The organism is Lentibacillus kimchii (genome assembly GCF_042666895.1).
Classification (GTDB): Bacteria; Bacillota; Bacilli; order Bacillales; family Amphibacillaceae; genus Lentibacillus; species Lentibacillus kimchii.
Window position 1 is genome coordinate 57,061 of sequence record NZ_JBHTGR010000004.1, and the last position, 57,671, is coordinate 114,731.

The window sequence follows — 57,671 nt, forward strand, 5'->3', positions numbered from 1 at the left end:
CCGCTGCACATTAAAAAACCCTGTCATGATTCATTATATGACAGGGCTTCTAAAGGTTAAAGCAATTAGCCGGGTTTATTATGTTGTATAAATGCTGACGATATGCTCAATCAAATTTTCTTAAATAAATTCTCTTTTAAAGTCAAAATCCTGTTGGCCAGTTAGCTAATGATTTCTCACTGATTGTACCATTTCGGGCACAGCAAAACTCCAATGTTTGACTAAGAAACTTTCTCGTATCTCTTGGATCTATCACATCATCAATTAAATGCTTGCTGGCCGCTTTATATGGAGAACTATCACCTCCCCAAGTTCCCAATAGTTCTGAACGCTTTTCGTGGACATTATCCGCATGTTGTAATTCGTCACCATAAACGACATTAATTCCGACTTCCGGCCCTGTAAAATTAATCTCAGCTGTTGGCCATGCTACAACAAAGTCAGCACCCATTGTAGGTCCGCACATATTACCGTAAGCAGCACCAATACTTTTACGGATAATAACTGAAATCTTTGGTACAGTCGATTGTGCCAATGCCTGGTTCCATACCATAATTTTTGTTGGTATCTTCCATTTTTCCGCATCACTTGATACACGGAAGCCAGGTATGTCGTGTAAAAATACAAGTGGTATATTGTATGAATCACACAGGCAGATAAAATCAGTAGCTTTTTCACACTCCTTAACGCCAGCTGAACCTGCAAATTGCATAGGCTGGTTCGCAATCATACCAACTACTCTGCCATCTATTCTGGTCAAAACAGTAATCAGCGCTTTGCCATAGTCAGGTTTTAATTCAAAATAGTCACCGTCATCTACAATAATCTTAATGACTCTTTTCATATCATAGGCACGTTTGGTCCTGGTTGGTACAATACTTACGATTTCCTCTAAACTGCGATGAGGGTCATCAGCTGTTTCCCGGTGAATTGGCTCTTCCTGTGAATTTTGTGGCATGTAATCCAAAAAGCGTTTCATACTTTCAATCGCATCTTCTTCCGTTTCAGAGAAATGATCAGCTTGCCCCGTATATTCGGCATGTATATCCCAGCCCCCCAATTCCTCGTTTGAGACTTTTTCACCGGTTGCTACTTCCAGCATCCGGGGGCCAGCCACAGCCATTGTCGTTCCTTTAACCTGGCTTACGAAATCAGAAGAAACGGCTGTCCATGTGGGACCACCAAAACTGTCTCCCAAAATTGAAGTGATCATCGGCACTTGCCTATGATGTTGTAATAATTCTTGGTGAAACAGCATTTGGCTTATACCATCAGATCCCATACCATCTGGCATACGCAAGCCGCCGCCTTCCATTAAGTTGAACATAGGCAGACCTCGCTTTATAGCCAGGTCATGCAATGCTCGCGTTTTACGAAAATAAACCATCCCCTCTGTACCAGCAAAAACTGTTCTGTCAGCAACCTGAAGAGCAATTAAACGGCCATTGACTTTTGCGAGTCCAGTGATAACTCCATCACCAGCACTATTTGTTTCTTCACCGTCCTGATCCGAATGTGCCAGTTTACCCAATTCTAAGAAGGAACCTGAATCTATCAATTTTTCAATCCGCTCTCTAGCAGTATGAAACCCCAGTTGATGCTGTTTTTCTAATTTCTGAAGACCTCCTCCGAACCTTGCATTATCTTTTCTTGTTAATAGATCTTCAATTTCTTTTTCCATCCCAGTTCTCCTTTATTATAATGTTAATAAAATCACAGATCTTTAAAAGCATTTACCCTTACATAATTTTCAATACTATTCTTTAAGGAGTCTCCGTAATACTTTTCCTGAGCTGGTTTCTGGCAGACTATCGATAAACTCAAATGACCTCGGATATTTATAAGCAGCCATTTTCTCCTTTGCCCACTCCATCAAATCATTTTCACTGATTTCACCTTCGAATGAGGGATTTAAAACAACAAACGCTTTGACAATTTCTCCTTTGGAATCATCCGGAACCCCAACACAGGCGACCTGAGAAACTGCCTTATGATCACTTATCATCGCTTCCACATCATCCGGAAATACACTGAACCCTGAAGATTTAATCATTTCTTTCACGCGCCCTTTGAAATACATATAGCCATCCTCATCTAATTGCCCGATGTCACCTGTGAATACCCAGCCATCCTGGAGTATTTCGTCCGTGGCATCAGGTTGATTAAGATAACCTTTAAATACTCCAGGATTTTTAACCGCAATTTCACCCTCCTTACCTGGTGGCAAGTCTTCTCCAGTTTCCATATCAACAATCCGCAACGCTGTATCATATGTGGCAATACCGCATGTTCCATATTTGATGTGCTCAATTGGCATGAAAGTATCACATGTATGTGTTTCACTTAAACCATACGAGGCTTCCAGCAGGATACAACCATCTGTTAATTTTCTCCATTTCTTGGCTAACTGTTCATCAACCTGTATCCCAAAACTGGTAGCAAAATTTAGTTCAAGTGAACTCAAATCTCTCTTTTCAATTTCCGGATAATTCAATATCGCAGCATTCATCGTTGCGACTGTATATAATTTATTAATTTTATACTCTTCAATTGCCTGGATAGCTGCACCAGGATCGAAGCGTGTAAGCAGAACGCAAGAAAGTGCCCTGTAAACTGGAACATTTACTCCCATAACCATCCCAGCAATATGAGTTAATGGCGCTGAAGCCAATGATTTGTCCGTTTGTTCTAATCTGTAACTTTGGACAGTTGCAGCTGTCTTAAATAAGGCATTCCCATAAGTCAACATTGCACCCTTGGGTCTTCCTGTAGTTCCTGAGGTGAACACCATGAGTCCAACGTGTCCAACGTCATTCCAAATATCAATTGGTTCTAATTCCATTAAAGGATCAACGGAGTCAATCATCCTTTTCATATCATGAGCACTCTCACAATCTTTCTTCTTCATTGATAATTCTTCAGGAATAGGCAGTTCTGGCGCTTTAGGAAGAAAATCAGCATAATTTGTCGTAACTAAAAATTGAAGAGATGGCGCATTATCCTTGATATTTTCAATCCGCTGATATAATTCATCACCGGAAACTATCACTTTAATCGCAGCTTCATTGATGAAATAATCCAGCTCACTTTCTTTATACATCGGGTTCAACGGCACAACTACAGCTCCAATCATTTGAATGGCATAATGCGCTATCAAATATTGCGGACAGTTTTGCATAAATAGGCCAACACAATCACCTTTACCAACTCCCTGGACCTTAAGAAAACCGGAAAAACGGCGTGTGTATTCCTCTAAATCTTTCCAAGTGATATTATTTCCATAAAATATATAACCGGGTTGGTTCGGCAGCTCCTTGGCATTTTGAATGAGGTACTCATGCAATGGCTTTTCGCCTAATCGATAATCCAATTCTTCTTGGAGTCCTTTAGGCCAACTTTTTTTCAAAACGTCTTGCATTATTTAACCCCCCCCTTAATAATTTACTCAGTGGCTGTTAGCAGTACATCTCTCCCACACTTTGATACATTTTTATGATTACTCTTACTTGAATAAATGTCTCGCAAAATATCAAGTCCTCCCATGGCTAGCCACAATGCTCTTACAGTCCTTAATAGTTAACTCTTATAAAGAATACCAGTACTTCCCATAACGAAGTTCCCTTTCACACTCTCCCTTGTATCGTAAATATTCCAGATGTGCCAGAGTCTCGCCAACCGCAAACCGCATCTCGTGGACGGTAAGCTCTTTCCGGAACAGGCTTTGACAGACACTGTACACTGTATTGCCATTGCCGATTGATTCCAAAGTCTGTTGCAGCCGCTCATCATGATGTGATTTAATTTCCTCAATCCGATCATTTGCGCCATGAAAGGGATCACCATGGGAAGGTATAACGAAATCAGCTTCAACTTTCTCAATCTTATCCAATGACTCCAGATAGCGCGCCAATGGGTTTGGCTCGCCATGAAACCAATACGAAATATTTGGGGTGATCTTTGGTAAAATGTGATCAGTTGATAACAGCATATCTTTTTCTTTGTTATAAAATGTTATCAAACCATCCGAATGTCCCGGTGTTGAAATCACCTCATAGTCATGTTTGCCAAAGGACAAGATAGCGCCATCCTCCAAAAAATGGTTCACTTCCGGGTATGGTGTGATTCGCGAGATAAAGTCCTCTGTGTTCGCCTGCATTTGTTTTGCCTGATCGTCCGGAATATCCGCCAGCAGATAATTTCCTGAAAGTTCATCTAAAAACGCTTGGTTCCAAGCGTTTTTAGCAGCGTCGTAATCAATTTCCGACATGGAAACGCGTGCATTATGTTTTGCCTGCAATCCGCCAGCATACCCAAAATGATCCGGATGGTAATGTGTTACGATAATATCTGTAACATTTTTCCTGCTCAATTCCGTCTCCCATCTATTAACTGTCTGCTGATTATGCAGACCGGCATCGATGACTGTCCAGCCTTGTTCTCCTTCAGCAAGAAAACAATTTACATGATCAAGACGGAACGGAAGGTCGAGTGTAATACGCTTTAAACCGTATTCTTCCAGCACGTTTCATCACCCCTGTTCAAACATTAACGTCACATGATTACGTTCTAAAATTCGGTTCCCGCTTTTCTTTAAAAGCCTGAACCCCTTCTTCATGGTCATCTGTTGATATGACCGAAGCCTGCGTAATTCGTTCTTGTTCAAGAATGGTTTCTAAATCCAGATTAAGCGACTGATCAACTAAGCTCTTCATGAAACCGTATGCCGTTACAGGGCCAGAAGCCATTTTTACGGCAAAATCATGAACGTTTTCCTGTAATTCATCTAGCGGATACAAATGATTAACTATTCCTAATTCATAAGCCTTCTCAGCTGCTATCGGTTCAGCGCTGAACAAAAGCTCTTTCGTACGATAGGGACCAATGATTTTTGGCAGAAAGTAATGGCCGCCCCCATCTGAAATTAACCCAACTTTGGAAAAACTTAAAATAAAATTAGTTTCCTCTGAAGCAAGAATCATATCGCAAGCGAGTGCAAGGTTAAAACCAGCTCCCGCCGCAAAACCATGAACTGCAGCAATAATTGGTTTATCCAAATTTTTTATAGAAAGAATTAATTCGTTTAATTCTCCAATATGATCATAAACGTCCAAAGGTGGCTGTTTTCCCATTGTTTTGACATCTCCACCTGCACTGAATGCGCGTCCTGAACCAGAAATAACAATGGTACGGACTGTTTCGTCATGACGGGCCTCAGTAAGTGCTTCTTTTAGACCTGTCATCATGTCCGGGCTGAATGCATTCAAACTGTCCGGCCGGTTCAGGGTCAGATAGAGTACCCCTTCCTTTGTAGTCGTTAATAAATGGTCATTGCCTTGTATCGCCATTTTTATCCTCCTCAATTTATGATGACTGCGCTCATACTCCATAGCATTGTACTCACTGTTTTGCAGCTAGATAGACTGCCCTATTTTCACATTTCCTTTTAACAGATTTCGCGAAATAATTAACCGTTGTATTTCATCCGTCCCGTCATAAATGCGCCATAACCTGGCTTCACGGTACCACCGTTCAATCGGCAATTCCTTTGTGTAACCCATGCCTCCATGAATCTGAAGTACACGGTCAACAACCCGGTTGCCCATATTCGATCCATAGAGTTTAGCCATCGATGCCTGGTGCCGGTTATCCTCTCCCTGATCGAGCGTAAAAGCAGCATTCAAAACGAGCCATTTTGCCGCTTCAATCTCAACCGCTGAATCTGCAATTTGCCATTGAATCGCCTGTCTGTCGGAAATGGGCCGGCCGAACGTCTCCCGTTCTTTTGAATAATCGACAGCCATCTGCAACAGACGCTCAGCAGCGCCTACTGCCGATGCGCCAACAACCCATCTGGCGAAGCCGATCCATTCCAAGCCAAGCTCATAACCCCCGCCCACGTCACCTAAGATATTTTCTTCCGGCACTCGGACATTATCAAAAATCAAGTTGGCGGGACCCCATTCACCCATAGTATCGATATATTCTGACTTCCAGCCCATTTCTCGGTCAACAATAAAGCATGTGACACCCTCTCTGCCTGTTTCTTGATGTTTGTCTTTATCGGTAATGGCTATTACCATCACAAAATCTGCTTCGTTTCCGCCTGTAATAAATGTCTTTTCCCCGTTTATGATCCATTCATTTCCGTCCTTAACTGCTGTCGTTTTGATATTTTTTGTATCTGATCCTGCACCAGGTTCAGTCATGGCAAAACAAGATTTTTTCTCTCCATTAAGGGTTGGGATTAGATATTTCTCTTTCTGTTCGTGATTACCATAATACAGAATATTATCAGCGGAACCTCCAAATTGAAACGGCACAAACGTTTTAGAGACTTCCATCAGCACAACCGCCATCATCGTTTGTCCGATGTCGGCTCCTCCGTATTCGCTTGGCGTGTTAATGCCCCAGAATCCGGCTTCTTTGGCTTTCGCTTGAAGTTCCTCCATTTTTTCGGGTGGCAAACTTGGCTTTCCTGCCCGTTCATTTCGCAGCACTTCATTTTCAAGTGGAATCAATTCTTTCTCCACAAATTTCCGGATTGTTGTCTGCACCATTTTCTGTTCTTCTGTCAAACGTAAATACATGAAATCACTCCTTCTGTAACATGCTATTGTCACGCTTTTCTATAGTCATACCAGCCTTTTCCCGTTTTACGTCCGAGATTGCCCGCTTTCACCTTCTCTTCCACCGATTTGGCAGGCTTAACCTTTGGATCGCCGGTTTCCTGGTAAAGCTGCATGTTTGCATAGTAACCGACGTCAATTCCTGACAAATCCATTAATTCAAACGGCCCGAGCGGATGACCAAGTGCCTTTTTAGTAATAACATCAATAGCTTCAAAGTCGGCATAGCCATTTTCATATAAATACAAGGCTTCATCCGAAATGGCAAATAACAAGCGATTTGCTATGAATCCATAAATTTCTTTTTCCAGTAAAACGGCTTTACGGTCGATTTGTTCACAGAAATCCATCACCGTTCGGGCTGTTTCTTCAGACGTTTGGTCGCTCTTGACCACTTCGACACAATCCATGACAAGCGGCGGGAAAAAGAAGTGCATGTTGATCACTTTCTCAGGTCTGGATGTCACGTCAGCGATTTTAGAATTCACAATTGACGAGCTATTTGTTGCTAAAATCGCCTCCTTAGGTGCATGTTTATCCAGTTCGGAAAACACTTCCCGTTTAACATCGACTTTTTCCACCACCGCTTCGATAACCAAATCCGCATCCGTTACAGCTTCTTGTAAACTCGGAGCCGTATGAAGATTTGTAAAGGCAATCTGTTTTGTTTCCGCAGTAATCTTATTCTTATCGACCCAATCGTTCATGCGTGCTTCCAGCGTCTCCTCAGCTTTGGATAATGCACTGTCATCAACATCCTGCAGATACGTATGAAACCCGCCAAGGGCACAGAGCATCGCAATTTGATGCCCCATGGACCCGGCACCGAGAACTGCTACTTTATGAATGTTTGCTGTCATATAATCCTCCCCTTATCGACTAACTGTTCAGTATTTTCAGTCAAGTGAGAACAGATTGGTCCTCCCGCCTTTTACTTCTATTCAGTACTCTCTTCTCTGATTTTTCGCCGCAATATTTTTCCAACATTGGTTTTCGGTAATTCATCCCTGAATTCAATAATACGCGGTACTTTATACGCAGCCGTATTTTGCCGGCAATAATCCATTAAAGCTTCTTCAGAGACTGTCTCCCCTTCTTTCAGAACGGCTACTGCTTTAACAGTCTCGCCGCGGTAGGGATCAGGTACACCGACGACGACCACTTCCTGTACAGCTGGATGTTCATACATCATTTCTTCTACATCGCGTGGATAAATATTGTACCCGCTCGCAATGATAAGATCTTTCTTCCGGTCAATAACATAGGCATAGCCTTCCTCATCCATGTAAGCAATGTCGCCGGTGTAAAGCCAGCCGTCACGTAACGTATTGGCAGTTTCCTCCGGCATGTTCCAATAGCCTTTCATAACTTGCGGGCCTTTTACAATAATCTCCCCGGATTCACCCGGCGGCTGTTCAGTCATGCCGTCCGCTAAATCGACAATTTTGTAATCAGTCGAGGGAAACCCAATACCGATACTTCCCGGCTTCCTGGTACCAAACGCAGGATTACAATGAGTCGTTGGGGAACTTTCTGACAGCCCGTATCCCTCCAGTATGGCAGCGCCTGTTTTATCTTCAAATCTCCGCATAATTTCCTTTGGCATTGGTGCACTTCCGCTATTGCAAATTCGGATGCTGTCAATCCCGTATTGATCTGCTCTTGGATGATTCGCAATGGCTACATACATAGTCGGTACACCCGGAAAGCTTGTAGGCTGCCGTTCTTTGATCGTTTCCAATACATCATCCAGTTCAAATCTGGGCAGCATGATGCTCAATGATCCCGTATAAATGGAAAGGTTCATACAAGATGTCATACCAAATACATGAAACAGAGGTATAACCGTCAGAAAACGCTCTTTTCCGTATTCAATGGTATCTTTAAAAAATTCGTGGGATTGGATAACATTCGCCAGCAAATTACGATGTGTCAGCATAGCACCCTTTGAGCGTCCAGTCGTTCCACCTGTATATTGCAAGATTGCTACATCCGTAGACGGCTCAATATCAACAGGTACGGGCGGGTTTGTTGTTCTCTTAAGAAAATCTGTAAAATCGATAGCCTGACTGTCTTCCGTGCCAGAGCCTTCAAGGGTCACTTTAATCACGCGTTTAACAGACGTCTGATCAATAATCTGATTTAAAACAGGTAAGAAAGACTCATAAATAATGATCGTTTCTGCCCCTGAATCTTGCAAAATGAACGCCAATTCTTTGCCGACTAACATTGGATTAATTTGCGTAACAATTCCGCCTGCCTGCAGAACACCATAATAGCTGATGACATACTGCGGGCAGTTAGGAAGCATTAACGCTGCACGATCTCCCTTTAAAAACCCATCCTGCTGGAGAGCAGAAGTGAATGCCCCGGTTTGCTGTCCCAATTCGTTATAACTGATTTCCCGCCCATAAAATGAAAGGGCCTTATGTTCCCCGTATCCAGCAATCGTCTGATGCAGCATATCCGGAAGTGAATCATCGGGTATGTCGACCTCTTTTTGGAAATGCTCTGGGTAATGTTTCAGCCACACTTTATCCATGAAACATACGCCTCCTAAAAATGTTTTATGAGATAGCGCTTACATTTATAACGCTTGAAAACCAATTGACAGTTTGGATATCTATCCATTCATCCACCTATGGCACCTCCTTGTTTAAAATGAATTGTCTCGGCCATCAATTGTCTTTCTGCAGTTCTCTCCAAAGGATTTTGCCGCTGCTTGTTGTTGGAAAGCTGTCTCTGAATTCAACGATACGTGGATATTTATAGGCAGCCATTTGCCTTTTTGACCACTCAATAATATCATTTGCTGTTAGACTCTCTGCAGCATCAGACTCTGGAATCACAAAAGCTTTGACGGTTTCCCCTCGTTTTTCATCGGGCGCACTGACAACACACGCCTGCTGTATAGAAGGATGTTTATACAAAATAGATTCTACTTCTGTCGGCCATACTTTAAATCCAGCCGCATTGATCATCCGCTTCAGACGGTCAACAAGGAAAAAGTAGCCCTCATCATCTCTCTTTACAATATCTCCGGTTCGGAAAAATGTCTTGCCATCCAGGTCAATATGTGCCTTCTTATTATCCTCATCACGATTATGATACCCTTTGAACACCTGTGGCCCATTCACAATAAGCTCACCTTCTTCGTTCAAAGTCACTTCTTCTCCTGTAGAGGGATCAATCACCCGCGCATCGACATCGAATGACGGAATGCCAAGGCACTGCATTTTTGGCCGGTCAGGTGGATTGAAATGCGTGTGAGAGATAGTTTCCGATAATCCGTAACCCTCAACATATCTGAGTCCTGTACGTTTATACAGCTGTTCCCCCACTGCTTCAGGAAGCGGAGATCCGCCCCCGCCGATAACGTCAAGAGACGAAATGTCATAGTCTTCCAGATCAGGGATTGCCAGAAAGTCAATAAGCATTGTACTAATGTTAATCCAGTGAGAACAGCCATACGTTTCAATGGCTCTGGCAGCATAATTCCGGTCCCATCGCGTCAGCATTACCATGGAGCTTCCAGCTGCAATCGGTGCCAGTGCCGTATGCAGCAAACCTGTAACGTGAAACAACGGCAAGGTTGTCAGGGTAACTGTATCCGCAGTCATATTCATCCAATAAGAAGCGCCAAATGTGTTGGCTTGAATCGTGTTGTTCGTATGCACACATCCCTTTGGCAGCCCTGTTGTTCCTGACGTATAAGGAATCATGACAACGTCTTCTTTTGTTCCGCGATAAGAAGACGGCTTGCTTGTTTTGGCTAATGCTTCTTCCCAAATAACATCTTCAGGGAATGATTCAGGCGGATTTTTCACCTCCGGCGGCAGATCACCGATCGCTTTTTCCTTATCAATGTAGCTGACATAGGAAGCAACAATAATGGTTTCTAAGGAGGTTGTTTCTTTTAAGGGAGCTGCTTTGTCGTATAATTCTTGACCTGTAAGGGCATGACGAACCCCACAATCGTTCACATAAAAGGCAAGATCGTCTATGGTACTCATCGGATTAGCAGGGATTACAACCGCCTGTAATCGCAAAATGGCAAAAAAGCTTATCAAAAACTGAGGCGAATTTTGCATGAACAGCAACAGTTTATCATTCTTCTTGACTCCTAACTCAGCCTCCAGATAACCGGCAAGCTGTTCCACTTCATCTGCGAGCTGTTGGTACTTTAATGTTTTTCCATAATAATGGATGGCCGTTTTGTTTGGATACTTCTTACTGGATATAACTAGATTTTCGTATAAAGTCGTCTCTGGTAACGTTAAATGTTTCGGCAATCGGGCAGGCCAAAATTGATAATGAGCTGTATGCATTTGACTATCCTCCCTTTATGGTTTTAAAATCATTTTTCCTCTGGTTCGACGTTCTTGAAACAGGCGATGAACTTCTTTCGCTTCTGTTAAGGGATACGTACCGCCAATGGTCAGTTCCAGTTCGCCTTTTTCAGCATACGCCAACAGCTCCTGCAAACTGCTTTTAAACAGTTCCGGTTTCTGCATGATCTGCGGCAGAAAAAAACCAACAACGGATTGATTGCGCCGCATTAACGATGATGGATAGAATTTTGGCTGCTGTCCGCTTGCCACGCCATATACAACCATGCGTCCAAACGGTGCTAGGCATTTCAGCGTTTTATGGAAAACATCACCACCCGCCATTTCGAGCGCAACATCAACGCCTTTGCCATCCGTCACCTCGCGGACATGCTTTTCCCAGTTATCCTGGGAGTAATTAACCAGATGATCTGCCCCCATTTTCTCGGCAAAGAGCAGTTTTTCCGGTGTACTGGCTGTCGCAATCACTTTTCCCGCCCCAAAACGTTTGGCAAGCTGGACAGCCAATGAGCCAACACCGCCCGCTGCCGCATGAACAAGAACCGTCTCACCTTCTGCCAGTCTCCCCATTGTTTGTAAAATATGATAGGCACTTAGCCCCTGCAACGGAAGTGCAACCGCCTTTTCGAGTGATACGCCATCAGGAACAGGAATGAGTGAATCCGCTTTGGTTTTAACATATTCGGCATAACCACCAGATCCGATCAGCGAAGCAACGCGCGTTCCCTTTTCGACATTTCCTGCTTTATTACCAGTTTCTGTGACTTTCCCCACAACCTCCGTGCCTGGCGTGAAAGGCAGTTCAGTTGGGAGTACATATTCCCCTTCACGTCTGGCTATATCGGCATAATTGACGCCAATTGCTTCCACCTCAATGATCACATCATTATCACCTGGCTCTGGTTTCAGCTGATTCGTAACTTCCAAAACATCCGGACCACCATATTCTGTAAATTGGACGATTTTCATTTATTCAGGCCTCCTTCATTTGTTGCAGTACGATCAATAATTTCGCTGCTTAAAGAATTCACTGCATTATTTAATAGCGGCACGACATCCAGCTTTCCCAGCTGACTTACATATGCAACATCATCATATAATCCATATTTCGACAGCATGCCCCCAACAGCCGATTGCTCCAATATACTAACTGCCTGATCTGACATGTGTTCAAAGAGTAACGTTGCTGACAATGCACTGTCCGTCAAATCAACATTTTCCTGGCCAAATTCATTAATGAGACATGTAACAAAATAACCGGCTCCATAGTAATCTTCCAGACAAAACGTGTTTCTGGAACCTGAACAGACCACTACAATCGTCTCATCTTCATACGCGTTGACAATCCGTTTTCCCACAGCCGCTCCATTTAAAAGAGATGCTGTGTAAACCTTTTTCGCAGATGCTGCTTGGCGTATTGCGACAGTTCCGTTTGTTGTTGACAAAATGACGGTCTTACCAGATACACGTTCATTTAACGCGGACGGGACCGGATTCAGAAAACCTTCAATCGTCAGCCCATCACTTTCCCCGGCCAGCAATACATCGTCAGCCGACGCGTGGTTCAGCGTTTTTGCTTTATCCAGGGCCTCTCGCTTATCCAGTACCGGAATGACCTCCTTTGCACCGGAGGCGAGACAGGACGCGATAGTCGATGTTGCCAGAAGCACATCGAATACAACGGCTATTTTATTGCCGCTTATTTGATACTCATCGATTTCTTCCTTCTTCCAAAGCAGATGGATTTTCATGATACATCACACGCCTTTGGACGTATTCAGCGCGTATTGAACCAAATTAGCAACAAAGCGATTAAAATGAGCAAACCTGGGATCATCGGTTTGGCCTTTATGATACCGGTAATAAATTTGCTGACAAATAACAGCGAGTTTAAAATAGGAAAACGTCAGATAGAAATTAATAGTCGTTACATCTCTGCCGCTTTTTTTGGCATATGCATGCAAAAATTCCCGGCGTGTGTAAAAGCCCTCTTTAATGGTCGCAGGTGGTTGACCAAGACCCTTTTTCAACTCATCAGGATCGTCTGCCTGAATCCAGTAACTCAACGCAGCACCAACATCGGCGAGCGGATCCCCCACAGTCGCCATCTCCCAGTCAAATAACCCCGTCATATCACTAAAGTCTTCAGAAAACATGGCATTGTTTAACTTGTAATCATAATGGATCACTGACGGCTTCGCTGAAACAGGTATATGATTTTCCAGCCACTTCATGAGCTCTTCAACACCTGGTACATCATCCGTCTTTGAACGTTCGTAGCGCTTATTCCATCCGGCTACCTGACGCTCCATAAATCCATCCGGTTTGGTCATATTGACAAATTTCGTTTTCGTATAATCAATTCGGTGCAGTTCTACCAGCTTATCGACCATCAATTCCGAGACTTTTTTGCCCAAGGCTGGTTCATACGTGATATGATCGGGAAATTCAGAATCTATCACATTACCTTTTCGTCTTTCCATTATAAAAAAAGGACTGCCGACAATCTTTTCATTTTCAGAAAAAATATATGGTTTAGGCGCTGTTGGATAAAGGGGATGCAAGTTGGACAGCACCGCATACTCTCTGCCCATATCATGTGCTTTTGGTGCAACCGGACCAAGCGGCGGCCTGCGCAGCACCCCTTCCCATGCACCAACTGTCAATAAGTAGGTTAAATTGGAGTGACCAGCGCCAAATTGCCTGATTTCCAATGATTCGTCTGGTATTCCCTTAATATTTTCTGACAGGAAATGCTGAAGTTTTTCCTTATTCAGCCCTTCACCGTCCCGAACCTGAATCGTGTCACGGTATGCCGATTTCATACGTTTCCCTCCTCATGACGATGCTAGTTTTGCTTGCAGTTTTGCTTTGAATGAATCTGGAAGCTCTGCCGATTTTTGCTGTTCAATATCAAAGTACACGATGGTTGCTTGCCCTTTGGCAATTAAATGACCCGATGCCTTATCAAACATTTGGCTGATAAGGGTCACGCTTGTTCTGCCGATTTTTGTGACGGTTGTATCAATAGTTATGACATTTCCATAAAACCCCTGACGTATGAAGTCACATTTGGCTGAAACAAGTACGAGAGAAAAGTCTCCGTTTCCGACTTGGATTCCGAGTTCACCCAGAAATGTCAGGCGTGCTTCTTCCATATAAACAAAATAGGTCGCATTATTAATGTGTCCCAGCATATCTGTTTCAGCGACACGTGGTTTAACATCCATTTCTTTCACCTCATCTAACTTTGACCCGATTTAATAGAAATTACGGAGATCGGGATCGTTATTTTATACTATTCTGTCATTTTAGCTTTTATTACGCCTGTAAAGGAGCTGGGATCATGTCATTCTACAATTCCCGTCAGTATCATGTCTGCAAATATTTTTGACAGTTCTTCCGGCGAAACGTCGCCATCCGAATTAAACCAATTATAACTCCAATTCGTTACGCCCAGTATGCCAAATGCAATCATATCAACTTGCAGCCCCTGTCGGAATTCCCTATTCCGTACGCCTGTTTGCAGTACTTTTTCCACATTCAGACGAAAATCCTCTCGTCTCGCTTTAATATTCTTCGCATGGTCATCTGATAAATGGTGCATTTCCCGAAAGAATACACGGGCACTAGGCCCTTTATCGGCTATATCTGTTATTAATAAGCGAATAATACCGATGATTTTTTCTTTTTGTGTTCGTGCATCATTATCTATGATACGGCTCTGACGTTCTAATAAACCGGAAATATATTCATGATGTATATCCTTCAGAAGCTGCTTCTTACTCGTAAAATAGTAATAAAATGTTCCTTTCGTAACGCCCAATTCATCGACTATATCCTGGATGGACGTTTCACTGAAACCTTTTTCCCCGAATAATATGATTGCTTGCTGTGTTATTTGATCTTTCACGACCATTTCTCCTCTTATCTGTCAGTGTCTTCAGCTTTTAATAGTGTGATAGGCAGATTATAACTTAAAACGCATGCGCGCCACCATCAACTGTTAATATATCCCCGCTTACATAATCGGACGCACCAGAAGCCAGGAATAATACAGGTCCTTTCATATCATCATCACTGCCAAGGCGATTCAGTGGTGTGCTTTCAAGAATTTTATCCTGCCCTAACGCCAGCAATCCTTTGGACATCTTTGTCGGGAAAAATCCCGGGGCTATGGCATTCACATTAATATTATGCTGTCCCCACTTTGTCGCTAAATCTTTTGTGAATGTCATAATGGCCCCTTTACTGGTATTGTACCCAATCGTATCCATATATCTTGGGTCAGTTCCACCAAATCCAGCAGTTGAAGCAATGTTGATAATCTTCCCCCGTTTTTGCTCGACCATTTGTTTTCCTGCTTCCTGACTCATCAGGAATGTGCCGGTCACATTGACATTGATGACTTTCTCCCATGCTTCAGATGGCATATCCAGGACTGAAGCACCCCACGTTGCACCACTGTTATTGACTAAAATATCGATAGCACCAAAAGTCTTAACGGTTTCTTCAATAACATTTTGAACATCTTCACGCTTCGTAACATCGCATTCTAGTGGAATTGATTTGACCCCATAGTCTGTTTCCAGTTTTTCACTCATTTCTTCACAGGCATCCATTTTCCGGGAGCAGACAACAACATTCGCACCTGCCTCGGCTAATGTCCTGGCAATTTGCGCACCAAGTCCACGTGCTCCTCCGGAAACAATAGCCGTTTTCCCATCTAATTTAAAAAAATCAAATACACCCATATAGACTTTCCTCCCCGTTATAAATATTTCTTTAATTCTAATCTGGCAATCTGCCGTTGGTGAACTTCATCAGGACCATCCGCTAATCGGAGTGTACGTATATTCGCCCACTGTTCAGCGAGAACAAAATCATCGCTCACACCCGCGCCGCCAAAAGCCTGGATTGCCCGATCAATCACCTTTAATGCCATATTTGGCGCTACAACCTTGATCATAGCAATTTCGGCTTTTGCTTCTTTGTTGCCGACTGTATCCATCATATAAGCTGCTTTTAAAGTTAATAATCGAGACTGCTCGATTTCCATGCGTGATTCAGCAATCCATTGCTGGATAACACCCTGTTCTTCCAGTTTTTGACCAAAAGCCGCGCGTTCTTGTACGCGCTTACATAACGCCTCAAGCGCTCTCTCGGCAGTACCAATCGTGCGCATACAATGGTGGATTCGGCCTGGTCCCAGACGTCCCTGGGCAATGGCAAATCCTTTTCCTTCATCCCAGATCATATTTGCAGCAGGCACGCGAACATTGTTATAGGTTATTTCTGCATGCCCATGGGGTGCATGATCATACCCGAATACCGGAAGCATTCGCTCAATTGTTACCCCCGATGAATCAAGCGGAACAAGAATCATCGACTGCTGTTGGTGTTTAGGAGCTGACGTGTCCGATTTACCCATAAAAATGGCTATTTTGCATCTGGGATCGCCAGCACCGGAGGACCACCACTTTTTGCCATTAATAATATACTCATCACCATCTCTTGTGATGCTTGCCTGGATATTAGTTGCATCACTTGAAGCAACATCAGGCTCCGTCATGGAAAAACATGATCGTATTTCCCCAGCCAACAATGGATTAAGCCACTGTTGTTTTTGTTCTTCTGTTCCATATCTCGCCAGAACCTCTATGTTACCTGTATCCGGGGCGCTGCAGTTAAAAACTTCCGGCCCAATCATGGAACGCCCCATAATTTCACACAGCATTGCGTACTCCAGGTTCGAAAGTCCTGCTCCATATGTACTATCAGGCAAAAACAGATTCCATAACCCTTTCTCTTTAGCCTTCTGTTTTAGTTCCTCCATGACCGGCGGAACACGAGACCAGCGACTCGCCTGCTGATTCAGCTGTTGCTTGTAAATTGCCTCACTTGGATACACATGCTCTTCCATAAAGGTCGTTAATTCTTGTTGCAGTCGTTTTGTTTTGTCAGATAACGAAAAATCCATCTGCTATCCCCCTTAAAGTTCATACCTACTGGATAGTATGTTCTTAATATTAATATTATTATAACAAATAATTAATACATTTCAAGAAAATTCTTTGGAAAATATCAATTGAGCCAATGACATAACTCATGGCTGAAGCCTTTACGCTCTGGACCATGCTGGTACAACAAACAAAAAACCCTTGATGCGAACACTGTCGCATCAAGGGTTAAAACAATTAAATCAGCCGACTGATCCTTCCATTTCCATCTTAATCAAGCGGTTCATCTCAACTGCATATTCCATTGGCAGTTCTTTAGTGAACGGCTCAATAAAGCCCATGACGATCATTTCTGTTGCTTCTTGTTCACCAAGTCCGCGGCTCATCAAATAGAAGAGCTGCTCTTCGGATATCTTGGAAACTTTCGCCTCGTGCTCCAAGGAAATGTTGTCATTATTAATTTCATTATATGGAATCGTATCCGATGTTGATTCACTATCCATAATCAGCGTGTCACATTCGACGTTCGAACGGGCACCATAGGCTTTGCGTCCGAAGTCAACCATACCGCGGTAAGTGACCTTGCCGCCATTTTTGGAAATCGATTTGGATACAATGCTGGACGACGTATTTGGCGCCAAGTGATGCATTTTAGCACCAGTATCCTGATTTTGACCTTTACTGCCAATTGCGATGGATAACGTATCGCCTCGTGCACCTTCGCCTCTTAACCAAACGGATGGATATTTCATGGTTAATTTCGATCCCATATTGCCGTCAACCCATTCCATCATGCCGTTTGCATCAACGGTCGTACGTTTGGTGACCAAATTATAGACGTTATTAGCCCAATTCTGGATGGTTGTATAACGGCAGTAAGCATCCTTGTGAACAAAGATCTCTACAACTGCACTATGCAGTGAACTGGTTGTATAAACAGGTGCCGTGCAGCCCTCGACATATTGAACAGCTGATCCCTCATCAGCAATAATCAGTGTCCGTTCGAACTGACCCATATTCTCCGAGTTAATCCGGAAATATGCCTGCAGCGGTGTTTTGACTTGAACACCTTTAGGAACATAGATGAATGAACCACCGGACCAGACAGCCGAGTTCAAAGCAGAAAATTTATTGTCGGATGGCGGAATCACTTTGCCAAAGTACTTTTTGACCAATTCTTCATTCTCTTGAAGTGCTGAATCTGTATCTTTAAAGATAATGCCCTGTTCTTCCAGATCCTCTTGCATACTGTGATAGACAACTTCTGATTCATATTGTGCAGAAACACCGGCAAGATAATTCTGCTCAGCTTCTGGAATCCCCAGTTTATCAAATGTTTCTTTGATTTCCTTAGGCACTTCATCCCAAGTTTGCCCTTGACGTTCTGACGGTTTAACATAATAGACAATCTCGTCAAAGTCAAGTTCGGAGAGGTCGCCGCCCCACTGCGGCATTGGTTTTTTATAGAAAGTTTCCAGAGCCTTCAAACGATAATCGAGCATCCATTGAGGTTCTTCTTTCATATTAGAAATTTCCTCAACAACTTCACGCGTTAAGCCTTTTCCTGAACGAAATACTGAAACGTCCTTATCACTAAAACCATGCTCGTAACCTTCCATTTCAGGCACTTCTTTTGCCATGAAAAATTACCTCCTTAAAAGTGTTATACCTTCATCCGCTAACTATTCTTTAACACCTTTTTCCATTGCCTTCCAAGGCAAAGTGGCACATTTAATGCGGGCTGGGAACTGCGATACACCCTGTAATGCAGCAGCATCACCCATTTCGTCTGTATCGACTTCCTCGCCCAGCATCATATTTGAAAAAGCTTTCGACATATTCAAGGCATCTTCAAGCTTTTGGCCTTTAACAGCCTCAGTCATCATCGAGCAAGAGGCCATGCTGATGGAACACCCCTCACCGGTGAACTTAGCATCCTGAACCACACCATCTACTAGCTGCAACTGAAGCTGGATCCGATCGCCGCATGTCGGATTATTCATATCCACTGTCAGCGCGTCATTTTCAAACGTACCATTATTTTTGGGGTTCTTGTAATGGTCCATAATTACTTGTCTGTATAATGTATTAAGGTCGCTAAATGACATCGCCAAAAAACTCCTTCGTATGCAAAAGTCCCTCGACCAGGCGGTCAACCTCTTCTTCTGTATTATACAGATAAAAACTGGCTCGCGCTGTTGCCGGCGAATTCAGCCACTTCATCAGAGGCTGTGCACAGTGATGCCCTGCACGAACGGCAATGCCTTCCGCATCCAGCACCGTCGCCAGATCATGCGGGTGAACATTTAAATTGAAAGTAACAAGCGCCGTTCGTTCTTCCGGACCATATATGCTAATATCATCAATTGTTCGCAATTTTTTTAGTGCGTAATTAACTAAATTCTGTTCATGTTCCATGATAGCATTCATACCGACATTATTCAAAAAGTCAATTGCCGCTCCCAGTCCAATAGCACCTGCAATCACGGGAGTTCCGCCTTCGAACTTCCACGGGAGTTCCTTCCAGGTTGAATCATAGAAATCAACAACGTCAATCATTTCGCCGCCAAATTCGACCGGTTCCATGTTCTCCAGCAATGCCTGTTTGCCATACAAAACGCCAATCCCCGTTGGACCCAGCATCTTGTGACCGGAAAACGTATAGAAGTCACAATCCAAATCCTGAACGTCAACATTCATATGCGGTGCTCCCTGGGCACCATCAACAACTATAATCGCACCATTCTGGTGAGCGATATGTGCCATTTCCTTAACTGGATTGATCGTGCCAAGGACATTTGAAACATGTGAAATCGCCACAATTTTCGTGTGCTCTGTAACCGTCTCACGCACATCTTCCAAAGTGAGCGTTCCATCGCTCTGCATGGGTATATACTTCAATGCTGCTCCAGTTGCTTTAGCAGCCTGCTGCCAGGGAATAAGGTTACTGTGATGTTCCATTTCAGTGATGACGATCTCATCACCTGCCTGCAGATTAGGCCATGCATAGCTATAGGCTATCGTGTTAAGCGACGTCGTCGTTCCCCGGGTGAAGATAACCTCAGCTGTACTCGATGCATTAATGAACTGGCGCACCTTCTCCCGGGCACCTTCATATTGATCAGTCGCCCTCATACTGAGCGTATGCACACCACGATGCACATTGGCGTTATTCTCCCGATAATAGGCATCTACAGCATCAATGACCTGACGCGGCTTTTGCGACGTTGCCGATGAATCAAGATATACGAGCGGATAGCCATTTACGTCTTGGTGCAAAATCGGGAATTCATCCCGTACAGCTTTCACATCCATTAATAGACTTTCCTTTCTATAACTTGCCTCAACTGTGTTTTGACTGATTCAATAGGCAACTGGTTCACAACGGGAGCGAGAAAGCCATGAATGACCAAACGTTCAGCTTCCTGACGACGAATACCCCGGCTCATCAGATAATACATCTGCAGTGGATCGACCCGTCCGACTGAAGCAGCGTGACCGGCTTCAACATCGTCCTCATCAATCAGGAGAATTGGGTTTGCATCACCGCGTGCTTTCTCACTTAACATCAGGACGCGAGACTCCTGTCCTGCTACTGTTTTCGAGGCTCCGTCTTCGATTTTTCCAACACCATTAAAAACTGACCTGGCTTTATCGCGCATGACACCATGCTGCAGGATATTAGCTTCCGTGAATTTACCATGGTGCGTAATTTGCGATGTGAAGTTCTGCGACTGCTTATCACGGCCAACTGAAACCGTCCTGGCATTGGACACAGCGTTGTTGCCAAAGAGATTCGTTACATTTTCAGATACGGTATTTCCATCATTCATCTGGCCTAATGCCCATTCAATTCGTGCATCACGGTAAACACTGCCACGCCGGTTGATATAAACGGTTGTTCCGGCAGCAAAATTATCAACACCGCCAAAAGATATTTGCGCGTTATCATTAGCAATAACTTCCGTCACGATGTTTGCTGTTGTTTCCTGTTCAGTGTTCTCGGAAAAATAATTTTCAACATATGTCACTGAGCTGCTCTCTTCTGCAACAATTAAGACATGGTTGAAAAGAGCGGCTTCGGGATCTTCCTGCCAGAAAATTACTTGCAGCGGTTCTTCAATCTGAACATTTTTCGGAACATAGACGAATGCTCCGCCATTCATAAGCGCTGCATGAAGTGCTGTCAGCTTATGCTCGTCAACTGAAACGGCATCCTTCATATAATAGCGTTCAACAAGATCCGGATGTTCACGAGCTGCTGTGAAAATGTCGGTGAAAATGACGCCTTTATCCTTGAGTTCCTTGTTTATAGCTGCATAGGCTACAGTATTATTCCGCTGAATCAGTAAATTTTCCTGAGTGTTTTCATGATCAAGAAAATCCTGAATTGATGCCGGCAGCTTATCGAGCGAAGCAATTGTTTCCGATTTTGGAACGTTATGCTTGAAGCTGCTGAAATTCCATTTAGTAATATCCGTTTTCTCAGGTTCTGGCATCTCCAGTGATTCAGCCTGATCTAAAGCTTGAAGGCGTAAATCCCGCATCCAGTCTGGTTCATTATTTTCTTGTGAAAACTGACTGATATAATCTTTATCGTAGGACAGTTTTGTTTCGACAGTCATATTTACCCCTCCTAGCTTTTTAGACTTCTTGCCCAGAATTCTTGTCTTCAAGACCTGCTTCTTGCTTAAGCCATTCATAGCCTTCATCTTCAAGACGCTTAGCCAGATCAGGTCCACCGGATTTAACAACACGGCCATCAAGCATAACGTGAACCTGGTCCGGTGTGATGTAATTAAGCAGGCGCTGATAGTGTGTAATAATCAGGCAGCCGAATGAGTTGCTGCGCATCTCATTAACACCTTTGGCAACAACCTTCAAAGCATCGATATCCAGACCGGAGTCAATCTCGTCCAAAATGGCAATTTCCGGTTTCAGCAGCATGAGCTGAAGAATCTCGTTGCGTTTTTTCTCACCACCGGAGAATCCTTCGTTCAAATAACGCTGTGCCATGTTTTTATCAATGTCAAGTTCATCCAGTACCCTATCCATTTCTTTAATGAAATTCATCAGTGAAATTTCATTACCTTCTTCACGCTGAGCGTTAATGGATGAGCGCAGGAAGTCAGATGTTGTCACACCACTGATTTCACTCGGATACTGCATGCCCAGAAACAGACCAGCGTGAGCCCGTTCATCCACTTCCATATCCAGGACCTCTTTACCATCGAGAAGAACGCTGCCTTCTGTGATATCGTAATGCGGGTGCCCCATGATAGCCGAAGCAAGGGTTGATTTGCCTGTTCCGTTCGGCCCCATGATTGCGTGGAATTCGCCGCCTTTTATTGTAAGGTTAACACCTTTCAATATTTCATTTCCTTCAATTTCCACGTGAAGATTTTTTATCTCAAGAGTTGAGCCAGCCATTTCATTACCTCCATTTTCAATTATAGTGCCTTTATTTAGATATGGATAATTCTCATCCATTCTCAGTCTATACTTATTATTATTTTAAACCATTTTAAAAGTATTATCAACTGTCATCGTTTGCAGCAATGACTTTCAGTGACATCTTCCCTTTATTACGGGCTGCATTCATTATAATACATTTTAGTGTGTATATTAAATAAAACAATATAAAAACAGTGCCCGGAGTGGTTTCCGGACATTAATTCTTAGTCTGGCTCTTTTGAATGATACCGATCTCATTCATTTATGATACGTTTATCATGGTCTATCCCATTAAAGCCATCATTAATGCTTTCTGTGCATGCAGCCGGTTCTCCGCCTGCTGGAAAACGACGGACTGTTTCCCGTCAATCACGTCTGCCGTTACTTCTTCACCCCGATGCGCGGGGAGACAATGCATAAAAATTGCATCGTGTTTTGCTTCCGATAGCAATGCTGCATTAACCTGATAGGCTTCCAGCATTTGCTGCCTGTCTGTCTGTTCATATTCCTGTCCCATGCTGGTCCACACATCCGTATAAACAACATCAGCTCCCCGGATAGCGCTTACCGGTTCTGAGGTAATGGCCATCTTGCTTCCTGAATTTCCAGCGATGACTGAGGCTTTTTGTATAACACCTTCATCGGGCCGGCAGTGATCTGGTGTACCGATTGTTATATCCATCCCGGTCATCGCAGCACCGATCATTAATGAGTGAGCTACATTGTTACTGTCGCCTAAATAAGTCAGTCGGACACCCTTCAGAGCTCCCTTCATTTCCCTGATCGTCTGCAAATCAGCAAGCACCTGACAAGGATGATACATATCTGTCAGCCCGTTAATAACTGGAATAGTGGCATGAGCCGCGAATGTGTCAATCATGTCCTGTGAAAAAGTGCGAATCAGCATTCCATCCAGATAACCTGATAAAGCAGTTGCCGTATCAGCCATCGTTTCGCCTCTTCCCAGCTGCAGCTGATCCGCTTCCAGATAAATACCAGTGCCTCCAAGCTGGGACATACCTGTTTCAAAGGAAACACGCGTCCTTGTTGATGGTTTCATAAATAACATGCCAAGCACGCGTCCTTCTAATGGTTTACTATGAATACCTGCCTGCCAGTTATGTTTCATTTGCCCAGCCAATTCCAACAAATAAAACAGATCTTGTTTCTGATAATCCATAAGTCTTATAAAATCATGATTCAGCAGTTTTTCATCCGTTTTCACAGCCTTTTCCAGTTTCATGCAACCACCACCTTCCGCTTATTCAAATCAGATATTTTTAATAATCAATCAATAGGTTATGTATTATTATGCATTACATTTAATATAAATGCAATAATTATCAGAAATTTTTTGAGATCATTAAAAAAGCGCGAACGATGAAAGTCGTCCGCGCTCCAATCACATTTATGAACTTATATAATACAACAATCCACGGTATGAAACCTCTCAGCTTCATAGAGTCATGAATTAATCGTGCGTGCTTTGCACAAACAATTCCGGCTTGTATGTCATTAAAAAACTATAAATATTAGCTATGGATTTAAAAGCGTACACTTTATCCTTAATCGCACCATCTTCTTTAATCAAAAGGCATGGGACGCTTTCAACTTTATGCTCTTCCATGAATTGGGGATTGAGCGACGCATTCATTTCATAGAAAATACTCTGTTTATGAACAGACTCAATTTTATCAAGCATTGTCCTTGCTAGAGCACATGTACCGCAAAGCGGTGTATAAATAAACATTAAGTAGCGATCCTGTTGAATGGTGTCATCGGTTACCTGCAGCAAACAATCACCCTAAATCAAAAAAATCGGATTAACCGCTATTTGCTTCCCAGCCAGTTCGATCGCCAGCATATTTTCCGGTGTCGCGGCTACTTCGCGATATTCACTGCTTACATGAATATGCCGTGCGTGCGGAAGCTCACGCGCCAGCTGGCTGCGCAATCTGATGCCTGGGCTGTCTTCATCGGCTAAAATATACACATCCCGGTGGTCCAAGTCATACTGGTTAAGAAGCTCATCAAACTTTTCAACACCGAGTGTGCCATTCGTACAAACGACTTCTGCATCTTCCGCGATTATCTTTTTAACCTGTTTCTTATCGGATAATCCTTCTACAATAATAACTTTTTCTTGTTGATCTGTCATCCCTCTGACACTCCTCAAGCAAGATCGTGCTATTATTATATGATCAATGACGCATAAACATCCATAAGAGCTGATACGAGTATAAAAAGCCGCCATTCCTTCTTTAGGAGCAGCCGGCTTTTCACATTAATTAATCTTGACTAACAGCTTTTTCATATTGCTCAGCGGATAGCAGCTCGTCAACATCTCCTGGATTATCAGGTTCCAGAACAACCATCCATGCTTTATCATAAGGTGATTCATTAACTAATTCCGGACTGTCTTCCAATTCCTCATTAACTTCAACAACTTTTCCGCTGACAGGAGCATAAAGTTCTGAAACAGTTTTAACAGATTCAACACTGCCAAAAGGTTCATCCGTTTTTAGTTCGTCACCTGCCTCAGGCATCTCGACAAATACAACGTCACCTAGCTCATCCTGGGCAAAGTCAGTAATACCAATTCTTATTTGGCCGTCTTCCTTCTTGATCCATTCGTGTTCTTCTGTATAATACAATTCATTCGGTAAGTTCATCTGAATCCCTCCATCTGTAATCGGTCTTAATGTTACTATACTAGGCTGCAAACCATTTTTCTACCATTTTAGTTCAAAGCCATGCTGCCGTAAAGGTCTCCTCATTAAATCCAACCGTCACGTTGTCACCGTCAGTTACAATCGGCCGCTTGATCAGCATTCCGTCAGACGCCAGCAGTTCTGCCATATCATCTGCCGTCATATCATCGATTTTATCTTTAAGGTTCTGTTCGCGGTATTTTTTCCCGCTTGTATTAAAAAACTTTTTGGCAGGCAAATCACTTTTGTCCATATAATCAAGCAGTTCCTGTTTAGTCGGCGGATCATCCACAAGGTGAACGCTCGTATAATCGATGCTATGTGCATCAAGCCATTTCTTAGCTTTTTGGCACGTACCGCATTTAGGGTACCAGTAAAATGTTAACGCCATGCCTCTCTATCCCCTTTCCGTATAGCAATAAGTTTATTATAGCAAAAATGGGACAAGGGGGCGACCTGAAACGCCTTCTGAAAACAGACATCATTTTGTGCCGCCAAATAAAACCCCGGGTCTGGGTATCCAGAGCCGGGGTTTTAAACCGCTTATTTTTTATTAAACAACATATTTTTTAGTATCCAGAATTTTGGCAGCTATTTCCCGCTTTTTGGCAATGACATCGATTGGTGTATGACGGGTCAGTTTGCGCAGGGAGGACAGCATCATTTTCAGCGTATCCCCTTCTTCAATGGCGATAAGTGATTCCCTGGCTGCCGCTTCAATACGATTAAATGCTTCCTGAACATAAACTTGTGTATACAGCAGCTTTTGCTGATGCTTACTCTCGCCATCCTGATTAATAGCTTTTTCAGTACGCAAAATCACCGTTTCCATGTTATACACATCATTCACCATATCGGCCAGATTCACAAGAATTTCCTGTTCATTTTCAAGATTATTCTCGTATTTTTGTGCAGCAAGGCCAGCACCAAGCAGGATCATCTTCTTGCTGTTTTTGAGTAAATACTTCTCCTGCTCCAATGTATTATCGCCAACTTCTTCAGGCATCATCGTCATCAGCTCTTCCTGCAGGCTTTGAGCTTGTTGAAGGAGCGGCAGTTCTCCTTTCATGGCTTTCTTCATCAGTGTGCCCGGAACCAACAGACGATTAATCTCATTTGTGCCTTCAAAAATCCGATTAATTCGTGAATCACGGTACATCCGCGCTACTTCATAGTCCTCCATGAACCCGTATCCGCCATGCAGCTGGAGGGCTTCATCCACAACATAATCCATGCATTCGGTAGCGGAAAATTTATTCATGGAACACTCAATCTGGTATTCAGCGATGGCCCTCGCTACTTCTTTGCCGTCTTTCAGCTGTTCGTCGGTTAAGGAACCCATTCGCTGCTCAAACAAACCAACTGTGCGGTAAACAGCACTTTCATTCGCATACGTTTCGGCTGCCATCGTCGCCAGCTTTTCCTGTGTCAGTGAGAAACTGGCGATCGCTGTATCAAACTGCTTACGCTCATTAACGTAATCTGCGGCTAGTTCGATGCCGCGTTTAGAGCCGCCAACGCCTCCCATAGCAAGTTTGTAACGTCCAACGTTCAGGATATTAAAGGCAATTTTGTGACCTTTTCCTTTTTCACCAAGCATATTTTCAACCGGCACTTCAACATCCTCCAGGACTAATGTACGTGTTGACGAACTTTTAATCCCTAATTTATTTTCCTCAGGGCCCGTCGAAACACCCGGAAATTTGCGTTCAACAATAAAGGCAGAAAATTGATCACCATCAGCCTGAGCGTAAACAACAAATACATCGGCGAACGCTGAATTGGTAATCCATTGCTTCTCGCCATTTAAAATGTAATGGGTACCCGCTTCATTCAACATGGCCGTTGTCTTACCGCTCATAGCATCTGATCCGGCACTAGGTTCAGTCAGTGCGTAGGCAGCAATCATCTCACCGGTGGCAAGCTTCGGCAAATACGTTTGCTTTTGTTTTTCATTGCCAAAAAAGACGATTGGCAATGTACCAATGCCGACATGACCGCCATGGGTGATCGAAAATCCGCCGACACGAGCAAATTTCTCTGTAATAATAGCTGAACTGGTCTTATCCAGATTCAGCCCGCCATACTCCTCAGGAATATCGGCACCAAGCAGTCCAAGGTCGCCAGCTTTTTTCAATAATTCAACCGAATATTCAAATTCATGATTTTCCAGGTTATCAATCTTTGGTAAAACTTCACCATCAATAAAATCATCCGTTGTCTGAGCGATCATTTTGTGCTCTTCTGTAAAATCCTCAGGCGTTAAGATATCGTCAGCAGTGAGATCCTCCGTTAAAAACCCACCACCTTTAAACTGTTTTTCTTTGGTTTCGCCCATTTAAACTCATCCTTTCCTGTGTGAAATATTAAACCGTTTTTTCATGGGAACAGGTCTGTTTTCAAGCATCACTAAAGAAGCTCAAAAACACCCGCAGCTCCCATACCGCCGCCAATACACATTGTTACGACACCATATTGTACATTGCGCCGCTTCATTTCATTGATAAGACTTAAAGTCAGTTTCGTCCCGGTCATTCCCAGTGGATGTCCCAGAGCAATAGCCCCGCCGTTCACGTTAACAATGTCAGGATCAAGGTCCAGTGCCTGAATGACTCTTACAGACTGCGAGGCAAATGCTTCATTCAGCTCAATCAAACCAATGTCAGACAGGTCCAGACCAGCTATTTTCAATGCTTTAGGAACAGCCTCTACTGGACCGACACCCATGATCTCCGGTTCAACACCTGCCACGGCAAATGAATGAAATTTCGCAAGTGGCTCAAGTCCTTCAGAATCAGCTTTTTCGCGGTCCATAACCAAAACCGTGCCGGCACAATCGCTCATTTGCGATGAGTTGCCCGCTGTTACCGATCCCGTTCTCGAAAATGCCGGCTTTAATTTGCCAAGCGTCTCTTTGCTGGTTTCCGCACGCACCCCTTCATCCTTCTTAATTGTGAATGATTGCTCTTTCACCTTATTATCGCTGCCAATGACACGTTCGGTCACATCGACCGGAACAATCTCATCCTGAAACTTCCCTTCTTCTTGTGCCTTGGCAGCACGTTGATGACTGCGAACAGCAAATTCATCCTGTTCATCGCGCGAAATACCAAAGCGATTAGCCACCTCTTCGGCCGTATGCCCCATTTGCATATAATAGCCGGGTGCGTTCTGCACAAGTTCCGTATTAGGCTTAAGCACATGACCGCCCATTGGGATCAGGCTCATCGATTCTGCTCCGCCTGCAATGACTGTGTCACTGGCACCAATCATAATTTGTTCAGCTGCATAAGCAATGCTCTGCAGGCCTGATGAACAATAACGATTAATGGTAATACCAGGGACGGATTTATCCAGGCCGGCCAGTCCGGCGATGTTTCGTGCCATATTCATGCCCTGCTCGGCTTCCGGCATCGCACAGCCGATGATCACATCATCAATAGTGCCGTTATAATTATCAGCACGTCTCAGCGTTTCCTTTATCGTTAAGGCTGCCAGATCATCTGGTCTTGTATTAGCCAATGATCCTTTGTTGGCTTTTCCGACAGGGGTTCTTGAACCCGCAACAATGACTGCTTCTTTCACGTTTTTTCCCCCTCTTCAAATTAGTTTCGCAGTGGTTTGCCTTTTGTCAGCATGTGCTGCATGCGCTGCTGTGTCAGCGGCTCAGCGATCAGACTTAAGAACGCTTCACGCTCCAGATCAAGCATGGTCTCTTCATCAATCTCTGTCCCCTCTTTTATCCGGCCACCGGACAGGACATAGGCAAGCTTCTCGGCGACTTTCAGATCATGATCAGAAGCATAGCCGCTGAACTTCAATGACTTGGCCCCAAGCAGCATAGCGCCATAGCCTGCATCACCAGCAACCGGAATTTTCTCCCGTTTTGGCGGTTGATAACCGGCTTTGGCAAGCGCCAGGACCTTTTGTTTTGCATCATGCAGCAAGTGGTCAGCATTAACACTGACGGCATCGTTATTGTTCAGGAACCCGTTTTCGCGTGCTTCCTCCGCAGATGCTGACACGTTTGCTGTGGCCACTTTTTCAAACACATCAGCAGCCACCTTTGTAAGGTCAAAATCGACCCCTTTCGGCAAATGCCGCAATTCCTTTAAGTAGAGCTCCTTGGTGCCGCCGCCTCCCGGTATAAGTCCGACACCAGGTTCGACTAATCCCATATAAGTTTCCATCGAAGCCTGAATGGATGCTGCTGGCAAAGCCACTTCAGCGCCGCCGCCGACTGCCGTATTAAACGGTGCCGTAACAATGGGCTTCTCAGCATATTTAATGTTTAATCCCATGTTCTGAAACTGCCGGATAACCATATCCAGTTCAACAAAGTCCTCATCCTGTGCAGCCATCAGCATCATCCCAAGATGGGCACCGGCAGAGAAATGGTTACCCTGATTACCTATTACAAGTCCTTCGTAGTTTTGATTAACCTCATCAATTGCTTCATTAACCATTTTGATGCCATCCGGGCCAATGGCATTTCCCTGCGAATGAAATTCCAGCCCTAAGACACCATCACCCAAATCTATTAAACTGGCACCGCCGTTCGCTTTAACAACGCCTTTTTTATCTTTCAGGAGCTTGAGATCAATATTTTTCGGGTTAAAGTGTTCCTGCTTGTAGTCACCGTTATTGTAGAAATAGACATCACCGTTTTCCCTGCGATAAAAGGTCTCTTTTCCGGATTCCAGCATGTTCAGCACCCAGTCCGGAACGCTGGACCCTTCTTCCTGCATCCGTTCAACCGATTCACGTACACCGATGGCATCCCACGTCTCAAACGGACCGACTTCCCAGCCAAATCCCCATTTCATCGCCTGATCAATATTCACGATGTCATCCGCAATCGTGCCTGTCAGTTCAGCCGAATAAATGAACACTGGTTTTAATACGGACCAGACCAGATCACCTGCCCGGTCATCTTTTGCATTTATAAGCGTTTTCAATTTTTTAGCTAAATCTTTTTCCTGTTTGGCCGTTTCGGTTGCATTCGTTTTCAATTTTTGACGATCCTGATAGTCAAATGTATTCGTATTTAATTCATAAATGGTGCTACCGTTCTTTCCTTTTTGTTTTAAATAGAAACCTTGACCGCTTTTGGCGCCTATCCAGCCTTTTTCCTGCATTTTTCTCATAAAATCAGGCACTTGAAAGACGTCTCTTTCCGCACCTTCAACTTCCTTATGAACATTGTCAGCTACATGAATGAACGTATCCAGACCAACAACATCCAGTGTCCGGAATGTAGCACTTTTCGCCCGTCCGATAAGTGTTCCTGTCACTGAGTCGACTTCACCAACACTGTAACCGCCACGCAGCATTTCCTGAACCGTAACGAGCAATCCGTACGTGCCGATCCGGTTAGCGATAAAGTTAGGGGTATCTTTTGCTTCAACCACCCCTTTTCCGAGCACATCTTCGCCGAATGTTTTCATAAATGCCAGGACGTCTGGATCAGTAGCCTCTGTCGGTATAATCTCAAGCAATTTCATATAGCGAGGCGGATTGAAAAAATGCGTTCCCAAAAAGTGTTTCCGAAAGTCTTCGGAACGGCCTTCAGCCATCGCCTCTATAGAAATGCCGGATGTATTGGAGCTGACGATCGCCCCTTCCTGGCGGTACTTATCAATAGTGGCATAAACCTTCTGCTTAACGTCCAGATCTTCAACAACCACCTCAATGATCCAATCCACATCGGCTAATGCTTCGATATCATCTTCCAAATTCCCAACCTGGATCAAGTCAAGGCTCTTCTTCGTTGCTATGGGTGATGGATTCTGCTTCAGCAAGGCCTTTTTGCTGTCGCGGGCACTGCGATTCCTTACAGTCTCGTCTTCCAGCGTCAGACCTTGTTTCGCTTCACGTTCAGTCAATTCACGCGGAACAATATCGAGCATCATTGTCGGAATACCTGTGTTCGCCAAGTGAGCTGCAATACTTGAGCCCATGACACCGGAACCTATAACGGCACCACGCTTGATTGATCGCTTCATGGTATAGCCTCCCTCTTCTGTTTGAATGAATACTCATTCATTTTAGCTGAAAATAATAAGATAGAACCCTATCTCCTTATTAAACAGTGTACGTTATATTCTGATAGTTCGCAATAAAATTGGGTGATTTTTTAATAAATTAGTAAAATACTTTCATGACTCAGCAAACTGCGTTAAAATAATAGCGGTTATTTGTACTAAAGGCTGAAAATGCTTGATTCAGGATACAGCCATAATTATGTCTCGCTTATCGATTTATTACAGAAAGGATTTACATACTATGACGAAACAGGTTCTTCGCGACTATGCTCTGGTGATCATTGGCGCTACACTGGTGGGCATTGCTTATAATCTATTTCTCCTGCCCTCACGACTGGCGGCAGGCGGTATATCAGGGGTCAGTACCATTATTTACGAGGTCTATAATATAAGCCCCGCAACGTCCCAATTTTTAATTAATATTCCTATATTTATTCTTGGATGGATTACGCTGGGGAAAGATTTCAGCTGGAAAGCCCTGCTCGGTACATTTTGGGTGCCATTGATCATCTATTTAACTGCCGATTTTCCTTATACTGTAACCAATCCGGTATTGGGAACACTTTACGGTGCTATCATTCTCGGCACTGGTCTGGGCACTGTATTTAAAGGCGGCGGATCAACCGGCGGAACAGCCTCAATTGCCCAGGTTGTCAAAAAATTTACAGGGATATCAAGCGGCTATTCCCAATTGATTGTGGACGGCATGGTTGTGGTTTCCTCAATCATCGTATTCAACCTTGAATTGACCCTGTTTGCACTCATATGCATCTATCTTACAGGCAAAACGATTGATGTTGTTCAGCTGCGCACGTCTGCGACAAAACTGATGATGATCATCACGGAAGACGAAGCCAGCATCCAGCGTATTATCCACGAACAAATTGACCGCGGGCTGACGAAGGTGCGTTCCATCGGGGGCTACACCAATCAGAACCAGACAATGATTCTTTGTGTGGCAGATCAGCAGGAAGCCGTGAAAATCAAAGGGCTTCTGCAGGATAAAGAGCCAACAGCCTTTGTCGTGTTTCTAAATGCATCCGAAGTATTAGGACGCGGATTCTCGCTCAACAAGTATTACGGCCAGAAATTTTAAAAGCACTTATTCAAAACCGGCATCTCGCCGGTTTTTTGTTTGAAGCACAGTCCTGAGACACTCACTCACCTTTGGCCTGATCTGTTGGTCACCTTTCGTCATTTTTTATGAGCCATCAATAGGGAATTTAACGGCCATGGCAGATAGTGATGCCTTCATTTATCTTGGCTGTGGTATGGAATCCTTTGCCGACACCACCACGACTATAATCCACACATGTGGCTGGATCCCAAACGAATGATAGCTATGTCAGTGATAATTCTCACCATCACCACTTTATTTGCAAGAATTGCGGAAAAACAAAAGAAGTGACTATATGCCCGATGGACGGTATCCAAAAAAGCTTAGAGTGTTATGTCATTGAAGGACACATATTTGAAATTTATGGTTTATGCCCATTATGTCAGACATCATAAATAAGAAGCTCATCCACTAAGGGATGAGCTTCTTATTTATCAAGCGAATCGGTTGTCGTCATTATTGTACACTGCGTACATGGCCTTTGAAGTGGTTTTCCCAATATGAATTATTCATATTAGCAACACCTACACCACCGCTGCTTTGTGCCCCAAGGAATTTATTATTGCCCAAGTAAATGCCGACATGGCCATTTGTTTTATACGTATCAAAAAACACGAGGTCTCCCCGCTGAGCATTGCTGAGAGATACTTTTGATCCAACACTCTGCAAAGCTGCCGTGCTGGATGGAAGCGATACACCAGCTTGGCCGTATGCCCACGATACGAATCCAGAGCAATCAAAACCGCTAGGTCCCTTTCCAGCTGTTACATATGGTGTGCCTGTTTGTGAATACCCAGCTTGGATGGCGGAACTGACCGTGCTGCCGCTCGTCTGATTTGCCGTGTGTGACGTACCTGCATCAGAAGAAGACGCCTTTGATGATGAAGCTGATGCAGCGGATTGATTTGAATTGTCGGTACCGCCGGATACGTCTGAGCTATTGGAATGATCCGTCAGTTCTTTTTCAACAGCAGCAAGGCTTTCATCTTTATTTTCCAGATCGTTTTTCATGCTGTTTAAATGTTCTTTCTTCTTCTTCAGTTTTTCTTTGTCGTTTTCATTTTGCTCTTTTTGAGCCTCAATGGTTTCACTCATACCTTTGATTTCAACTTTCATATCTTTAAGATCTGAAAGTTCTTCTTTTTTAGCATCTTTGTTCTCCTGTAATTCTGCCTTATCTGTCTCCTGCCGCTCCATCATTTCTTTATCAGAGTCAGCAATCTTGGAAACGGCAGACAAGCGGTTAATCATATCTTGAAAATTTTTCGAGCCAAAAATAACTTGCAGATAGCTTATGTCCCCGCCGTTTTCCTGAAGTGAAACCAGTCGATCACTCAAAACCTTTTTCCGTTTCGCTATCTTGTCTTTAAGTGCCGATACATCATCATTAATCCTATCTATATCATCTTCTGTTTCGGATATTTTCGCTTTCGTTTCCTTCATTTTTTGTTTATTTTTATCCTGCGCTTCGCTGGTCGATTTAATTCTATCAGTTAATTTGTCCAGCTTCTGCATAACGTTTGCGATGTCTGATTCGGTATCTGACAGGTTATCCTGCACCTGAGCCTGTTCGTTTTTTACGTCCTGTAATTGTTCTGCATGTACATCGGCCGTCCAAGAGACACTGCCAACTAATAGAGCACCAGCCGTAATAGCTGTTCCAATAAATTTTTTCATCTTTCGTTCTTCACTCCCCGTATGTAATACGTAAATGCTTTATGTATGTGTTGCAGTAACGACTCTCTATGCTGTCTATATGATATAAGCAGTTTAAGTTAAATCCCACTATAACAGATGAAGATAACACACATATTATAGAGAGATTACAATTGTATTTCAAAACGCATTATCTGCCCATATTAAAAGTCTATTGGCCATAGACTAATATAATCTGGCCATTTTGTACGGGGAATGAATAGGAATGGAACAAAACATAAGTTATTTACAAAAATAGTTGCAAATTAACAAGGAACTTGAAATAATACCTTTATAAGGAGCAAACCCAACATGAAAGTGTTTAAACATTTTAAACTTGTAGGTAACCGCATTGTTAAAACAGGCTTATCCATCTTTATAACGGCATGGATTTGTGTGCTATTGGACTGGCCGCCAGTTTTCGCTGTTATTACAGCCATTGTAACGCTTGAGCCCACAGTCACGAATTCAATTCAAAAAGGACTGATTCGTTTTCCGGCTTCTGCTATTGGATCGGCCTATGCCGTCCTCTTTATATCGTTGTTCGGCAATTCGCCTATCACTTATACACTGGCAGCTGTATTTACAATAGCGACATGTGTCCGGCTGAAACTGCACACCGGACTTTTCGTTGCCACCTTAACATCCGTTGCTATGGTTGAAGTGATTCATACGAACATCCTTGTGGCCTTTTTTATCCGGCTGGGGACGACAACAGTTGGTCTGATTGTCTCGACCGTCGTCAACTTATTTGTGCTTCCGCCGGATTATACAAAAGCGATTACAAAAAAACTGCGTGCCATCGAACATACAACAGCCGTTACAATTGAAAAGTCATTTGCAGGCATTTTCCGTCAGGATAATCAGGATGATACTATTGAACAGGAACTTTACGATCAGCTGGCGGACACAATTCAGCAAACAGAAACACTGGCGCGGTTTCAAAGAGAAGAAACCAGATACCATCCGCTTGTCGGAAAAGAAAAAACGGAATTCCAGCGCCTGCAATATCAACTTATTCGCCTGCAGCAAATTCATTATCATATTGGCAACTTGAATTACTCTGTTTTTAAAAATACAAAATTCACGGCAAGCGAACAGCGAATCATTCTAGATGCTGCTTACAGCCTTGCCCGCTCGCTCAAGCAACGGATCACTTATGATGAAGCGGTTCATAAAGGGTATTTGAATCAATTGACAGATATTTTTTGGGCGGACAGTGAAGATATGGCAAAAAGCAAACAGACGCCAAACCGTTTTCCGCCTGATGTGATTATGCTATACGAACTGGTGTCCATCTATAATCTGGTCGAACGCTATTATAATAACCTGTCATAACACACTGATTTTATACAGAAACGGAATCAGAATTATGCTTATACATAAGAGCTTTTCATGTGACTCAGAGCATTTCACGAGCAATCAGTTCGTACGATTTTGCCCGTGCTTCATAACTGTGCGTAATCGTAACAATCATCCATTCATCAACCTGATAGATTGACTGCAGTTCGTTCAGCTGCTGCTTGACTTCTTGTGGATTGCCTATGATCGTCTTGTCCGCCATAGTCTGAATTGTGTCTTTTTCGTCATCCGTATACGTATAAGATTTAGCCTCATGAACCTCAGGAATTTTTCCGTCTCCCTCGCCTTTATCACCTTTGATACGCCACAATTGGTTGCTCAATGCCAGATCATGTGCTTCTTCAGTTGTATCTGCACATACAACGGCAACAGTCACAATAGTTTCCGGTGTCTGCTCAGGATGCTGCTCCCTGAACTTATCTTTATACGTTTTGGTGATAGCAGGACCATCCTGAGCACCCATGAACTGACCAAATACATAAGGAAGCCCCTTTTCGGCAGCAGCAATGGCACTTTTATCACTTGTACCAAGCATCCACGGTTTTGGCTCAACGGATGGAACAGGTGTTGGCTTAACCCTGGCATACATTGCATCCTTATCGAAACTGCTATGCAAGAAATTCTGCAGTTCATCAATTTTCTCTGGAACATCCCGGACGTTTTGCAGAAAGTTTCCTGACAGCGCCTGCGATGCTTCAGCAGATCCTCCAGGAGCACGCCCGATCCCTAAGTCGATTCTGCCGGGGTATAAGGTTGCCAGCAAATTATACGTTTCAGCCACACGAAACGGCTTATAATGCGGCAGCAGGACAGCACCTGCACCAATCCGAATCTGGCTGGTCCGGGCTCCTACCATGCCCAGCATTACATCCGGGTTAGGGCAGGCAAGTCCGGCCATATCATGATGCTCGGCGATCCAATAACGCGTGTAGCCTAGCCTGTCAGCCAGTACGGCAAGGTCTGCTGATGCCTGCAGCGCTTCCTGCGGCGTTTTTCCGGATGCAATTGGTGATTGATCTAATATACTTAGTTTCACAGCCCTATCTTCCTTCCTTTAGGTTACTCATATCTGTTGCGAGGTCGTCAACAAGCTTTTCAGCAGCTCTGCGATAATAATTGCTCATCGCTGTAAATACAGCAATCAACAAAAGCTGCTCCAAATACGCTCTGTCAGGACCTTCGGCTTTATCAAGCGTCTGGCTGACTTCCTGCTGCTGATCCTGTATAGCTTCAGAAAATTTATTAACGTTATCATCAAGCAGCTGCAAATACTGCTCATAAAACTGTTGTAAGTCAAACCCCTCATCGGTCACTTTATAATTAAGCTGGTTCAGAGCTGTCTTCACATCACTGATCGACAAAGCTCCTTTCATCTGATAAATCATGCTGATCAGAAGCAGATGTTCTTTGGTGTATTTTTTGTTTTCCACCGGGAAAAATAACTTCCCCTTGGCGTAATTATTAATCATGGTTTTTGTGAGAACTTTATCGTCCGGATAGCGGGTTGTATTGTCAAATTGACGTTCAAATAACTGAATGACTTGATCCATATACAAATTCAGGTCTGGTATATCATCCGGACGCAAATAATGGTTTAAATGAAGACTTTCAGCTAATTCTTTCATATTTTCCATCGCAAAGACCTCTACTTGTTTATTGTTTCCAAATTAATTATACGTCAGGGTTTGCTCAAAGTAAATCATTGACGCCTTAGCGATAAGCATATATTATGTTTATATCGTTTTGAAAACTATGTATGATTGTGAGGATATTACATAAATGCCCTTTTCTATCCGTGAGCCCGTGAACGCCTTGACTCACTTAGCTGGTGCTATTTTATCAGTCGCGGGACTCATTGCTTTGATTGTTAAAGCGTCCACCACAGCATCGAACTCCACCCTCGCGGTAATGGCCGTGACCATATTCGGTATTAGTCTGATTCTGTTATACAGTGCCTCAGCGACATTTCACATGGTCGTTGCAAAAGATCACATTATTCATTTTCTGCAGCGAATTGACCACTCGATGATTTTCGTGCTGATTGCGGGCACCTATACGCCCCTCTGTCTGATCAGCCTGAACGGCACCATAGGATGGGTGCTGTTTGCCATCATCACAGGCTTGGCTGCAGCAGGGATTATCTTTAAACTGGTCTGGTTCCACGCACCGCGGTTACTATCAACCGCACTGTATGTTGCAATGGGCTGGCTGATTGTTTTCTTCAGTTCCACGCTTTGGCCAATTCTCGGCGACGGCGGCATGCTAATGCTCATCATTGGAGGTATCTTTTATACAATTGGGGCCTTTATTTATTGGCTAAAGCCCTCTTTTTTATCTTTTAAATATATGGGTTTTCATGAAATATTCCATATATTCATCTTGCTTGGCAGCCTATTCCACTTTATTTGTGTTTACGGCTATGTCCTTTAATGCTCCCTTATACTGCTGGCAAACTGGAAAGCAGGAAGCGTATTTGTCTGCCACATAAAAACACTTCCTGCTAAAGGCAAAGGGGTATAACGCTGACATCACACCGTGCAGCGAAAGGGACTAACCTAAAAAGGAACAGGGATGTAAATAAACTGGATTTCAATCAGAATTCGCCTCCCCCCCCCTTTCCACCAATTCACTCGGAATCTTCCATGCTTGCCATTTATAGCTCGAACCACAATATAGTTTGTCGTCGTCTCTTCAAAAGCCGTGCTTAATACATCATTACTTTCTTTATTCATCCCTATTAAATTGCCATTATCATCATGAAGCGATAGGCCATGGCTGCCACTGTTGCCAGAATGATGTTCTACATCAAAGTAAATCCTTTCACCTTGCTCGCCATGGATAGGAATCAAATGCTCACCATTAAAATAGTCGTATTCAACCTCTACAAATGTATCTCCTGTCGTAACATCCCACCCCACTTTTGTTGTAAGATAAGAAGACGTCTTCGTTATCAACAAAACGTGTCAGTATTGCTGTGATCGACTTTAAACGCACCCTCACCTAAAAAAGCACCTCCTAAATTGGAATAGGAGGTGCTTTTTTATCGTTCATATGTCCGCGAAGTTATTCCGGATCAATACTTTGAAATAACATGTTACCAATAATGTTACCAGAAAAATAAAAGCCCCGCAAAAGCGGGGTGTTCTCCACATATGTAGTGGAGACGGCGGGAATCGAACCCGCGTCCAGAGATATCGCCACTCGGACATCTACACGCATAGCTGACATATTATCATTCGCTGACTGTTCAGCCTGTCAACGGGCTTCCCAGCAGCTAGTCTGATTGGGTTCTGCCGCTGTCCTCAGACGGGGGACAGCGGAATAGCCCGCTTCATTTGAGACCCTTCAATCTGCCACGCGGGCGACAGCAGGAAGGATCGCTCCAGTCAGTGCTTAGGCAGCTGCTAGAGCTGGTTCTTGATTATCTTCGTCGTTTAAATTTAACGAGTAACGTTTTACGAGCCGTAACCTCGACGCGCAGTCCGAGCTCAATCTATCCCTGTCGAATCCGTAACGTCCCCATGTAAAAAGGATGACAAATACGATCAGTAAGAATGAACTCTATTCAATTGTTTTTATCACGACAAAATTTATTATAACAAACATCTGTTAAAAGTCAAGAAACCAGCCGCAATACTCAGCGCATGTTCTCTTTCACAGCACGTTCAGCATCACGCTTCATCTGCCTGCGCTTCATGTCTTCTCGTTTGTCATGTTTCTTTTTCCCTTTACCAAGACCTATCAGAGCCTTAGCCACACCATTTTTGATATAAACCTTTAACGGTACAAGCGCATAGCCTTTTTGCTGGATTAAACCGGACAGCTTAACAATTTCACTGCGGTGCAGCAGCAGTTTTCGCGAACGTGTCGGATCATGATTAAACTGATTCCCCTGTTCATACGGTGCAATATGCATATTAATTAATTGCACTTCACCGTGACGGTCAATCCGGGCATGCGAGTCCTTCAGATTAATCCGGCCGGCACGGATTGATTTAATCTCGGTGCCCTGCAGTACAAGACCGGCTTCATATGTTTCTTCTACCGAAAACTCATGCCGCGCTTTTTTATTTTGCGCAAGCGTCTTCCCATTTCCTTTTGGCATACATACGTCCTCCTACTGCTTCAGTCCAGCTTATTCTAACAGAAATGCATCTCAATGCCAACTGACTATGCTGCTCATCACGTTGCTATAAGCGATCTCTTCTGGATTTAGACCGGAACAACATCAGTTATCGGTCAGACCAGTATAAATAACGTCGAGATTATAATTTAAATACTTAATGTAAGTATCGGCCTCTTCACCCTGTGCACCGATTTCACCCGAGTAAATGGGTTTATCATAGATCGGCACACCGGATTCATTGGACACTGTTTTCATTGGTCTTTTATCGTGATTTGATTCGACAAACAAGGCAGGCGGCGCATTTTTTTCAATGAAGGCTACAAGGTCTTTTATTTGCTCCGGTGTGCCATTTTCCTGTGTGTCGATTTCATACAGATAGCCTTCTTTGAAACCGTAATGATCCGCTAAATATTGATAAGATCGCTCACTTGTAACAAGAATACGATCTTCCTCTGGGATGTTCCCTAATTTTTGATCATAATCCTGTTCGACCTCTTTCAAACGATCCATAAACTCATCACCCTGTTGTTTGTACGCATCTTCCCGGTCGGGATCAGCTTCAATCAAAGCATCGCGGATATTGGCAGCCATTTTTAGACCATTGTCCGGATCAATAAAATCGTGCGGGTTTTGTTCTGTTTTATGATCACCGCCGCCAATATATAGCGGTTCAATACCTTTTGAAGCGGAGAAAACATGAGATTCATCCTGCCCAACGGCGTCGATCATTTTGAAAAACCAGCCATCTTCGCCGCCTTCCAGATTCAATCCATTATACAGAAGCACATCAGCATCTGCTGCCTGTTTATTGTCTTCAGGAACTGGTTCATAGTCGTGTGGCTCCGTTCCGGTTGGCACAAGATTATGAACCTCGACATAATCACCGCCAATTTGCTCTGCCATATCCTTTAGAACGGTGAATGACGTGACCACCTGCAGCTTATTATCAGCACTCTTTTCTGAATCACTGTCTTCTCGGTCCCCGCAGGCAGTCAGCAATAATATACTGAATATAACTGATGCTAACACTAACGTTTTTTTCATGCTTGATCGTATACTCCTTTAGGCCATTATATAATGGCTATATGCTTCCAATGTGTACACTTCCAATGGCTATACGGTTCACACTTGTCCAAGGCTTTGCTGGGCAGACGACATATGCCAAAATAAAAAACCGGCAGCAGAGCTCCGGATTCATTTGAAAATGCATATCCCAGATGGACAGCCATCGGGCTGGAATACACTCACTTATTCCAATAACCATGCGATTTATTTTAACAGATATCGCTTACTAAGCCAATTCAAATCTCTGACTGCCAGCCATCTCTCTAAAAAATAAAAGCCTCCTTTGTCTGCCAGCAGGCAAAGGAGGCTTTTATTTTAGCGGGACAGCCCATCATGAAGGATATCAAGATTATAATTCAGATACTTAACGTAGGTATCAACTTCTTCACCCTGTTCACCGATTTCATCAGAGTAGATAGGTTTATCATAGATAGGTGCGCCGGACTCATCAGATACCGTTTCCATTGGTCTTTCATCCACATTTGACTCCACAAATAAGGCAGGTGGATCGTTCTTTTCAATAAAGGATACGAGGTCTTTGATCTGCTCCGGTGTACCGTTTTCCTCTGTATCAATTTCGTAAACAAAACCTTCCTTCATGTTGTAATGATCTGCTAAATACTGATAGGCCCGCTCACTTGTCACGAGGATACGATCTTCAGCAGGAATGTCGCCTAGTTTTTCACCGTAATCCTGTTCAATTTTTTGAAGCCGGTCGATATAATCATCGCCTTGTTTCTGATACACATCCTCTCGGTCAGGGTCAACTGCAATCAGCGCATCACGTACATTTTCTGCCATCTTAATGCCATTATCCGGATCAATAAAATCGTGCGGATTTTGTTCTTTATCATGTTCACCGCCTCCGATATACATTGGCTCAACACCTTCTGAGGCAGCAAACACATTCGATTCGTCCTGTCCAACGGCGTCGATCATTTTAAAAAACCAGCCGTCTTCTCCACCCTCAAGATTCATACCATTATACAGCAAAAGATCAGCATCTGTTGCGTTTTTAATATCCTCAGGAAGCGGCTCATATTCGTGCGGGTCTGTTCCCGTTGGCACGAGATTGTGAACGTCAACATGATCGCCTCCAATTTGTTCAACCATATCCTTAAGAATGGTGAATGAGGCAATCACCTGCAGCTTATCATCATCACCCTTTTCTGCCCCGCTTTCTGATGCTTTTTCTCCTCCACAGGCAGCCAGCAGCAACATACTCAGGAGGACGACGGCTGCCAATATAAATTTCTTCATTATAAAAATCACTCCTCATTAATCACTGTCAAAATACGTTTAATTAGTTGCCAAGACTTGCACGTCGTCTATTGGCGCGCAGCTTACGCCAGACAATACCCTGTTTAGGGGCAAACAAAAATGCCAGAAGAAATAGGCCAGCTGTAGCCATAGCGATAATAGGTCCCGAAGGCAGATCAGTCATATTGCTGATATATAGCCCGATGACCGATGAAAGTGCACCAAAAAATGCTGCCAGACCAATCATCTTTGATAATTTGTTGGTTAACAGATAGGCTGTTGACGCCGGTGTAATAAGCATCGCCACAACAAGAATGACACCGACAGTCCTGAGTGAGGCAACGGTTACAAGCGTCAAAAGCACCATAATACCGTAATGAATCAGACGTGTTTTCAATCCATATGCTGCAGCCATCGTCTCATCAAAACTGGATATAAGCAGTTCTTTATAGAAAAGAAACACTGACACCAGTACGATAATACCGATGACAATTGTCAGCCACATATCGGACGGTCTTACGGCGAGTACGTTACCAAACAAGATCTGTTCAAGATTAGTAGCACTTTTGGCAACTGTGATCAGGACGATCCCCAGTGCAAGAGCCGTTGAGAAGACAATACCGATGGAGGCATCACTTTTAACACGACTGTTCTGATCAATAACACCAATACCCAGCGCCGCTAAAATGCCGACAACAACAGCACCATAAAAATAGTTAATGCCCATCATATACGAGATAGCAACACCAGGAAGAACCGCGTGGGAAATCGCATCACCCATCAAAGCCATACCGCGCAGGACGATAAAACTTCCAACAATGCCACATATAATGCCAACGATGACAGATGTGATAAAGGCCCGGCGCAAAAACTCGTAGTCTAATAGATCCTGGATAAAATCCATTACATGCCACCTCCCATACTTCCAGCCATAGTAAATGGCATTCCATAAGCCTTTTCCATATTTTTCGCCTGGAACACCGTCTGAACAGGACCGGCACCGTACAGTTCTTTATTGATAAGAATCAGTTCGTCAAAATACTCCTTCACTTTGGACAAGTCATGGTGCACAACAAAGATAGTCTTACCCTGCTGCTGCAAGTCTCTCAGCATGTTGATAATGACTTCTTCGCTTCCAGCATCAATCCCCACAAAAGGTTCATCAAGAAAGAAATAATCGGCATTCTGCGCTAACGCACGTGCAAGAAACACCCGTTGCTGCTGTCCGCCTGACAATTCGCCAATTTGCGAGTTAGCAAATTCTTCCATGCCGACCTTTTCCAGACACGTTATAGCCCAATCTTTATCGGACTTCTTCGGTCTGTGAAATAAGCCAAGTTTTGGGTATGTGCCCAGTAATACAGTATCTTTCACAATAATTGGGAAATCCCAGTCGATATTGGAGCGCTGCGGAACATAGGCAATCTGCTTGCGCATCTCCTTCAGAGGCCGGTCACCGATTGAAACACTCCCTCGATCATGCGGTATCAATCCAAGAATGGCCTTCATCAGTGTTGACTTGCCAGCCCCGTTCGGTCCAAGGATGCCAATTAGATTGCCCGTTTTAAATGAGAAACTGACATTCTTAAGAACTTCCTTGCCGGAATAGGACACATGTAAATTCTGAATCGTTATCCCCTCATTCATTCGTTCACCCTCCTAAAAAATGTGTTTATTTAAAAAAATTTCACATCTGATATAAAGTTTCCTTCGTGCAACTTTTAGTCATTATAATATATTTCCCTGTGGAAGTAAACACTTTTAACATAAACTCGCAGCTACCGTTAGTTCATGCTGAACAATGTCTTTTGGTAGACCATAATGGCTAAAAAGAAAAACTAGATCAGAAATACAGCAGCGAAAACAAAATGGCTGCATACAAGAGCCTTCTGTGATTTTGAAAGCATTCCCCCATCAGGCATTGTTTAAACGAGCTTGTATTTTTACCCGTAAGTAAATATGCTAAGATAAAACGTGTAACATTCAGCCAATAAAGGTGTTATCAGCCAGTTACATGAGCTAACAAGCTTGCAAACAGAGGAGGATTGAGGAAAATGTTGTTAACGAATGCTAAAATCTATGGACGAAAAGGCAAATGGGATATCGCTGTCCAGGAAGACCGCATACAAGCAATTACAGAATCTGATGACAATACCCAGGCAAGTGACAGCCATACGCTTGATCTTGAGGGAAAAATGGTGCTCCCTCCTTATGTCGAACCACATATCCATCTTGACTATGTCCTGACAGCTGGAACACCAAGATGGAACAAAACCGGCTCCGTTTTTGAAGGGATTGAAATTTGGTCTGAAAGAAAGCAGCTGGTGCAGGAAACAAAGGATGACATTAAAAAACGAGCCAGACAAGCAGTCAGAATGCAAATGAAACACGGCGTCCAGTATGTCCGTACACATGCTGATGTGAGTGATCCCAATTTAACAGGATTAAAAGCCCTGCTTGAACTAAGAGAAGAAGTCAAACCCTATATGGCTATCCAAGTTGTCGCTCTTCCACAAGAAGGTCTCTACACAAAACCTGACGGTGAATCACTGCTTATCCAGGCACTCGAAATGGGGGCAGATGTCGTCGGTGGCATCCCGCATTATGAGCTGACACGCGAAGATGGTGTCCATTCCATTCATAAAATTCTCGACCTGGCGCAGGAATACGATAAACTTGTTGACATTCACTGTGATGAAATTGACGATGACCAGTCCAGGTATGTGGAAGTGCTGGCTGGTGAAGCCCTGAAACGAAATATGGGATCCCGCGTCACAGCAAGTCATACAGCAGCCATGGCTACTTACAGCAACGCATACACCTATAAACTTTTCCAGACACTGAAAAAAACTGGTATGAGTTTTATTGCATTGCCGAAAGCCAATCTGCATTTACAGGGACGGTTTGACAGCTTTCCTGTCGAGCGCGGCGTCACACGTGTCAGAGACATGCTTGAAGAAAACATTAATGTTTCTTTCGGACTTGACTCCATTAAAGACCCCTGGTACCCGCTGGGCGACGGCGATATGATGAGTGTGGTCGACACTGGACTGCATGCCTGTCATATGACCGATTATGATAATATCGTCACAGCACTTAATTTAGTAACGGTTAACGGCGCGAAAACACTCGGCATCGAGAAGGATTATGGTGTAGAAGAAGGTCATCAGGCCAATTTAATCGTTATTGATACAGACTCCGAATATGAAGCAATCCGGACACAGGCACCAGTGCTTTACTCCATCCGCAATGGCGAGATTATCGTTGAAACAAAACCAGCTGAAACACATATGCCCTTTTAAATGAACTATGAAGAATCATAACCATAAAAAACGGAGAAGTCACTGCTTATTCGCAGTTTTCTCCGTTTTTGGCAGTAAAAGGCAACACACAGAATTGCTGTTCTCTCTAACCAGTGCCTGCCATGCGTCCGAACGGTCCATTCTCCTCAACAAGATTCTGCACATCATAAACAGATACCGGAAACATGGGTGCCCCAATATAGCCCGGGGTGATCTCATAAGGCTGAAAATACAAAACAAGCGCTTTATCCGCTATATAGAACATCTGATTAGGAGCTATTCCTGGAAAACCATGCAACAGCGGTATATCTCGTTTGTCAATTTGCCTTTGCACATTTTGAGAAAGAACCGTGGTGTAATGGCTGCCCGGCTTAAACAGGTCCTGAAGGCTGAAGCTTTTACCAGTATGTGTATCAAACGTCAATGATGCCATCAGACTAAGTCCATTAGCATGCTGATAAGCGATGGCATAATTAGTCAGTGTCAGACTTAGAACATGCCGTTGATTCGTTTTAATTTCAAAGGTTCCGATCATTTCTGTAAAAGCATCCGTATTTTGCTGATTGTATTGCTGCTGTCTTAAAACATGTGCCATATCAAAGATTGCTTGATTAATAGACTGCTGCGCCTGACTGTTGGGCAAACCAAAAACCTGCGGATAATAAATTGTTGTCCCCTGCTCTTGCATAACCATGGTTTGTATAGCAACCGGCAGTGCCGACTGAAGCATTTTCCATCATCCTTTACATACGTATTTATATCAGTCTATGCAACGGATGGGATAATGTCCCTGGGCAAAGTCCTCCTCTTTCATTCTCTTGATGTCTTTAAGCAGGCAGATCACGACTGACGTTTTCTTTCTCTGACAAATAGCTTACTTTTATCATGCACATTCACCTTTTGCAGAAGATTGCGCAACGGCTGCAGAGCTGGCAAATAAACGCCAACGGATATAAACACAACAGCCATTCCATATAGAAAACCAGCTAAAACGTCAGAGGGAAAATGAGCACCCAAATAGATACGCGTGATTAACAAAAAGACAATCCATGCCAATGTTAGTAATCCGGCAGCAAGTTTCTTCCAGGTTTGTCTTACAGTAAGAACAATCACCAGACCGATTAGTCCGTAAAAAATCGTAGCAGCCAAACTGTGCCCACTGGGAAAACTCTCGGCAGTCTTGTCAACCAGCTGTAAAAATTGCGGCCGGTCCCGATCAAATATGACTTTCAGAATCTTTCCGATAATGGCTGCACACACAAGTATTGTGCCGCCTAACCATAATCCTTCTGCATAATGGCGTTTATAAAACAGGACGATAACCATAACAACAGTCAGCGCGATAATCAGTCTGATATTGCCAAGCTGGGTTATCTGCGTGATAAAAGCCGTTTTACCTTCAGAGACAATTCCCTGAATCCGCTCAATCCAGGACATATCAAAAGATGTTAACCAGCTCGTATCAAAATAAACGCCCCATGCCACAACGCCAAATAGTAACAAGCAACTAATACCTATTAGGATGAGAGGTATAGCTTCCAATTTTCGTGAATGCATCGTTGTAACCCTCTTTCGTTAATAGACTGGCGTAACATTATCCGTATCGCCCAAATACGCAAAACACGCATAAGCTATGTATAACATAGAAAAGCGTGTTTGTCCCGCATCCTTTTCAAACAGAAAAAGTGCTGACCTATAAGCTGATCAGCACACATCCGAAAAATGCGATTCGCTATCCGAGCCTGTTTACTTTTTAACTTTTTTTGCCTTGATTTTTTTCCTGGGTTTCTTATCAGGCTGTTTCGTTTCGACAAGTTCAAAATCAATAACACGTTCATCCGTATCAACTTTGGCGACACGCACATCAACTTCCTCGCCGATTTTGTACATATTTCCGGTGCGCTCACCGATCATCGCATGATTGCGGTCATCATAGTGATAATAGTCATCGGTCAGATAGCTGACATGCACCAGTCCTTCAATTGTATTTTCCAGCTCAACAAATAAACCAAAACTCGTGATAGAACTGATAACCCCTGTATATTCCTCGCCAATTTTATCCTGCATAAATTCGGTCTTTTTCAGATCGTCTGTTTCCCGTTCAGCATCAACCGCCGTCCGTTCTTTTTCTGACGAATGCTTAGCAATTTCCGGCATCCGATCCTGCCAATGCGAGATGGTTTTCTGGCCCATCTGCTTATTAATCAAATAGGTTCGGATCAGCCGATGAACTGTCAAGTCCGGATAACGGCGAATTGGCGATGTGAAATGTGTGTAAAAATCGGCGGCCAGTCCAAAATGACCGATGCTTTGCGGGTCATATTTTGCCTGCTGCATTGAGCGCAGCATTAATTTGGAAATAATCATTTCCTCCGGTTTGCCTTTAACTTCCTCAATCACTTTCTGCAAAGCTGCCGGATGAATCTCATTAGCCGTTCCCTTAACCGTATAGCCAAGACCCGCTATAAAATCGAAAAAATGCTGCAGTTTGCTTTCATCCGGTTCCTCATGAATGCGGTGCAAAAACGGAACACCCATCCAATGGAAATGTTCAGCAATGGTTTCGTTCGCCGCCAGCATGAATTCCTCAATCAGCCGCTCAGCAATCGAGCGTTCGCGCAACACGACATCCTCCGGTTTGCCGGTATCATCGACAAGCACTTCAGCCTCTTTAAAATCAAAGTCAATAGCACCGCGGTTCATACGTTTTGTGCGCAGTATACCGGCCAATTTTTCCATCGCTTCAAACATCGGAACAAGCGGCTTATAGCGTTCACGCAATTCCGCATCCTGTTCAGCCAGAATACTGTTAACATCGTGATAGGTCATACGTTCACTTGACCGAATCACGCTCGGAAAGATTTCCTGGTTCACCACTTGGCCTTTCGCGTTGATCTCCATTTCGCACCCGAGTGTCAGCCTGTCCACATTCGGATTCAACGAGCAAATGCCATTTGAGAGGCGGTGCGGGATCATGGGAATCACCCGGTCAACCAGATAGACACTGGTCCCGCGTTCAAAAGCCTCCTGATCTATCGGCGAATTTTCATCAACATAATAACTTACATCAGCGATATAAACGCCTAATTTATAATGGCCGTTCGGCAATTGCTTAACCGAAACAGCATCATCCAAGTCTTTTGCATCCGCCCCGTCGATCGTAACGATCTGTTCATCTCTTAGGTCACGGCGCCCCTCTAAATCAGCAGGTTTAATATCTTCCGGGGTATGAGCCGCCTGATCAAGCACTTCGTCAGGAAAATCGACTTGGATGCCATGCTTATGGATAATTGATATGATATCGATCCCCGGATCATTTTTATGACCGAGTATGTGGATAATTTCCCCTTCAGCACTCATTTGGCCTTCCGGAAATTTCGTGATATGGACAATAACCTTATGGCCGCTCACGGCACCGCCTGTCCTATCTTTTGGAATAAAAATATCATTTGGAATACGTTTGTCATCAGCAATCACAAAACCAAACGACTGATTGTCTTCAAATGTTCCAACAATTTGATGTGTCGCTCGTTCCAGAATGCGGATAACGGTTCCTTCAGGTCTGTTGCCAGCGTCTCTGTTCCATTTTTCAATCCGAACCATAACCAAATCATTATTCATAGCAGAAGCCAGATCTGAATGATGAATATAAATATCTGAATGGGCGTCATCGTCCGGTATTAAAAACGCAAATCCTTTGGCGTGCATTTGGAGGCGGCCGCGGATAAGATTCATTTTTTCCGGAAGCCCGAAACGATTTTTACGGGTTCGAACAAGCTCACCCGCCTCTTCCAGACTATTCAGAGCCTTAACCAGCTCCTTAAAATCCACCGAACTCTGTAAATTTAAAGCTTCTTCCAGTTCATGCACAGCAAGCGGTTTATCATTGTGGTTATTAAAATAGTCACGCAAACGCTCCTGCATTGTCTCACTCATTGTCTCACCTTCTTTCTATAACGTATTATTCACGTCTTAGACATTTTATAATCATGTTTGCCAATCAAGTGTCTCTAAAAATTGATAAATATCTTCAAATAACTGTTCTTTTTCCTGGCCCATCGTGATGACATGACTGGACGCTTCATACCATTTGATGTCTTTCTGCTCAGATTTAAGATTGTTATAAATATAAGATGCACTGTCTGTGTTGATCATTTCATCCTGTCCCGCCTGTGCGACAAACGCTGGAACATCGATCAAACCGACCTGGCTGCTCACTTCTTTTACCAAGTCCGCCAGATCCGAAAACATATCACGCGAATCATCGATAAGTTCCTGTACTTCCTGTTCAATGATATCGGTATCCTTGCCTTCCAGCTCTTTAAATTGCTTGGCCTTAAAACGAAAGCCTTGTGTCAATTCTTCCTCATTATCAAAAAACATGGGTGCACACATTGAAACAATTCCTTTAACCTGTTCCGAATACGCCAGCTTTAAGCCAAGCACACCGCCGAGTGACAGCCCGGCAACGGCTATTTCATTGTATCCTAATTCCTTCAGATGATTAAAGGCATTTACAACATCTTCCCACCATTCATCCGCATTCGCTTTCACCAGTTCTTCAGGCGCTTTCCCATGACCCCTGTAAATGGGGGCATGACTCGTATAGCCTTTCTTTTCCAAAAAGCGCCCGAGCATCCGCACATCTGCAGAATGTCCGGTGAAACCATGCAATAGCAATACTGCGCGGGGGCCGGCTTCAAACGTAAATGGTTCTGGCAGTTTAATTTTCATAGCTTATGTCATCTCCTTCTGCGGTTTCGGTCTTATATAATACACCCTTAGTATCACACATTTACAATAATTAAACCCTCATCACACACTGCGATAAGGGTTTCCGGTTAAAGCTGTGTTTTATCCGAAGAAAATCAGCTTCCTTTTATCATTGAAGGATATAGCCGCTCAAAAAGGCCAGCAGGAAAAACAGAACACCGGCAACAATCGTTGTCCGGTGCAGAAAGTAATCCGCTCCCCGCGCCTTTTGTTTACCGAAAAGCTGCTCAGCTCCTCCGGATATGGCACCGGAAAGTCCTGCACTTTTGCCTGATTGCAATAAAATTAAAACGATCATAACAATAGCATCGATCAATAGCAGTATATGAACTAAAGCCTCCATCCTCAATATGCACCCCTAACATTAATACGTCAATACCTATTATTAGTCTAGCACAACTGACTGAATCATCGCAAGTTTATCTTATGTTAAATATGCCATTTAACTGCCCCGCTTTGCAAGGACGAATGGTTGATTCGCGGGTGCCTGACCGTGTAAAATACTAGCTGGACTATATTATATCGAAGGGTAGGTCACATACAATGATTGAAGGAATTGCGGCATCAAATGGCGTAGCAATAGCAAAAGCATATGAACTTGTGACGCCAGATCTGACCTATGAAAAACGGTCAATCAATGACCCCAGCGAGGAAATTAAACGGCTGGAAAATGCACTGGCTACAGCTAAAGACGAACTGGAAAAAATCCGTGAACACACCCGGCAGACAATGGGTGAGGAACACGCGGAAATTTTCTCGGCTCATTTACTCATCCTGGATGATCCCGAGATGATAACCCCGATTAAAGATAAAATCACAAATGAACAAGTCGACGCCGAAACGGCACTGGATGAGACAACCAATAGCTTTGTCGAGATATTTAAAAATATGGATAACGCATATATGCGTGAGCGGGCAGCTGATATTCAGGACGTCACCAAGCGCGTCATGGCTCATTTGCTGGAAGTAACATTCCCGGATCCCGCATTAATTGATGAGGAAGTTATTGTGATTGCCAGCGATTTAACACCATCAGATACTGCCCAGCTGAACCGAAAATTTGTCCAGGGCTTTGCTACAGACGTCGGCGGGCGTACATCTCATTCGGCGATTATGTCCCGATCACTTGAAATCCCGGCTGTCGTGGGCACAAAAGAAGTGACTGGCGCCGTTAAACAAGGAGATATCGTTATTGTTGATGGCATGGCCGGCAACGTCATTGTGAATCCGACTGATGAGGAAATAGACACCTATAAAAAGAAACAGGCGGATTTTGAACGTCAACAAGAAGAATGGGCTAAGCTAAAAAATGAAAGCACGCTGACAGCTGACAATCAACAAGTCGACCTGGCTGCCAACATCGGAACACCTGAGGAAGCTGACAATGTTCTGGAGCATGGCGGTGAAGGCGTTGGTTTATACCGCACAGAATTTTTATACATGGGTAAAAACCAATTGCCGACAGAAGAAGAACAGTATGAAGCTTATAAAGATGTGCTGGAAAAAATGGGCGATAAGCCGGTTGTTGTCCGTACACTGGATATCGGCGGCGATAAAGAATTGAGTTATTTGGATTTGCCTGAGGAAATGAATCCATTTCTAGGTTTCCGGGCCATTCGTTTCTGCCTGGAGAATCAGTCTATTTTCCGGACACAGCTCAGAGCCCTTCTGCGCGCCAGTTCTTATGGTCATTTAAGAATCATGTTTCCTATGATTGCTACATTGGAAGAATTCCGTGATGCTAAAGCGATCCTTCTTGAGGAGGAGCAAAATCTGAAAGATGAAGGCCAAACAGTGGCTGACGATATTGAAGTCGGCATTATGGTCGAAATACCATCAACAGCTGTTATCGCTAAGCAATTTGCTAAAGAAGTTGACTTTTTCAGTATCGGAACGAATGATATGATTCAATATACAATGGCTGCTGATCGCATGAACGAACGTGTCTCGTATTTATATCAGCCTTATCATCCGGCTATTTTAAATCTGCTCAGCAATGTGATTGACGCAGCCCACGCAGAAGGCAAATGGGTTGGCATGTGCGGTGAAATGGCTGGTGACGCAACGGCCATCCCAGCGCTGCTTGGTCTGGGTCTTGATGAATTCAGCATGAGCCCGACATCCATCTTGCCAGCGCGGACACAGATCCGCGGCTTGTCCAAAGAAACAATGACCTCTTATAAGGACAACCTGTTATCAATGGGGACGGCTGAAGAAGTTATCGAATTTATTAAGGATAAAACGGAATAATAGCTGAACGAAGCTGGGACAAGAATCCGAACCACTGGAATAAACGTTTCCGGAACAAACCTTCCGCGGGCAGATTGTCGTTTTGTCCCAGCTTCGTTTTTATAAGCAGGCCCATCTGCGCTTATCAGCAACAAACCTCCCTGCTGTTTTCTGCTTTATTCCTCTGTTATAAACGTCATTTTATCAGCTATGGGCGTTCTTCCCTTAAAAAGCGGTATCTTCGCAGGGTAACCTATTTGCATCACAGCCACGATTTTATCCGTCTTATAATCGAGCCCAATATCAGTATAAAATGCCTGATCATACATATACGGCGGATTCGTCCAGAGCATACCGACCCCATATTCCCAGGCGGCAAGCTGAGCATTCTGAATAAATGTACAGACACTGGCATATGCCTCGTCATACCGCGCAGGATCCGTTTCCCGCGGAAAATAAATCACCGCATGATGTGGGATTTTCAGCAAAAACCGCCTCATCGAGTCCGTCATTTTTTGTGCAGCTGGATCAGCATCAGCCGATTTCAGCATGCCGAGATGCTGATAGCTTGCAATAATCGCTTCCACCAGCTTTCTGGTGCCCTTTTTTTCATATAGTTTGATGCGCCACGGTTCTTTCATATAATGTGTGGGTGCGTAAGATCCATATGTGAAAATAGCCTGTAATATATTCCGCTGGACGTCTTCATTTTTAAAATTGGGAATGGATCTGCGCGATTGAATAGCTGTCAACGTATTGATTGGGATCACCTCGCTTGGTCTCCCTTTATTATGCCATTTATCTAAAACGTTCTCCAGTCATAATAGCCATAAACTGATGATAAAATTGCCAATAGTCAATATCCAAAGCTATTCGGTAGTGTTTTTCCTCTTTGGCTTCTTTTTCTATAACATCGACGTATGGCCTAATGTCAGCTATACTTTGCCCCCTGTCAACGCCCTGATCATTTTCGACAATTTTAACCGGCAAGTAGCGAAACGTGAACATAGTTTTATAGACAGTCGCCATGACAGTCGCCACATCATGCTGCGGTGCTCCAAGTATCCATGGATCGCGCTGTTTATAAAAATCATAGTAATAATCCAGCAGTGGTTTGATGATTTCTGCCTGACCCGCACGATCAATATCGTCAACCATTTGCGGTGTAACAATCGCCTGTCTTGTCGCATCCAACGGAACAATCGTCACATTTTCCGCTTGGTTTAAAACAAGCCTGGCAGCAATGGGATCACCATGAAAATTCGCTTCCGAAACAGCTGTAACATTCCCTGGCACCCAAAAAGCCCCGCCCATAAAATAAAACGCTTGAATTTTTTTCATTTCCTCAGGATATAAGATGAACATCGCAGCCAGCGAGGTTAGCCGCCCAATATTAACAATAATTAAATGTTCATCCTGATAACGCCTGATTAATTCCACAACATCAAAAAAGTTTTCAGTCACGGCCTCCTCTCCCGCGTGAGGCGGTTTAATCGGCCCCAGTCCATATTCCCCATGAATTTCGGAAAGTGAAGCAGGTTTTTCACCTGTCATCGGTATGTTTGCACCCAATATAACGTCAACAGATTGATCCATATTATATCGTTGCTGCATGTAACTGGCATTGGCCATTGCTTTGTCTCTTGATACATTTCCATAATTAGCAACGACTCCGACAACGTCAATCATGTCATCAAAATGGCTATAGATTAAGGCCACTGTGTCGTCTATACCAAAATCTCCAAAAACTATCATTTTCTGCGCCACAAAATCCTCCTTCATGAATTCAGCATACCTGCAATCAGGCTATTCGCTCATGATTTTGTCCTGTGCAGAATAATGATTATAAAAAAGTCCTTTCACCTCTTACCAAGAAATGAAAGGACTTTTTTACGTTAATGTTATATAAAACCTATTCAGGCTCAGCTTTTCTTTCTGCCAAAATACAGCAGTCCAACCAATAAGCCCAGCAGGCACATGATAGCGGAGATGATAAGAAATAGAATCGGGCCGAATTCAAAAATCAATGGTACCGACAGCGATGTCACGAGTCCTCCGCCAAGAAGCGGTTCAAAAATCAGCTGTTTGTAGCCAAAGCTTTCAAATGCCGGCGAATCATTTTCCGGATCAACAACACGCATCAGGAGCAGCCCTGTTGCCGTAACCCCCATGGACTGACCGAAATCACCTATAGCACGTTCAAACCAATAGGATGGAATAATACGCGGCGCTAGCACGAGCACACCGAATAGATTCCAACTAATCCCTAAAGCTGCTATCAGCAGGAATGGAATAATATGCTCACCAATCACATCAAGTGAAATCGTACCAATAGCCGTCACAACCAGTATATCCAGAGCAAATCCCTGAATGCGGGTAATCATAGGTCTGTCTAATATATTATTCTGGTCAACTTTACTGAAAACGATCTGAACGATAATGCCGCCTATCATGGCTAAAGGAAACAGCGGAATATACGTCATAAATTCTGAACCCGTCGCTGCACCCCAGGTAACACTTTCGAACCAGATCAGAAATTGCAGTATCAGATAGCCAACTAAAATGGCCAGACCAACAAGCGCAAAATGGAGCGAAAGTGGTTCGATCGATTCTGTTCTGACGGTCATGTTAGCTGCCGGGTCTCTGTTCTGAAATTCCATAATACCGCGTTTACGCAAATCCGAGAAACCTTCGACATTTTTAACCACATTTGTCTTATTCCTTCTGACAGCCCAATTAATCAGAATAATACCAAAAACAACACCGGAAAGAAGACCAACGGTTGCTAAACCAATAGACAGGTCATAGGCTTCATCAAAACCAAATTCCTCGAATGTACCGCTCATGCCAGCTGCTGTCCCATGACCGCCTTCAAAGGCTATTTCAATTAAAGCCCCGGTCATCGGCGGAAGCCCGAATACAGGCCCCAGTACAAGCACGGCCAGCAGAATACCCAGTACATACTGACCCCAGCCCATCGTCCAGCCAAAAGAAAGCTGTGCCCCGGCCAAACGCCAAATTTTCTTAAAGCCTGGTATCGTAGTGCCGAGAAACAGCGACGCAAATACAACATTAATCATAAGGCCGGGCAGATTGGACCAGACATCAATGACTTGTTCAGGTATGAGTCCGTTCGTCAAAAAAGAATCGCCGTCAACAAACATACCCAAAAACCGGCCTAATACTTGCGGACCAAATATTAATGCCAGGAATCCGCCGATAATCGAAGAAGGTAAAAATAAGTTCTGCGTCCATTTAACCTTAACGCGTACCCATTTACCAATAAGTAAAAAGACGCCAAGATATAACAGCGTAAAACCAATTTGTTCTGGTGACATTCTCAAAAACCCCTTTATGCAAATCATGCTGTGAAACAAACAAGTTTATACTATCGCACATTTCGACATTATATCATGTTTCGACATGATATGAAATCGGTTAACCATTTTAATATTTTTCTATAACAAAAAAGACTGTATAAAAAAAGAGACGGACATTATCCGCCTCTTTTGGATCAGCGATTATTTTTGTAGGTTATAAAAAGCATCCAAGCCGGCAAACTCACCCAAGCCTGACAGCTCATCTTCAATCCGCAGCAGCTGATTATATTTGGCTACACGGTCTGTCCGCGACGGAGCACCGGTTTTAATTTGTCCAGCGTTCGTGGCAACCGCGATATCAGCAATTGTAGCATCCTCCGTTTCGCCGGAGCGATGGGAAACAATCGCTGTATAACCAGCACGCTTCGCCATTTCAATTGCATCAAATGTCTCTGTAAGCGTTCCAATCTGATTGACTTTAACAAGTATGGAGTTGCCAACGCCTTGTTCAATCCCATAGGAAAGCTTGGCTGTATTCGTCACAAACAAATCATCACCGACGAGCTGAACTTTATCACCCAGGCGTTCTGTCAAACGTCTATGGCCTTCCCAGTCATCCTGGTCCAGACCGTCTTCGATTGACATAATCGGGAACTTCTCAACCAGGTCAACGAACCAGTCAATCATTTCGTCAGCTGTGCGGCTGACATCTTCACTTTTAAGATGATATTTCCCGTCCTCATAGATTTCTGAGGAAGCGACGTCCATCGCCAGTTTAACCTCGTCACCTGGTTTATAGCCGGCTGCTTCAATAGCCTCGACAATCGTACCCAGGGCTTCTTCATTTGATCCAAGATTCGGTGCAAAACCGCCTTCATCACCGACACCGGTGTTATATCCTTTGGAAGAAAGAACCTTCTTCAGGGCATGAAAGATCTCTGCCCCTGTCCGCAGTGCCTCTTTAAACGTCGGTGCTGCAACAGGCATAATCATAAATTCCTGAATATCAACGTTGTTATCAGCGTGTTCACCGCCGTTTAGTATGTTCATCATTGGGGTTGGCAAGGTTTTTGCATTAAATCCGCCGAGATAATTATACAGCGGCAATTCAAGATAACTGGATGCCGCATGGGCAACTGCGATCGAGACACCAAGGATGGCATTCGCACCTAGACTGCCTTTATTATCGGTGTCATCAAGCTCGCGCATCATCTGATCAATAATATTCTGACGCGTGACATCAACGCCAATCAACTCAGGGGCAATGACATCATTCACATTTTCAACTGCCTTCTCGACACCCTTGCCAAGGTAGCGATTTTTATCACCATCACGCAGCTCCACCGCTTCATAGACACCTGTGGAAGCGCCGCTCGGCACTAATGCAGCTCCAAACGCACCAGACTCCGTAAAGACTTCCACTTCTACTGTTGGATTGCCGCGGGAATCAAGAACCTCACGGGCATAGATATCTGTAATGTAGGGCATCGAACCACTCCTTTAGTTTTTATAGCAAACGTGTCCATCCACGTCCGCTGCTTTCATTGATAATCGGTGCTGCGAAAACTGTTACCTGTTTACGCCTGCCTCAACAAGCTGACAGAAAGATGCCGGATCCAGACTGGCACCACCAACAAGCGCGCCGTCGATATCTGACTGGCTCAAAAGCTCGTCAATATTAGCCGTTTTAACACTGCCCCCATATTGAATCACAACCTGTTCAGCAACATTTTCTGACGTCTCGTCTTTAACAATATCGCGGATGTGGGTGCAAACCTCATTGGCTTCCTGACTTGATGCAGTCTTGCCTGTTCCGATGGCCCAAATTGGCTCATAGGCAATAATGGTGGTGGCCACCTGATCGTCACTTAAACCCTGCAGTCCTGTCCTGATCTGCTGTTCAATATGTTTCGTCGTCTGATCAGCTTCACGCTGTTCAAGGGTTTCCCCGACACACACAATAGGTGTTAGGTCATGATCGAAAGCGGCATGCACTTTTTTATTGACCGTTTCATCTGTTTCCGCAAAGTGTTCACGCCGTTCCGAATGGCCGATTACAACATGTGTAATGCCAAGATCTTGCAGCATAGCCGGGCTGACTTCCCCCGTGAACGCACCACTATCTTCAAAATGCATGTTTTGAGCACCAATCTTCAGATGGCTGCCCTTCGCTTTTTCGACCAGTGCTGGCAAAAATGGAAATGGCGCGCACACTACAGCTTCTACGTCATCGGCATCCGGAAGCTGACCTGTCACACCATCAGCAAATTGTTCAGCT

52 protein-coding genes, 1 other RNA gene and 1 pseudogene (1 of these 54 running past the window's edge) are annotated in these 57,671 nt (G+C 43.8%); 6 read left to right on the top strand and 48 right to left on the bottom strand.

Features of this window, described 5'->3' with window-relative positions:
* Positions 1-142 precede the first annotated feature (142 nt).
* The 28 genes from ACFQU8_RS02455 to ACFQU8_RS02590 all read right to left on the bottom strand — a co-directional run bounded on the left by ACFQU8_RS02455 (position 143) and on the right by ACFQU8_RS02590 (position 31,105).
* Positions 143-1,681: an acyl-CoA carboxylase subunit beta gene (locus ACFQU8_RS02455; protein ID WP_382357579.1), complete on the bottom strand. Its 1,539-nt coding sequence runs from the start codon at positions 1,679-1,681 to the stop codon at positions 143-145.
* 75 nt (positions 1,682-1,756) lie between these two features.
* Positions 1,757-3,418: a class I adenylate-forming enzyme family protein gene (locus tag ACFQU8_RS02460; RefSeq protein ID WP_382357580.1), complete on the bottom strand. Its 1,662-nt coding sequence runs from the start codon at positions 3,416-3,418 to the stop codon at positions 1,757-1,759.
* 165 nt (positions 3,419-3,583) lie between these two features.
* On the bottom strand, positions 3,584-4,522 hold the full coding sequence (locus ACFQU8_RS02465; protein ID WP_382357581.1) for an MBL fold metallo-hydrolase: 939 nt from the start codon (positions 4,520-4,522) through the stop codon (positions 3,584-3,586).
* Positions 4,523-4,559: 37 nt separating this feature from the next.
* On the bottom strand, positions 4,560-5,345 hold the full coding sequence (locus ACFQU8_RS02470) for an enoyl-CoA hydratase/isomerase family protein (protein WP_382357582.1): 786 nt from the start codon (positions 5,343-5,345) through the stop codon (positions 4,560-4,562).
* 66 nt (positions 5,346-5,411) lie between these two features.
* Positions 5,412-6,587, bottom strand: a complete 1,176-nt coding sequence (locus ACFQU8_RS02475) for an acyl-CoA dehydrogenase family protein (RefSeq protein WP_382357583.1) — start codon at positions 6,585-6,587, stop codon at positions 5,412-5,414.
* A gap of 29 nt (positions 6,588-6,616) precedes the next feature.
* On the bottom strand, positions 6,617-7,486 hold the full coding sequence (locus tag ACFQU8_RS02480) for a 3-hydroxyacyl-CoA dehydrogenase family protein (protein WP_382357584.1): 870 nt from the start codon (positions 7,484-7,486) through the stop codon (positions 6,617-6,619).
* 77 nt (positions 7,487-7,563) lie between these two features.
* Positions 7,564-9,168 (bottom strand): long-chain-fatty-acid--CoA ligase, encoded by a 1,605-nt coding sequence (locus ACFQU8_RS02485; RefSeq protein ID WP_382357585.1) that lies wholly within the window; start codon positions 9,166-9,168, stop codon positions 7,564-7,566.
* 136 nt (positions 9,169-9,304) lie between these two features.
* Positions 9,305-10,954 (bottom strand): long-chain-fatty-acid--CoA ligase, encoded by a 1,650-nt coding sequence (locus ACFQU8_RS02490; protein ID WP_382357586.1) that lies wholly within the window; start codon positions 10,952-10,954, stop codon positions 9,305-9,307.
* Positions 10,955-10,969: 15 nt separating this feature from the next.
* Entirely contained in the window at positions 10,970-11,944 is a 975-nt protein-coding gene (locus ACFQU8_RS02495) for a quinone oxidoreductase family protein (protein WP_382357587.1), read from the bottom strand.
* Entirely contained in the window at positions 11,941-12,726 is a 786-nt protein-coding gene (locus ACFQU8_RS02500) for a 2-phosphosulfolactate phosphatase (RefSeq protein ID WP_382357588.1), read from the bottom strand. The genes ACFQU8_RS02495 and ACFQU8_RS02500 overlap by 4 nt, the downstream gene beginning before the upstream one ends.
* A 6-nt stretch (positions 12,727-12,732) precedes the next feature.
* Positions 12,733-13,800, bottom strand: a complete 1,068-nt coding sequence (locus tag ACFQU8_RS02505; protein WP_382357589.1) for a phosphotransferase family protein — start codon at positions 13,798-13,800, stop codon at positions 12,733-12,735.
* 12 nt (positions 13,801-13,812) lie between these two features.
* Positions 13,813-14,214, bottom strand: a complete 402-nt coding sequence (locus ACFQU8_RS02510; protein WP_382357590.1) for an acyl-CoA thioesterase — start codon at positions 14,212-14,214, stop codon at positions 13,813-13,815.
* Between the two features lie 110 nt (positions 14,215-14,324).
* Positions 14,325-14,894 (bottom strand): TetR/AcrR family transcriptional regulator, encoded by a 570-nt coding sequence (locus ACFQU8_RS02515; protein WP_382357591.1) that lies wholly within the window; start codon positions 14,892-14,894, stop codon positions 14,325-14,327.
* Between the two features lie 58 nt (positions 14,895-14,952).
* The gene (locus ACFQU8_RS02520) at positions 14,953-15,729 is read right to left on the bottom strand and encodes an SDR family oxidoreductase (RefSeq protein ID WP_382357592.1); all 777 of its coding nucleotides are present in this window, start codon (positions 15,727-15,729) and stop codon (positions 14,953-14,955) included.
* Between the two features lie 17 nt (positions 15,730-15,746).
* The gene (locus ACFQU8_RS02525; protein WP_382357593.1) at positions 15,747-16,955 is read right to left on the bottom strand and encodes an acyl-CoA dehydrogenase; all 1,209 of its coding nucleotides are present in this window, start codon (positions 16,953-16,955) and stop codon (positions 15,747-15,749) included.
* Between the two features lie 222 nt (positions 16,956-17,177).
* Positions 17,178-18,575 carry a Fe-S cluster assembly protein SufB gene (sufB, locus tag ACFQU8_RS02530; protein WP_382357594.1) on the bottom strand — a complete coding sequence of 466 codons (1,398 nt, stop codon included), beginning with the start codon at positions 18,573-18,575 and terminating at the stop codon, positions 17,178-17,180.
* A 42-nt stretch (positions 18,576-18,617) separates the two neighbouring features.
* Positions 18,618-19,043, bottom strand: a complete 426-nt coding sequence (gene sufU, locus ACFQU8_RS02535) for a Fe-S cluster assembly sulfur transfer protein SufU (RefSeq protein WP_382357595.1) — start codon at positions 19,041-19,043, stop codon at positions 18,618-18,620.
* The gene (locus ACFQU8_RS02540) at positions 19,033-20,250 is read right to left on the bottom strand and encodes a cysteine desulfurase (protein WP_382357596.1); all 1,218 of its coding nucleotides are present in this window, start codon (positions 20,248-20,250) and stop codon (positions 19,033-19,035) included. Before ACFQU8_RS02540 ends, sufU begins: the two co-directional genes overlap by 11 nt.
* Positions 20,250-21,560 (bottom strand): Fe-S cluster assembly protein SufD, encoded by a 1,311-nt coding sequence (sufD, locus tag ACFQU8_RS02545; protein ID WP_382357597.1) that lies wholly within the window; start codon positions 21,558-21,560, stop codon positions 20,250-20,252. The genes ACFQU8_RS02540 and sufD overlap by 1 nt, the downstream gene beginning before the upstream one ends.
* A 19-nt stretch (positions 21,561-21,579) precedes the next feature.
* Positions 21,580-22,365 (bottom strand): Fe-S cluster assembly ATPase SufC, encoded by a 786-nt coding sequence (gene sufC, locus ACFQU8_RS02550; protein ID WP_382357598.1) that lies wholly within the window; start codon positions 22,363-22,365, stop codon positions 21,580-21,582.
* Positions 22,366-22,672: 307 nt separating this feature from the next.
* Positions 22,673-23,632 (bottom strand): ornithine carbamoyltransferase, encoded by a 960-nt coding sequence (gene argF, locus ACFQU8_RS02555; protein ID WP_382357599.1) that lies wholly within the window; start codon positions 23,630-23,632, stop codon positions 22,673-22,675.
* Positions 23,633-23,860: 228 nt separating this feature from the next.
* Entirely contained in the window at positions 23,861-24,184 is a 324-nt protein-coding gene (locus ACFQU8_RS02560) for a thioredoxin family protein (RefSeq protein ID WP_382357600.1), read from the bottom strand.
* Positions 24,185-24,193: 9 nt separating this feature from the next.
* Positions 24,194-24,547 (bottom strand): toprim domain-containing protein, encoded by a 354-nt coding sequence (locus tag ACFQU8_RS02565; RefSeq protein WP_382357601.1) that lies wholly within the window; start codon positions 24,545-24,547, stop codon positions 24,194-24,196.
* 130 nt (positions 24,548-24,677) lie between these two features.
* Positions 24,678-25,061, bottom strand: a complete 384-nt coding sequence (gene gcvH / locus ACFQU8_RS02570) for a glycine cleavage system protein GcvH (protein ID WP_382357602.1) — start codon at positions 25,059-25,061, stop codon at positions 24,678-24,680.
* Between the two features lie 73 nt (positions 25,062-25,134).
* Complete coding sequence (locus ACFQU8_RS02575) at positions 25,135-25,491, bottom strand: arsenate reductase family protein (protein ID WP_382357603.1); 357 nt, start codon at positions 25,489-25,491, stop codon at positions 25,135-25,137.
* A 162-nt stretch (positions 25,492-25,653) separates the two neighbouring features.
* Positions 25,654-27,438, bottom strand: a complete 1,785-nt coding sequence (locus tag ACFQU8_RS02580) for an acyl-CoA dehydrogenase family protein (RefSeq protein ID WP_382357604.1) — start codon at positions 27,436-27,438, stop codon at positions 25,654-25,656.
* Between the two features lie 71 nt (positions 27,439-27,509).
* The gene (locus ACFQU8_RS02585) at positions 27,510-28,685 is read right to left on the bottom strand and encodes an acetyl-CoA C-acetyltransferase (protein ID WP_382357605.1); all 1,176 of its coding nucleotides are present in this window, start codon (positions 28,683-28,685) and stop codon (positions 27,510-27,512) included.
* Positions 28,686-28,705: 20 nt separating this feature from the next.
* A complete protein-coding gene (locus tag ACFQU8_RS02590) occupies positions 28,706-31,105 on the bottom strand; it encodes a 3-hydroxyacyl-CoA dehydrogenase/enoyl-CoA hydratase family protein (RefSeq protein WP_382357606.1) in 2,400 nt (799 codons plus the stop codon).
* 280 nt (positions 31,106-31,385) lie between these two features.
* Between ACFQU8_RS02590 and ACFQU8_RS02595 the strand changes: the two genes are divergently transcribed.
* Positions 31,386-32,240: a YitT family protein gene (locus ACFQU8_RS02595; protein WP_382357607.1), complete on the top strand. Its 855-nt coding sequence runs from the start codon at positions 31,386-31,388 to the stop codon at positions 32,238-32,240.
* Between the two features lie 257 nt (positions 32,241-32,497).
* A pseudogene (locus tag ACFQU8_RS02600) lies at positions 32,498-32,656 on the top strand (transcriptional repressor); the annotation flags it as partial.
* Positions 32,657-32,717: 61 nt separating this feature from the next.
* Here the strand turns inward: ACFQU8_RS02600 and ACFQU8_RS02605 are convergent.
* Positions 32,718-33,938, bottom strand: a complete 1,221-nt coding sequence (locus ACFQU8_RS02605; RefSeq protein ID WP_382357608.1) for a C40 family peptidase — start codon at positions 33,936-33,938, stop codon at positions 32,718-32,720.
* 330 nt (positions 33,939-34,268) lie between these two features.
* Between ACFQU8_RS02605 and ACFQU8_RS02610 the strand changes: the two genes are divergently transcribed.
* On the top strand, positions 34,269-35,294 hold the full coding sequence (locus ACFQU8_RS02610; protein WP_382357609.1) for an FUSC family protein: 1,026 nt from the start codon (positions 34,269-34,271) through the stop codon (positions 35,292-35,294).
* 64 nt (positions 35,295-35,358) lie between these two features.
* Here ACFQU8_RS02610 and ACFQU8_RS02615 read toward each other — a convergent pair whose 3' ends face one another.
* Both ACFQU8_RS02615 and ACFQU8_RS02620 read right to left on the bottom strand, forming a co-directional pair.
* Entirely contained in the window at positions 35,359-36,354 is a 996-nt protein-coding gene (locus tag ACFQU8_RS02615) for an LLM class flavin-dependent oxidoreductase (protein WP_382357610.1), read from the bottom strand.
* A 4-nt stretch (positions 36,355-36,358) separates the two neighbouring features.
* Positions 36,359-36,952, bottom strand: coding sequence for a DUF1836 domain-containing protein (locus tag ACFQU8_RS02620; protein WP_382357611.1), 594 nt, complete (start codon positions 36,950-36,952; stop codon positions 36,359-36,361).
* 145 nt (positions 36,953-37,097) lie between these two features.
* Here ACFQU8_RS02620 and trhA point away from each other — a divergent pair, with 145 nt between their 5' ends.
* Positions 37,098-37,748: a PAQR family membrane homeostasis protein TrhA gene (gene trhA / locus ACFQU8_RS02625; RefSeq protein WP_382357612.1), complete on the top strand. Its 651-nt coding sequence runs from the start codon at positions 37,098-37,100 to the stop codon at positions 37,746-37,748.
* A 125-nt stretch (positions 37,749-37,873) separates the two neighbouring features.
* Here trhA and ACFQU8_RS02630 read toward each other — a convergent pair whose 3' ends face one another.
* The 7 genes from ACFQU8_RS02630 to ACFQU8_RS02660 all read right to left on the bottom strand — a co-directional run bounded on the left by ACFQU8_RS02630 (position 37,874) and on the right by ACFQU8_RS02660 (position 43,416).
* On the bottom strand, positions 37,874-38,272 hold the full coding sequence (locus ACFQU8_RS02630) for a hypothetical protein (protein WP_382357613.1): 399 nt from the start codon (positions 38,270-38,272) through the stop codon (positions 37,874-37,876).
* A 201-nt stretch (positions 38,273-38,473) separates the two neighbouring features.
* Positions 38,474-38,839, bottom strand: a transfer-messenger RNA (tmRNA) gene (ssrA, locus tag ACFQU8_RS02635).
* A 116-nt stretch (positions 38,840-38,955) separates the two neighbouring features.
* Positions 38,956-39,423, bottom strand: a complete 468-nt coding sequence (gene smpB, locus ACFQU8_RS02640; protein ID WP_382357615.1) for an SsrA-binding protein SmpB — start codon at positions 39,421-39,423, stop codon at positions 38,956-38,958.
* A gap of 123 nt (positions 39,424-39,546) precedes the next feature.
* Entirely contained in the window at positions 39,547-40,488 is a 942-nt protein-coding gene (locus tag ACFQU8_RS02645) for a metal ABC transporter solute-binding protein, Zn/Mn family (RefSeq protein ID WP_382357616.1), read from the bottom strand.
* Between the two features lie 336 nt (positions 40,489-40,824).
* Positions 40,825-41,769 (bottom strand): metal ABC transporter solute-binding protein, Zn/Mn family, encoded by a 945-nt coding sequence (locus ACFQU8_RS02650; RefSeq protein ID WP_382357617.1) that lies wholly within the window; start codon positions 41,767-41,769, stop codon positions 40,825-40,827.
* Between the two features lie 43 nt (positions 41,770-41,812).
* On the bottom strand, positions 41,813-42,673 hold the full coding sequence (locus ACFQU8_RS02655; protein ID WP_382357618.1) for a metal ABC transporter permease: 861 nt from the start codon (positions 42,671-42,673) through the stop codon (positions 41,813-41,815).
* On the bottom strand, positions 42,673-43,416 hold the full coding sequence (locus ACFQU8_RS02660; protein ID WP_382357619.1) for a metal ABC transporter ATP-binding protein: 744 nt from the start codon (positions 43,414-43,416) through the stop codon (positions 42,673-42,675). Before ACFQU8_RS02660 ends, ACFQU8_RS02655 begins: the two co-directional genes overlap by 1 nt.
* Before the next feature lie 407 nt (positions 43,417-43,823).
* On the opposite strand from ACFQU8_RS02660, the gene codA reads away from it, so the two are divergent.
* Positions 43,824-45,071: a cytosine deaminase gene (gene codA / locus ACFQU8_RS02665; protein WP_382357620.1), complete on the top strand. Its 1,248-nt coding sequence runs from the start codon at positions 43,824-43,826 to the stop codon at positions 45,069-45,071.
* A gap of 106 nt (positions 45,072-45,177) precedes the next feature.
* Here the strand turns inward: codA and ACFQU8_RS02670 are convergent, their stop codons facing one another.
* From ACFQU8_RS02670 to secG, 5 genes are all read right to left on the bottom strand, one after another.
* Positions 45,178-45,801 carry a DUF3298 and DUF4163 domain-containing protein gene (locus ACFQU8_RS02670; RefSeq protein WP_382357621.1) on the bottom strand — a complete coding sequence of 208 codons (624 nt, stop codon included), beginning with the start codon at positions 45,799-45,801 and terminating at the stop codon, positions 45,178-45,180.
* Positions 45,802-45,911: 110 nt separating this feature from the next.
* Positions 45,912-46,628, bottom strand: coding sequence for a phosphatase PAP2 family protein (locus ACFQU8_RS02675; protein WP_382357622.1), 717 nt, complete (start codon positions 46,626-46,628; stop codon positions 45,912-45,914).
* A 189-nt stretch (positions 46,629-46,817) separates the two neighbouring features.
* The gene (rnr, locus tag ACFQU8_RS02680; protein WP_382357623.1) at positions 46,818-49,007 is read right to left on the bottom strand and encodes a ribonuclease R; all 2,190 of its coding nucleotides are present in this window, start codon (positions 49,005-49,007) and stop codon (positions 46,818-46,820) included.
* A gap of 51 nt (positions 49,008-49,058) precedes the next feature.
* Positions 49,059-49,805 (bottom strand): alpha/beta hydrolase, encoded by a 747-nt coding sequence (locus ACFQU8_RS02685; protein WP_382357624.1) that lies wholly within the window; start codon positions 49,803-49,805, stop codon positions 49,059-49,061.
* A 148-nt stretch (positions 49,806-49,953) separates the two neighbouring features.
* Positions 49,954-50,187, bottom strand: coding sequence for a preprotein translocase subunit SecG (secG, locus tag ACFQU8_RS02690; protein ID WP_382357625.1), 234 nt, complete (start codon positions 50,185-50,187; stop codon positions 49,954-49,956).
* 200 nt (positions 50,188-50,387) lie between these two features.
* On the opposite strand from secG, the gene ptsP reads away from it, so the two are divergent.
* Positions 50,388-52,094 (top strand): phosphoenolpyruvate--protein phosphotransferase, encoded by a 1,707-nt coding sequence (gene ptsP / locus ACFQU8_RS02695; RefSeq protein WP_382357626.1) that lies wholly within the window; start codon positions 50,388-50,390, stop codon positions 52,092-52,094.
* A 155-nt stretch (positions 52,095-52,249) separates the two neighbouring features.
* Here ptsP and ACFQU8_RS02700 read toward each other — a convergent pair whose 3' ends face one another.
* The 5 genes from ACFQU8_RS02700 to tpiA all read right to left on the bottom strand — a co-directional run.
* Positions 52,250-52,843 (bottom strand): nitroreductase family protein, encoded by a 594-nt coding sequence (locus tag ACFQU8_RS02700; RefSeq protein ID WP_382357627.1) that lies wholly within the window; start codon positions 52,841-52,843, stop codon positions 52,250-52,252.
* Positions 52,844-52,871: 28 nt separating this feature from the next.
* The gene (locus tag ACFQU8_RS02705) at positions 52,872-53,840 is read right to left on the bottom strand and encodes a nucleoside hydrolase (RefSeq protein ID WP_382357628.1); all 969 of its coding nucleotides are present in this window, start codon (positions 53,838-53,840) and stop codon (positions 52,872-52,874) included.
* Between the two features lie 155 nt (positions 53,841-53,995).
* Complete coding sequence (locus tag ACFQU8_RS02710) at positions 53,996-55,411, bottom strand: sodium/glutamate symporter (RefSeq protein ID WP_382357629.1); 1,416 nt, start codon at positions 55,409-55,411, stop codon at positions 53,996-53,998.
* Between the two features lie 183 nt (positions 55,412-55,594).
* Positions 55,595-56,881, bottom strand: coding sequence for a phosphopyruvate hydratase (gene eno, locus ACFQU8_RS02715; RefSeq protein WP_382357630.1), 1,287 nt, complete (start codon positions 56,879-56,881; stop codon positions 55,595-55,597).
* Positions 56,882-56,962: 81 nt separating this feature from the next.
* Positions 56,963-57,671, bottom strand: partial view of a triose-phosphate isomerase gene (gene tpiA / locus ACFQU8_RS02720; protein ID WP_382357631.1) — the 3' portion only. Its footprint extends 53 nt past the window's final position; the window shows 709 of its 762 coding nt (coding positions 54-762); its start codon lies off the right edge, out of view; it ends in the stop codon at positions 56,963-56,965.

Excerpts from the sequence above, each read along its gene's own strand:
- ACFQU8_RS02455 (WP_382357579.1), bottom strand. The coding sequence starts at position 1,681 with ATGGAAAAAGAAATTGAAGATCTATTAACAAGAAAAGATAATGCAAGG.
- ACFQU8_RS02460 (WP_382357580.1), bottom strand. The coding sequence starts at position 3,418 with ATGCAAGACGTTTTGAAAAAAAGTTGGCCTAAAGGACTCCAAGAAGAA.
- ACFQU8_RS02470 (WP_382357582.1), bottom strand. The coding sequence starts at position 5,345 with ATGGCGATACAAGGCAATGACCATTTATTAACGACTACAAAGGAAGGG.
- ACFQU8_RS02475 (WP_382357583.1), bottom strand. The coding sequence starts at position 6,587 with ATGTATTTACGTTTGACAGAAGAACAGAAAATGGTGCAGACAACAATC.
- ACFQU8_RS02480 (WP_382357584.1), bottom strand. The coding sequence starts at position 7,486 with ATGACAGCAAACATTCATAAAGTAGCAGTTCTCGGTGCCGGGTCCATG.
- ACFQU8_RS02485 (WP_382357585.1), bottom strand. The coding sequence starts at position 9,168 with ATGGATAAAGTGTGGCTGAAACATTACCCAGAGCATTTCCAAAAAGAG.
- ACFQU8_RS02490 (WP_382357586.1), bottom strand. The coding sequence starts at position 10,954 with ATGCATACAGCTCATTATCAATTTTGGCCTGCCCGATTGCCGAAACAT.
- ACFQU8_RS02495 (WP_382357587.1), bottom strand. The coding sequence starts at position 11,944 with ATGAAAATCGTCCAATTTACAGAATATGGTGGTCCGGATGTTTTGGAA.
- ACFQU8_RS02500 (WP_382357588.1), bottom strand. The coding sequence starts at position 12,726 with ATGAAAATCCATCTGCTTTGGAAGAAGGAAGAAATCGATGAGTATCAA.
- ACFQU8_RS02505 (WP_382357589.1), bottom strand. The coding sequence starts at position 13,800 with ATGAAATCGGCATACCGTGACACGATTCAGGTTCGGGACGGTGAAGGG.
- ACFQU8_RS02515 (WP_382357591.1), bottom strand. The coding sequence starts at position 14,894 with ATGGTCGTGAAAGATCAAATAACACAGCAAGCAATCATATTATTCGGG.
- ACFQU8_RS02520 (WP_382357592.1), bottom strand. The coding sequence starts at position 15,729 with ATGGGTGTATTTGATTTTTTTAAATTAGATGGGAAAACGGCTATTGTT.
- ACFQU8_RS02525 (WP_382357593.1), bottom strand. The coding sequence starts at position 16,955 with ATGGATTTTTCGTTATCTGACAAAACAAAACGACTGCAACAAGAATTA.
- sufB (WP_382357594.1), bottom strand. The coding sequence starts at position 18,575 with ATGGCAAAAGAAGTGCCTGAAATGGAAGGTTACGAGCATGGTTTTAGT.
- sufU (WP_382357595.1), bottom strand. The coding sequence starts at position 19,043 with ATGTCATTTAGCGACCTTAATACATTATACAGACAAGTAATTATGGAC.
- ACFQU8_RS02540 (WP_382357596.1), bottom strand. The coding sequence starts at position 20,250 with ATGGATGTGAAAGCTGTACGGGATGAATTCCCGATTTTGCACCAAGAC.
- sufD (WP_382357597.1), bottom strand. The coding sequence starts at position 21,560 with ATGACTGTCGAAACAAAACTGTCCTACGATAAAGATTATATCAGTCAG.
- sufC (WP_382357598.1), bottom strand. The coding sequence starts at position 22,365 with ATGGCTGGCTCAACTCTTGAGATAAAAAATCTTCACGTGGAAATTGAA.
- argF (WP_382357599.1), bottom strand. The coding sequence starts at position 23,632 with ATGAAACTGGAAAAGGCTGTGAAAACGGATGAAAAACTGCTGAATCAT.
- ACFQU8_RS02565 (WP_382357601.1), bottom strand. The coding sequence starts at position 24,547 with ATGACAGATCAACAAGAAAAAGTTATTATTGTAGAAGGATTATCCGAT.
- gcvH (WP_382357602.1), bottom strand. The coding sequence starts at position 25,061 with ATGAACTTACCGAATGAATTGTATTATACAGAAGAACACGAATGGATC.
- ACFQU8_RS02575 (WP_382357603.1), bottom strand. The coding sequence starts at position 25,491 with ATGGCGTTAACATTTTACTGGTACCCTAAATGCGGTACGTGCCAAAAA.
- ACFQU8_RS02580 (WP_382357604.1), bottom strand. The coding sequence starts at position 27,438 with ATGGGCGAAACCAAAGAAAAACAGTTTAAAGGTGGTGGGTTTTTAACG.
- ACFQU8_RS02590 (WP_382357606.1), bottom strand. The coding sequence starts at position 31,105 with ATGAAGCGATCAATCAAGCGTGGTGCCGTTATAGGTTCCGGTGTCATG.
- ACFQU8_RS02595 (WP_382357607.1), top strand. The coding sequence starts at position 31,386 with ATGACGAAACAGGTTCTTCGCGACTATGCTCTGGTGATCATTGGCGCT.
- ACFQU8_RS02605 (WP_382357608.1), bottom strand. The coding sequence starts at position 33,938 with ATGAAAAAATTTATTGGAACAGCTATTACGGCTGGTGCTCTATTAGTT.
- ACFQU8_RS02610 (WP_382357609.1), top strand. The coding sequence starts at position 34,269 with ATGAAAGTGTTTAAACATTTTAAACTTGTAGGTAACCGCATTGTTAAA.
- ACFQU8_RS02620 (WP_382357611.1), bottom strand. The coding sequence starts at position 36,952 with ATGGAAAATATGAAAGAATTAGCTGAAAGTCTTCATTTAAACCATTAT.
- trhA (WP_382357612.1), top strand. The coding sequence starts at position 37,098 with ATGCCCTTTTCTATCCGTGAGCCCGTGAACGCCTTGACTCACTTAGCT.
- smpB (WP_382357615.1), bottom strand. The coding sequence starts at position 39,423 with ATGCCAAAAGGAAATGGGAAGACGCTTGCGCAAAATAAAAAAGCGCGG.
- ACFQU8_RS02645 (WP_382357616.1), bottom strand. The coding sequence starts at position 40,488 with ATGAAAAAAACGTTAGTGTTAGCATCAGTTATATTCAGTATATTATTG.
- ACFQU8_RS02650 (WP_382357617.1), bottom strand. The coding sequence starts at position 41,769 with ATGAAGAAATTTATATTGGCAGCCGTCGTCCTCCTGAGTATGTTGCTG.
- ACFQU8_RS02655 (WP_382357618.1), bottom strand. The coding sequence starts at position 42,673 with ATGGATTTTATCCAGGATCTATTAGACTACGAGTTTTTGCGCCGGGCC.
- ACFQU8_RS02660 (WP_382357619.1), bottom strand. The coding sequence starts at position 43,416 with ATGAATGAGGGGATAACGATTCAGAATTTACATGTGTCCTATTCCGGC.
- codA (WP_382357620.1), top strand. The coding sequence starts at position 43,824 with ATGTTGTTAACGAATGCTAAAATCTATGGACGAAAAGGCAAATGGGAT.
- ACFQU8_RS02670 (WP_382357621.1), bottom strand. The coding sequence starts at position 45,801 with ATGCTTCAGTCGGCACTGCCGGTTGCTATACAAACCATGGTTATGCAA.
- ACFQU8_RS02675 (WP_382357622.1), bottom strand. The coding sequence starts at position 46,628 with ATGCATTCACGAAAATTGGAAGCTATACCTCTCATCCTAATAGGTATT.
- rnr (WP_382357623.1), bottom strand. The coding sequence starts at position 49,007 with ATGAGTGAGACAATGCAGGAGCGTTTGCGTGACTATTTTAATAACCAC.
- ACFQU8_RS02685 (WP_382357624.1), bottom strand. The coding sequence starts at position 49,805 with ATGAAAATTAAACTGCCAGAACCATTTACGTTTGAAGCCGGCCCCCGC.
- secG (WP_382357625.1), bottom strand. The coding sequence starts at position 50,187 with ATGGAGGCTTTAGTTCATATACTGCTATTGATCGATGCTATTGTTATG.
- ptsP (WP_382357626.1), top strand. The coding sequence starts at position 50,388 with ATGATTGAAGGAATTGCGGCATCAAATGGCGTAGCAATAGCAAAAGCA.
- ACFQU8_RS02710 (WP_382357629.1), bottom strand. The coding sequence starts at position 55,411 with ATGTCACCAGAACAAATTGGTTTTACGCTGTTATATCTTGGCGTCTTT.
- eno (WP_382357630.1), bottom strand. The coding sequence starts at position 56,881 with ATGCCCTACATTACAGATATCTATGCCCGTGAGGTTCTTGATTCCCGC.